49 protein-coding genes are annotated in these 57,671 nt (G+C 40.5%); 20 read left to right on the top strand and 29 right to left on the bottom strand.

Annotated elements, in window-relative coordinates; all coding sequences use genetic code 11:
- The first annotated feature begins 76 nt into the window (after positions 1-76).
- Positions 77-259, top strand: a complete 183-nt coding sequence (locus AAEY57_RS03025; RefSeq protein ID WP_350606269.1) for a hypothetical protein — start codon at positions 77-79, stop codon at positions 257-259.
- A gap of 55 nt (positions 260-314) precedes the next feature.
- Here AAEY57_RS03025 and trpS read toward each other — a convergent pair whose 3' ends face one another.
- From trpS to rpe, 3 genes are read right to left on the bottom strand one after another with little or no spacing between them, the layout of a single operon-like run.
- Positions 315-1,319 carry a tryptophan--tRNA ligase gene (gene trpS / locus AAEY57_RS03030; protein WP_036955769.1) on the bottom strand — a complete coding sequence of 335 codons (1,005 nt, stop codon included), beginning with the start codon at positions 1,317-1,319 and terminating at the stop codon, positions 315-317.
- 33 nt (positions 1,320-1,352) lie between these two features.
- On the bottom strand, positions 1,353-2,018 hold the full coding sequence (locus AAEY57_RS03035; RefSeq protein ID WP_008115059.1) for a phosphoglycolate phosphatase: 666 nt from the start codon (positions 2,016-2,018) through the stop codon (positions 1,353-1,355).
- Entirely contained in the window at positions 2,018-2,701 is a 684-nt protein-coding gene (gene rpe, locus AAEY57_RS03040; protein ID WP_008115057.1) for a ribulose-phosphate 3-epimerase, read from the bottom strand. The genes AAEY57_RS03035 and rpe overlap by 1 nt, the downstream gene beginning before the upstream one ends.
- A gap of 296 nt (positions 2,702-2,997) precedes the next feature.
- On the opposite strand from rpe, the gene AAEY57_RS03045 reads away from it, so the two are divergent.
- Together AAEY57_RS03045 and AAEY57_RS03050 are read left to right on the top strand one after the other, a co-directional pair.
- The gene (locus tag AAEY57_RS03045; RefSeq protein ID WP_028834491.1) at positions 2,998-3,297 is read left to right on the top strand and encodes a hypothetical protein; all 300 of its coding nucleotides are present in this window, start codon (positions 2,998-3,000) and stop codon (positions 3,295-3,297) included.
- Between the two features lie 4 nt (positions 3,298-3,301).
- Complete coding sequence (locus AAEY57_RS03050) at positions 3,302-3,487, top strand: DUF2970 domain-containing protein (protein ID WP_008115053.1); 186 nt, start codon at positions 3,302-3,304, stop codon at positions 3,485-3,487.
- Here the strand turns inward: AAEY57_RS03050 and AAEY57_RS03055 are convergent.
- From AAEY57_RS03055 to AAEY57_RS03095, 9 genes are all read right to left on the bottom strand, one after another.
- Positions 3,450-4,301, bottom strand: coding sequence for a Dam family site-specific DNA-(adenine-N6)-methyltransferase (locus AAEY57_RS03055; protein ID WP_036955766.1), 852 nt, complete (start codon positions 4,299-4,301; stop codon positions 3,450-3,452). The two genes, AAEY57_RS03050 and AAEY57_RS03055, sit on opposite strands and share 38 nt — an antisense overlap.
- A gap of 53 nt (positions 4,302-4,354) precedes the next feature.
- Positions 4,355-5,671 (bottom strand): SPOR domain-containing protein, encoded by a 1,317-nt coding sequence (locus AAEY57_RS03060; protein WP_350606273.1) that lies wholly within the window; start codon positions 5,669-5,671, stop codon positions 4,355-4,357.
- Entirely contained in the window at positions 5,672-6,742 is a 1,071-nt protein-coding gene (gene aroB, locus AAEY57_RS03065; protein ID WP_033104301.1) for a 3-dehydroquinate synthase, read from the bottom strand.
- Between the two features lie 29 nt (positions 6,743-6,771).
- The gene (gene aroK, locus AAEY57_RS03070; RefSeq protein ID WP_008466255.1) at positions 6,772-7,290 is read right to left on the bottom strand and encodes a shikimate kinase AroK; all 519 of its coding nucleotides are present in this window, start codon (positions 7,288-7,290) and stop codon (positions 6,772-6,774) included.
- A 447-nt stretch (positions 7,291-7,737) separates the two neighbouring features.
- On the bottom strand, positions 7,738-9,828 hold the full coding sequence (locus AAEY57_RS03075) for a type IV pilus secretin PilQ (RefSeq protein WP_013463907.1): 2,091 nt from the start codon (positions 9,826-9,828) through the stop codon (positions 7,738-7,740).
- Positions 9,815-10,351 carry a pilus assembly protein PilP gene (locus AAEY57_RS03080; protein ID WP_008115036.1) on the bottom strand — a complete coding sequence of 179 codons (537 nt, stop codon included), beginning with the start codon at positions 10,349-10,351 and terminating at the stop codon, positions 9,815-9,817. The genes AAEY57_RS03075 and AAEY57_RS03080 overlap by 14 nt, the downstream gene beginning before the upstream one ends.
- Positions 10,351-10,953 carry a type IV pilus inner membrane component PilO gene (locus AAEY57_RS03085; RefSeq protein WP_008115035.1) on the bottom strand — a complete coding sequence of 201 codons (603 nt, stop codon included), beginning with the start codon at positions 10,951-10,953 and terminating at the stop codon, positions 10,351-10,353. The genes AAEY57_RS03080 and AAEY57_RS03085 overlap by 1 nt, the downstream gene beginning before the upstream one ends.
- Positions 10,943-11,515 carry a PilN domain-containing protein gene (locus tag AAEY57_RS03090; RefSeq protein WP_008115031.1) on the bottom strand — a complete coding sequence of 191 codons (573 nt, stop codon included), beginning with the start codon at positions 11,513-11,515 and terminating at the stop codon, positions 10,943-10,945. Before AAEY57_RS03090 ends, AAEY57_RS03085 begins: the two co-directional genes overlap by 11 nt.
- Complete coding sequence (locus AAEY57_RS03095) at positions 11,503-12,582, bottom strand: pilus assembly protein PilM (RefSeq protein WP_013463905.1); 1,080 nt, start codon at positions 12,580-12,582, stop codon at positions 11,503-11,505. Before AAEY57_RS03095 ends, AAEY57_RS03090 begins: the two co-directional genes overlap by 13 nt.
- A gap of 131 nt (positions 12,583-12,713) precedes the next feature.
- Here AAEY57_RS03095 and AAEY57_RS03100 point away from each other — a divergent pair, with 131 nt between their 5' ends.
- Positions 12,714-15,188, top strand: a complete 2,475-nt coding sequence (locus AAEY57_RS03100; RefSeq protein WP_008115027.1) for a penicillin-binding protein 1A — start codon at positions 12,714-12,716, stop codon at positions 15,186-15,188.
- Between the two features lie 48 nt (positions 15,189-15,236).
- Here AAEY57_RS03100 and metL read toward each other — a convergent pair whose 3' ends face one another.
- Together metL and metB are read right to left on the bottom strand one after the other, a co-directional pair.
- Positions 15,237-17,582 carry a bifunctional aspartate kinase/homoserine dehydrogenase II gene (gene metL, locus AAEY57_RS03105; protein ID WP_036955953.1) on the bottom strand — a complete coding sequence of 782 codons (2,346 nt, stop codon included), beginning with the start codon at positions 17,580-17,582 and terminating at the stop codon, positions 15,237-15,239.
- A gap of 49 nt (positions 17,583-17,631) precedes the next feature.
- Entirely contained in the window at positions 17,632-18,879 is a 1,248-nt protein-coding gene (gene metB / locus AAEY57_RS03110) for a cystathionine gamma-synthase (RefSeq protein ID WP_033104302.1), read from the bottom strand.
- Positions 18,880-19,077: 198 nt separating this feature from the next.
- Between metB and metJ the strand changes: the two genes are divergently transcribed.
- Positions 19,078-19,398, top strand: a complete 321-nt coding sequence (gene metJ, locus AAEY57_RS03115; RefSeq protein ID WP_008115021.1) for a met regulon transcriptional regulator MetJ — start codon at positions 19,078-19,080, stop codon at positions 19,396-19,398.
- 68 nt (positions 19,399-19,466) lie between these two features.
- On the opposite strand, the gene AAEY57_RS03120 is transcribed toward metJ, so the two are convergent.
- Together AAEY57_RS03120 and rpmE are read right to left on the bottom strand one after the other, a co-directional pair.
- A complete protein-coding gene (locus AAEY57_RS03120; RefSeq protein ID WP_013463901.1) occupies positions 19,467-20,708 on the bottom strand; it encodes a malic enzyme-like NAD(P)-binding protein in 1,242 nt (413 codons plus the stop codon).
- Between the two features lie 525 nt (positions 20,709-21,233).
- Positions 21,234-21,449 carry a 50S ribosomal protein L31 gene (rpmE, locus tag AAEY57_RS03125; protein ID WP_008115018.1) on the bottom strand — a complete coding sequence of 72 codons (216 nt, stop codon included), beginning with the start codon at positions 21,447-21,449 and terminating at the stop codon, positions 21,234-21,236.
- A 230-nt stretch (positions 21,450-21,679) separates the two neighbouring features.
- Here rpmE and priA point away from each other — a divergent pair, with 230 nt between their 5' ends.
- From priA to AAEY57_RS03150, 5 genes are all read left to right on the top strand, one after another.
- On the top strand, positions 21,680-23,863 hold the full coding sequence (gene priA, locus AAEY57_RS03130; protein WP_024602143.1) for a primosomal protein N': 2,184 nt from the start codon (positions 21,680-21,682) through the stop codon (positions 23,861-23,863).
- A 20-nt stretch (positions 23,864-23,883) separates the two neighbouring features.
- Positions 23,884-24,411 carry an SPOR domain-containing protein gene (locus tag AAEY57_RS03135; protein ID WP_008115014.1) on the top strand — a complete coding sequence of 176 codons (528 nt, stop codon included), beginning with the start codon at positions 23,884-23,886 and terminating at the stop codon, positions 24,409-24,411.
- An 80-nt stretch (positions 24,412-24,491) separates the two neighbouring features.
- On the top strand, positions 24,492-25,010 hold the full coding sequence (hslV, locus tag AAEY57_RS03140) for an ATP-dependent protease subunit HslV (RefSeq protein WP_008115012.1): 519 nt from the start codon (positions 24,492-24,494) through the stop codon (positions 25,008-25,010).
- Positions 25,011-25,022: 12 nt separating this feature from the next.
- On the top strand, positions 25,023-26,351 hold the full coding sequence (hslU, locus tag AAEY57_RS03145; protein ID WP_013463899.1) for an ATP-dependent protease ATPase subunit HslU: 1,329 nt from the start codon (positions 25,023-25,025) through the stop codon (positions 26,349-26,351).
- Between the two features lie 65 nt (positions 26,352-26,416).
- Complete coding sequence (locus AAEY57_RS03150; RefSeq protein ID WP_350606283.1) at positions 26,417-26,791, top strand: gamma-butyrobetaine hydroxylase family protein; 375 nt, start codon at positions 26,417-26,419, stop codon at positions 26,789-26,791.
- Between the two features lie 70 nt (positions 26,792-26,861).
- Here AAEY57_RS03150 and AAEY57_RS03155 read toward each other — a convergent pair whose 3' ends face one another.
- Complete coding sequence (locus tag AAEY57_RS03155) at positions 26,862-28,742, bottom strand: methyl-accepting chemotaxis protein (protein ID WP_036955757.1); 1,881 nt, start codon at positions 28,740-28,742, stop codon at positions 26,862-26,864.
- A gap of 426 nt (positions 28,743-29,168) precedes the next feature.
- Between AAEY57_RS03155 and rraA the strand changes: the two genes are divergently transcribed.
- A complete protein-coding gene (gene rraA, locus AAEY57_RS03160) occupies positions 29,169-29,666 on the top strand; it encodes a ribonuclease E activity regulator RraA (protein WP_008115004.1) in 498 nt (165 codons plus the stop codon).
- Between the two features lies 1 nt (position 29,667).
- Positions 29,668-30,717 (top strand): formimidoylglutamase, encoded by a 1,050-nt coding sequence (locus AAEY57_RS03165; RefSeq protein ID WP_024602141.1) that lies wholly within the window; start codon positions 29,668-29,670, stop codon positions 30,715-30,717.
- A gap of 6 nt (positions 30,718-30,723) precedes the next feature.
- On the opposite strand, the gene AAEY57_RS03170 is transcribed toward AAEY57_RS03165, so the two are convergent.
- A complete protein-coding gene (locus AAEY57_RS03170; RefSeq protein ID WP_024602140.1) occupies positions 30,724-32,448 on the bottom strand; it encodes a GGDEF domain-containing phosphodiesterase in 1,725 nt (574 codons plus the stop codon).
- Positions 32,449-32,507: 59 nt separating this feature from the next.
- Entirely contained in the window at positions 32,508-33,755 is a 1,248-nt protein-coding gene (gene hutI / locus AAEY57_RS03175) for an imidazolonepropionase (protein WP_350314517.1), read from the bottom strand.
- Positions 33,756-33,865: 110 nt separating this feature from the next.
- On the opposite strand from hutI, the gene hutC reads away from it, so the two are divergent.
- From hutC to hutH, 3 genes are read left to right on the top strand one after another with little or no spacing between them, the layout of a single operon-like run.
- On the top strand, positions 33,866-34,594 hold the full coding sequence (hutC, locus tag AAEY57_RS03180; protein WP_090494871.1) for a histidine utilization transcriptional repressor HutC: 729 nt from the start codon (positions 33,866-33,868) through the stop codon (positions 34,592-34,594).
- 22 nt (positions 34,595-34,616) lie between these two features.
- The gene (gene hutU, locus AAEY57_RS03185) at positions 34,617-36,296 is read left to right on the top strand and encodes a urocanate hydratase (RefSeq protein ID WP_350314516.1); all 1,680 of its coding nucleotides are present in this window, start codon (positions 34,617-34,619) and stop codon (positions 36,294-36,296) included.
- Positions 36,293-37,825, top strand: coding sequence for a histidine ammonia-lyase (hutH, locus tag AAEY57_RS03190; RefSeq protein ID WP_013463891.1), 1,533 nt, complete (start codon positions 36,293-36,295; stop codon positions 37,823-37,825). The genes hutU and hutH overlap by 4 nt, the downstream gene beginning before the upstream one ends.
- Here the strand turns inward: hutH and AAEY57_RS03195 are convergent.
- Positions 37,822-38,592 (bottom strand): Rossmann-fold NAD(P)-binding domain-containing protein, encoded by a 771-nt coding sequence (locus AAEY57_RS03195; RefSeq protein ID WP_350314515.1) that lies wholly within the window; start codon positions 38,590-38,592, stop codon positions 37,822-37,824. The genes hutH and AAEY57_RS03195 overlap by 4 nt on opposite strands.
- Before the next feature lie 620 nt (positions 38,593-39,212).
- On the opposite strand from AAEY57_RS03195, the gene secA reads away from it, so the two are divergent.
- Positions 39,213-41,921 carry a preprotein translocase subunit SecA gene (gene secA, locus AAEY57_RS03200; RefSeq protein ID WP_350314514.1) on the top strand — a complete coding sequence of 903 codons (2,709 nt, stop codon included), beginning with the start codon at positions 39,213-39,215 and terminating at the stop codon, positions 41,919-41,921.
- Between the two features lie 70 nt (positions 41,922-41,991).
- A complete protein-coding gene (mutT, locus tag AAEY57_RS03205) occupies positions 41,992-42,390 on the top strand; it encodes an 8-oxo-dGTP diphosphatase MutT (protein WP_213609262.1) in 399 nt (132 codons plus the stop codon).
- Between the two features lie 374 nt (positions 42,391-42,764).
- Here the strand turns inward: mutT and AAEY57_RS03210 are convergent, their stop codons facing one another.
- The 3 genes from AAEY57_RS03210 to pmbA all read right to left on the bottom strand — a co-directional run bounded on the left by AAEY57_RS03210 (position 42,765) and on the right by pmbA (position 47,015).
- A complete protein-coding gene (locus tag AAEY57_RS03210) occupies positions 42,765-44,837 on the bottom strand; it encodes a M13 family metallopeptidase (RefSeq protein WP_350314513.1) in 2,073 nt (690 codons plus the stop codon).
- Between the two features lie 239 nt (positions 44,838-45,076).
- A complete protein-coding gene (locus AAEY57_RS03215) occupies positions 45,077-45,556 on the bottom strand; it encodes a DciA family protein (RefSeq protein WP_350314512.1) in 480 nt (159 codons plus the stop codon).
- A gap of 109 nt (positions 45,557-45,665) precedes the next feature.
- A complete protein-coding gene (pmbA, locus tag AAEY57_RS03220) occupies positions 45,666-47,015 on the bottom strand; it encodes a metalloprotease PmbA (RefSeq protein WP_350314511.1) in 1,350 nt (449 codons plus the stop codon).
- A 145-nt stretch (positions 47,016-47,160) separates the two neighbouring features.
- Between pmbA and yjgA the strand changes: the two genes are divergently transcribed.
- On the top strand, positions 47,161-47,685 hold the full coding sequence (gene yjgA / locus AAEY57_RS03225; protein WP_013463882.1) for a ribosome biogenesis factor YjgA: 525 nt from the start codon (positions 47,161-47,163) through the stop codon (positions 47,683-47,685).
- 116 nt (positions 47,686-47,801) lie between these two features.
- Positions 47,802-49,175: an oxygen-independent coproporphyrinogen III oxidase gene (hemN, locus tag AAEY57_RS03230; RefSeq protein WP_350606290.1), complete on the top strand. Its 1,374-nt coding sequence runs from the start codon at positions 47,802-47,804 to the stop codon at positions 49,173-49,175.
- 274 nt (positions 49,176-49,449) lie between these two features.
- Here hemN and AAEY57_RS03235 read toward each other — a convergent pair whose 3' ends face one another.
- The 3 genes from AAEY57_RS03235 to AAEY57_RS03245 form a co-directional block, all read right to left on the bottom strand.
- Positions 49,450-49,965 carry a DUF2489 domain-containing protein gene (locus AAEY57_RS03235; RefSeq protein ID WP_350314510.1) on the bottom strand — a complete coding sequence of 172 codons (516 nt, stop codon included), beginning with the start codon at positions 49,963-49,965 and terminating at the stop codon, positions 49,450-49,452.
- A gap of 12 nt (positions 49,966-49,977) precedes the next feature.
- A complete protein-coding gene (yihI, locus tag AAEY57_RS03240; protein ID WP_350314509.1) occupies positions 49,978-50,562 on the bottom strand; it encodes a Der GTPase-activating protein YihI in 585 nt (194 codons plus the stop codon).
- Positions 50,563-51,293: 731 nt separating this feature from the next.
- Positions 51,294-51,926 (bottom strand): c-type cytochrome, encoded by a 633-nt coding sequence (locus tag AAEY57_RS03245; protein ID WP_013463877.1) that lies wholly within the window; start codon positions 51,924-51,926, stop codon positions 51,294-51,296.
- 281 nt (positions 51,927-52,207) lie between these two features.
- Between AAEY57_RS03245 and yihA the strand changes: the two genes are divergently transcribed.
- The gene (gene yihA, locus AAEY57_RS03250) at positions 52,208-52,864 is read left to right on the top strand and encodes a ribosome biogenesis GTP-binding protein YihA/YsxC (RefSeq protein ID WP_350314508.1); all 657 of its coding nucleotides are present in this window, start codon (positions 52,208-52,210) and stop codon (positions 52,862-52,864) included.
- Here the strand turns inward: yihA and AAEY57_RS03255 are convergent, their stop codons facing one another.
- The 3 genes from AAEY57_RS03255 to polA form a co-directional block, all read right to left on the bottom strand.
- Positions 52,865-53,383, bottom strand: a complete 519-nt coding sequence (locus AAEY57_RS03255; protein ID WP_350314507.1) for a DUF1285 domain-containing protein — start codon at positions 53,381-53,383, stop codon at positions 52,865-52,867.
- Entirely contained in the window at positions 53,380-53,967 is a 588-nt protein-coding gene (locus tag AAEY57_RS03260) for a YceI family protein (protein WP_013463874.1), read from the bottom strand. The genes AAEY57_RS03255 and AAEY57_RS03260 overlap by 4 nt, the downstream gene beginning before the upstream one ends.
- Positions 53,968-54,467: 500 nt before the next feature.
- Positions 54,468-57,203, bottom strand: a complete 2,736-nt coding sequence (gene polA / locus AAEY57_RS03265) for a DNA polymerase I (protein WP_350314506.1) — start codon at positions 57,201-57,203, stop codon at positions 54,468-54,470.
- Between the last annotated feature and the right edge of the window lie 468 nt (positions 57,204-57,671).

Consider the following 57,671-nt stretch of genomic DNA (forward strand, 5'->3'; position numbering starts at 1 on the left):
CTATGATAATTTAAACGAGTCAGGTAAAGTGGCCTGACTTAAACAAACTGGTCTCCGATGAACTCGGGGCGATTCAATGTTTGCCTATAGTTATGAAGCAGACAGTTATTCACGCTGTAAGAAATCAACAGAGAGTAAGTCAATCGAGCTCAATGATTACGAAATTATTGAAATAACGCCTGATCAAAGCATGCCTTACGGTTATCAATTTATAGTTAGAGCCTGTGAGTCTGCCGGTATTTCTGCTACAAAACATTAAAATATAAAAAATGCCGCTAAATTAGCGGCATTTTTGTATCTGCAAATTAACGCGCTTATGGGCGTGGAATAAACCCAACCGCATCATAAACTGCTTTTAATGTAGTTTCTGCACGCGCGCTGGCTTTTTCAGCCCCTGTTCTCATGATGTCATTGAGAAGTGTTTGATCTTCACGAATTTCTTTAAAACGTGTTTGAATTGGCTCAATCATGCTGACAACAGCTGCTGCGGTGTCTTTTTTCAAATGGCCATACATTTTGTCTTCGTATTCAGGGACTAACTCTTCAATTGAGCGCTTAGTTGCCACACTTAGTAGCGTAAGTAAATTAGATACACCTGGCTTTTCTTTGCGATCAAAGTAAATACGCGCTTGCTCGTCAGAATCGGTAACTGCTTTTTTTAGCTTTTTCTCAATCTTTTTCGGCTCGTCTAACATCATAATAAAGCCATTTGGATTTTCATCTGACTTAGACATTTTCTTCAGCGGATCTTGCAAGCTCATAACTCGCGCACCAAACTCAGGAATATAAGGTTCTGGCAGCGTAAAAATGTCGCCATATACATTATTAAAACGATTCGCAATATCACGAGTTAACTCTAGGTGCTGCTTTTGATCTTCGCCAACTGGTACTTTATCAGCTTGGTATAATAAAATATCAGCCGCTTGCAAAGCCGGATAAGCAAATAACCCCACATTAATATTATTAGCATGCGTTGCCGACTTATCTTTAAACTGGGTCATGCGATTAAGCTCACCCATTTGCGCATAACAGTTTAATACCCAGCCAAGTTGCGCATGCTCAGGTACCTGAGATTGTACAAATAATGCCGCTTTTTCTGGGTTAATACCGCATGCCGTATATAACGCAACGCCATCGAGTACACGAGCACGCAATAATTCAGGGTCTTGGCGTACGGTAATTGCATGCAAGTCTGCAAGCATAAAGTAGCTATCATATTCTTCCTGTAGCTTAACCCACTGGTTAATAGCGCCAACATAGTTGCCTATTGTCATACCACCGGTTGGCTGCATGCCACTTAATACTACTGGTTTACTCATGATTTTCCTTTATTTTTACTTAATTAAAAATGCTTAACGCTGTGTTAGTGTCGGTATTATAGCTAAGAAGTTATCGCATAGGTACTGCGGATTATAATCCGCTAACTGCTCTCCCTGGTGATACCCATAAGTAAGCGCTATCACGTCAATGTTAGCGGCTTGCGCTGCGAGTATGTCACTCTTTGAATCACCAATCATAATCGCTTTATCAGGCGTTATATTTAATGCATCGCAAGCAAATAATAGCGGCTCAGGTGACGGTTTTTTTGCCATGTCGTCACCGCAAACAATCACTTCAAAATGACTGCGAATAGCGAGCTTATCTAAAAGCATTTCAGTAAAGCGGCGTGCTTTATTAGTAATAAGTGCTTTAGGCATACCACTGAGGGCAGCAAGACCAGTTTCAACATGCTGATATAACACACTGTATTCACCGACCTGCTCACTGTAATGTTGATAAAACAGATTGATAGCTCGTTCGCTTAAAGCCTCATCGAGGTGCTCACTAATTTGCATATCGCCGCAAAGGGCTCGTTTAACTAACACCTCAATGCCATTACCTACCCAGCTTTCAACTAATCGCTGACTGACAATTGGAAACGCTAAATCGCTAAGTGTTAAATTTAAAGCCATATACAAGTCGTACACGCTATCAACTAGGGTGCCGTCTAAGTCAAAAAACGCTGCATCATATTTCATTATTCAACACTTTCTAATTGCTGACGCATCTCATCAATCACCGTTTTATAATCAGCCTGATTAAAAATAGCTGAGCCTGCAACAAACATATCTGCACCCGCTTCAGCCGCCGCGGCTATGTTATCTACTTTAATACCGCCATCTACTTCTAAACGAATATCACGTCCAGATTCAACAATGCGTTGTTTTGCCTCTCGCAGTTTCTCGAGTGTTTGTGGAATAAAACTTTGCCCACCAAACCCAGGATTTACTGACATTAATAAGATCACATCTACTTTATCCATTACGTGATCCAGGTAACTTAAACTTGTTGCAGGGTTGAACACTAAGCCTGCTTGACAACCTTCATCTTTTATCAATTGCAAAGTACGGTCAATATGCTCGCTCGCCTCAGGATGGAAGGTAATAATTGATGCACCCGCCTCGGCAAATTGTGGGATTAAACTATCTACCGGTTTTACCATTAAATGCACATCAATCGGGGCTTTAATCCCGTAGTCGCGAAGTGCTTTACATACCATTGGGCCAATCGTTAAGTTAGGTACGTAATGGTTATCCATTACATCAAAATGAACGACATCAGCACCTGCGGCTAACACTTTGTCGACATCTTCGCCTAATCGTGCAAAGTCTGCAGATAATATTGAGGGCGCTATTAAGTATTTTTGTTCACAGTTGAGCATCGCTAATCCGTTAATGAATAATTTATGCCGTTAATGTAACTTAATTAGCGAAGTTACCCAAGTAGCACCTTTAAAATAGCGCCAAATAAGTAATGTTAAAGCCTTATTGTGGCTATTCATGAAAAAGAATAACCTGCTGAGGATGTAGGCTTTATAATTAAAAAAAGAATCAGTTTTTAAGCGGGGGCCACTCAGTATTTAAAACACAATACAAATAAACAATAACAAAAATAAAGTGTATTATTTAAGCAGTTTTTGTTATGCTGCGCGAAGAACTAAATTATTAGGTTTATATTATGCGTGCTTTTAAAATTGGATTATTAATCACGTCGGTAAGTGTTATTATTGGAGCAACATCGCTTTGCTCAAATACTGAGCAAGATTTAAGCTCTGCCAACATTTGTCTTCATAAAGAGCAAACCAATGCTATTAATAATAGCGCAACCCGTTGCATTCAAATTGAAGAAGATTCGTCTTGGGCCTCTTGGTTAACAGGCGATAGTCGTAGCGCTCAGTTTCATTACTTAGACTTGCTAGAGTTGTTAACGGGTACTGATGACAAACACAAGCCCTCTTCAATCAAGCCATTATTTTAATTAAATGCAGCACTTTTTTAGCGCGTTACAAAGCGTACTGGCTGCATTTTTTGGTGTTCAATCTGAAGATAAGCGCAAAACAGACTTTAAGTACCACTCTCCAATTACGCTGATAGCTATTGCCGTAGTACTGTTTGTATTATTTGTACTGGCTATTTATGCAACCGTGACTTCGGTGCTAAATACATAGCCATTAGCTCATCCACTTTATTTCGTGAACCGCCCTTTGGACTAATCGTACGTTTAACCTGAATTTTATCCAGTGATGCTTGACTGTAAATTTTGCGTGTCCACACGGTATCGTGGTTTGAAATAAGGACTGGCGTGTTATTCTCAAATGCCGCTTGCTCAGCCAAGTTAGCTAAATTAGCCTGATCATCTAAATTAAATCCGCCTTTAGCGTAAGAGGTAAAGGATGCGGTTTTACTTAATGGCACATAGGGCGGATCGCAGTATATCACCGCATTTTTAGGGACCAGTTTAAATACATCATCGTAGCCTAAGCAGGTAAATGTTGCTTTTTGTGCTTTGTTGGCAAAAAAGTACATTTCTTTTTCAGGAAAATAAGGCTTTTTATATTTACCAAAAGGCACATTAAAAATGCCCTTTAAGTTATAGCGACATAATCCGTTATAACCATGGCGGTTCATATATAAAAATAAAACAGCTCGCTCATACACATCGCTGCTTTGGTTAAACTGCACACGATAATCGTAATACGCATCTGGATGGTTATTTAAATCAACAAATAGTTTTTTTGCATCGCTAATAAACTCATCCGGCGAACGTTTAAGCTCTTTATATAAATTGATTAAATCAGCATTTATATCGTTAAGTACGTAGTGTTTAAAATTACTATTTAAAAACACTGAGCCCGCACCAACAAAAGGTTCAACCAAGGTATCTGCATGTTTACTTGCTTGATTTAGTCGCGCGTTAATATCTTCAACGAGGCTGTATTTTCCGCCAGCCCATTTAAGGAAGGCTCTACTCTTTTGCTGCATTGGCTCTTTACTTCAATTCGGTATTGCGCGATTTTACACTAAAGTCACTGAGTTTACTGATCAACTCGTGCAATTTCTTGTTTTATTTTGCTAATTTTTTTATAGAAAGGTTTATTTTTTCTTACTCCAGCAGGGAGTGCTTGCAGTGCTTGTTTTGCCTCATTTAAGTTAGCAAAACTGCCTGTTGTTACCACCCACCACATTTTACCATTTCGTTTAGTTTGATATGTATTGGTAATACTTTCTAGCTTATGTTCAGCAATAAACTCATTGCCTACCTGCTGCTGAGTTACGGCTAATAGCTGAATAACAAAATTATCTTCAGGTTGTTCTAGGTACCAGTTACTGGGTATTTTTACTATTTGGCTTTGCTGCTTTACCACCTCAGGTACGCTAATGGCTTCTTCAACCGGCGGCGGTGCTGGCTTTTCTTGTTCAGTTAAAGTCGATGGCTCAGTTAAACTTCCTACAATTGCTGGCACGTCATTGTGGGCACTCTCATCTGTAGTTGGCTCTTTAGTTATAGGCTGTGGTGAAGTAAACAGGGGTGGTGATTTAACCGGTTGTTGTTTATTTTGAATAGCTTGCTCGGTTGTAATAGCGGTTGTGAGGACTTGCTCATCGCTTTGACTATTAGCATTTTTCCACCATTGGGTCATATCAGCTTTGTATACAACGCCAATAATCAATAACATAATTATGAGTAATAGTGTGAGCAACTGTAAGCGCCAAGATACTTTGTCTTTTACGATAATATCAGCAACTTGTTCGCTAGGCTGCCAGGCTAATAAAAGACTTGGGTTACCTTGGGCTTCAACTAAAAAGGTTTTAAATACAGGGTCTTCATCATAAGGTAAAGCCGTGAAGTACCATCCCATTAGCTGCTTACTTTCAACCAAGTTTAATGGCTCTAAATGAATATTAACTGCCTCTTTAAACGGCAATTTAGATTGCGATGCAATCATAATGTAAAGCACATTGGGCGCACTTTTTGATAACAGCTCGAGCTCTGCAATTAGTTCTTCAGATAGGTGCCTGCCGCCATCGATAACCCATAAACACGCGCCGCATTGTTGTTGCTTCGCTAATTGATAATAGTTTTGTGATAAGCTCAGGTTGTGATCAATTAAAGGGGCATTAAAGCTTTGCTCTAATAATTGAGTCATCAATTGCACATCAGTCATTTGAGCGCCAACTTGCACAAACGCTTTATTAAAATCGTTATATTTATCAGTGATGAAGGTTTCAAGCAAATAGCTTTTGCCTAAACCAGAAGTGCCCAACAAAACAATTAGGTTTTGACCATATTCAAATTGCAATGCGATTCTATCCACCAAAGCCGCACGGCTCGGTAAAATTTGTGACTGCATTTATTGCTCGATCAATGCTCTGACTTGATCATCAGACACATCATCAACTAATGCACATTGACCAAATTCGGTGGGTAAAATGAATCGGATAGTCCCTTTTTTATTCTTTTTATCTTTTCGCATATGCAGTAAAAAGTGCTCACTGGTCATATCACTAGGTATCTCGATTGGTAAGCTATATTGCGCTATTAATGTAGCAATACGCTCTACATCTTCTCGTGTTAAATCTTGGCGAGTATAAGCAAGCTTTGCAGCAAGCACCATACCTGTCGCGACCGCTTCTCCATGTAACCAAACACCGTAACCCATTTGTGCTTCAATAGCATGCGCAAACGTGTGCCCTAAATTTAACAACGCACGAAGGCCCTGCTCTTTTTCATCTTGTGCAACAATAAGCGCTTTAATTTCACAGCATCTGAAGATGATGTGCTGTAAACACGTCTCGTCTAATTGTTGTAATTTAGCGATGTTATGCTCTAGATAAGCAAACAGTTCAGTATCGTAAATCAAGCCATACTTAATAACTTCAGCCATGCCTGCAGCAAACTCGCGTGTTGGTAAGGTATGCAACGAACGCGTGTCAATAAATACAGCTTGGGGTTGATAAAAAGCCCCAATCATATTTTTACCTAGCGGGTGATTAACCGCTGTTTTGCCGCCAACTGAAGAATCAACTTGAGATAATAAAGTGGTTGGTATTTGGATAAAAGGGACGCCACGCTGATAACAAGCAGCAACAAATCCAGTTAAATCACCTACAACGCCACCACCTAATGCAATTAAGCAGGTGTCACGGCCGCAATTATTCTCAAGTAGGAATGCCGAAATTTTTTCAAACCAAGTGAGTGATTTATATTGCTCACCATCTGGAATAATAAAATGCAGTGGGTTTAGCTGTGCTAATGAATCAAGCAACTGTTGAAGGTACAGCGGTGCAATCGTTTCATTAGTAATGATGATAGGCCGACAATCACCAATGTGATGGATTAGACGGCCTGTATCTTGAAGTGCAGATTGACCAATATAAATAGGATAACTTCGCTCGTCTAAATTAACAGTTAATTCAAGCATGCTGGGTTAGTCCTTTTTAATACTGGCTTTTAAAAATCCAATTTCTCGATGATTTGGTTAGCAACAACTTTCGCGCTCTGCTCATCAGTGCGTACAACAAAATCAGCTACTTCTTTATATAATGGTTCACGCTCTTCTGCTAAGCGCTCAAGTACATCACGAGGTGCTTCTTCTGTTTGCAGTAATGGGCGACGCTTGTCGCGTTGCGTACGTGCAACTTGCTTTTCAATCGGTGTCTCTAAGTATACAACAATACCGCGAGCCGAAAGCTTGTTTCGAACTTCTTTACTCATTACTGAGCCACCACCGGTTGCAAGTACAATACCTTGCATTTCGGTTAAGTCACCAATAACAGATTCTTCACGAAGTCTAAAGCCTTCTTCACCTTCAAGATCGAATACCCAGGCAATATCTGCGCCCGTGCGACGTTCGATTTCTTGATCAGAATCAACAAATTCAAGGTGTAATTGGTCAGCGATGTGACGACCAATCGTGCTTTTGCCAGCCCCCATGGGGCCAACTAGAAATATATTACGTTTCTCAGCCATATCTTTTAGTACAAACGAACTCTAAAATTTGAAATAAAACCCCGCCTAACGACCTGGCCCCAAAATTAAGAAAGGGATTATCTCAGTAATCGGTCGGGTATTTCAAGTCAATTAGGATAAAAAGCCATATAACGAGCAATTAAACTAAATAATTACCCACTGGTTAACAAAAAAGCACCTTATTATAGGCAAGTTTATCTTCTAGGGTTAAAATTTATGCAATTAAGGTTACTACATTGCTGCTTCATGAAAGCTTTTGCATGGTAACTTTACAAGAGCCTGAATTACAAACAACATAAACGCAGCCTTAAATACATCCGCAGTACAGTACATGATCAAAATTATATACTGTCTTATTGTACATTTATAGGGAGTGTTCACACCACGATAACTAAATTACATACCCATACTATCTAGGCTGGTATTCAACCTAGATAGCTTAAATATTTAGTCTATTTGGATTTTAGGTGTGACAAAAATCAGCAGTTCGCGCTTTTCATTGAACTCGCTTGTGCTTTTAAATAGTCTTCCTACGTAAGGAAGGTCGCCCAATAAAGGTACTTTTTTGGTCGAATTAATAATTTGCTGTTGGAAAATACCACCCAACACTACCGTTTGTCCATTCTCAACGAGTACTTGAGTCTCAATTTGTTGCGTATCGATGGCAACCGCTGGGCCTGTACCTGTTTGAACCGTATCCCCTCGGGTATCTTGAGTAATGATTAAATTTAAAATAACTTTGTTATCGGGTGTGATATGAGGTGTCACCTCTAGGCTTAGTACCGCCTTTTTAAAACTTACGGTTGTTGCACCACTTGAAGCTGACTCCACATACGGGATCTCAGTACCTTGTTCAATACGCGCTTTTTGCTGATTAGCAGCAGTAATGCGTGGGCTTGCAATGATTTCACCTTTGTTTTCTTCTTCAAGGGCGGTTAATTCTAAATCAATTAATGTTCCGTTAGCCAATTTAGCAATGTGCATACCTATACTCGCCGATGGATTCGCCACTGGTAAATTAACGTTAAGTCGATCAGAAAGGCTAGGAATATTACCATTAGAAATCGTTTCAGCTCCTTCTAATGTGCCAGAAACACCGTCTGAGCCTTGCTGATCACTAAACCCCCAACGAACCCCCAAGTCTTCAGTTACGTTGTCACGTACGGTTACCATACGTGCTTCAATAACCACTTGTTTAACCGGTATATCTAAAGTTTCGACCATACGACGAACACTTTCAATACTTTTTGCAGTGTCTTTCATTAATAACGTATTGGTACGTTGATCAACAGACACGCTCCCTCTGGCTGTAATAATACTATTGGTATCTGTTTTTAATAAGTCGGCAAAATCTTCTGCTTTTGCATAATTTAAGCGGATGTATTCACTGTAAAGTGGCTCTAAATCCTCAACTTGCTGTTTAGCTTTTAACTCTTTTGCTTCACGGGCAGCCAGCTCTTCAGATGGCGCAACCATTAAAATAGAACCGTCCATGCGTTTGTCTAAGCCTTTTATTCTAAGCACGACATCTAACGCCTGATCCCACGGAACCCCATCAAGGCGAAGAGTAATATTGCCTGTCACTGAGTCGCTTGTTACCAAGTTAAAATCATTGTAACCGGCAATAATCTGTAATACAGCACGAACAGAGATATCTTGAAAATTAAGCGTCATAGGACGACCCAAGTACTCTTTACCACCATCTAAGTAGGCATTTTGCGTTTCATCTTTCTCAACCGTTAAGGTAAAAATATTCTCAATTTGCTGATAGGTATAGGCAAAAGCAGTGTTTGGTTCAATCACTAAACGTGTAAGGTTATCTTCTTTAAACGTTTCAATACTGCTCACCACAGTGCCAAAATCGAGTACATCTAATTCATACAATAAATCATCTAAAATATCGGTATGATGAAACTCGGCAATGATTTTTCCACCGCTTTCATGAACCTCTACAGCTGCCTGAGTATCTTGTAGATAAACAAGTACTTTCGCCTCACCTTTTTCTCCACGTCGAAAGTCAATTGCTTGAATACCGTTAATATAATTAGACGTGTAAGCAGGCTTATCTTCGCTGGTTGTTAAAATTTGCTCTGTGAGTGGGTTATCAGAAATTCTAATAGAAACTAAATTATTGTTTACTTCAGTCTCATAAATTTTTAATCGGTCCAAGTTAATGGTCACTTTTAAACCCGCACTGGTCATCATACTCGTGATGTTACTGATACCAGCTTGGTTGATAGCGATATTCGTCAACCCTTCATCTAATTCTACCCCATCGAATAGTAGCTCTATTCTTGCAGGGCTATTAAAAACTTGTACTGCTGGTTGCTGCTGCAACTCTTCATCAAAAACTAGCTGTAATTCGGTTTCACCTTTAAGCAATGGATTATATCGAACGTCATAGAGTAAAGGGGCTGCACTGACGGCTTTTGTCATTAGTAGTAAAAAAACAAACAATAAAGCAGATAAAATACGATGATGCGAACACTCACCTTTGTGCATATAGGGTATACCTTTTTTCTTATTAATTTGCGCCATTGGTTGCCGCCTCTAACATTTCTAATTTGGTCAAACGTTCTTTCCAACAACCTGACCCATCAGGGATTAATTCTACTAATTCAATATAGTCACTATTAACACTGCTTACTTTTCCGTCATAGGTGCCTAAATAGCTTCCTATTGTTACTCGGTGCAAGGTGTCATCAGCAGCTGTAATGAGCGCCCATGTTTTGCCGTTCGATCCTATTGTGCCCCTCATTGCTAAATTATCTAATGGGTACTTCTCCAGTGGCTGACGAACACGCTCTGGATCTGGGTGAAGACAGTTTTTAACTTGTGTTAGCTTGTTTTGAATAATTTCTGGTTCTGGCGCTACAAAAGGGCTACGTAAGTCTTTGGCGTTATACTCAAAGTGCTCAAACTTAACTAGCTCAGGTATTTTTTCAATACGTGCCGTGGTATTTGCCTTAACCTGATCAATAAATTCTTTTTGCTCCGATGTATCCTCGTTACAGCCACTGAGCAAAAACATCGCAGTGGTTAAAAAGAGAAGCTGCTTCATCATCTCACCCCCTCTTCATAACGGTAAGTTTTTGCTACTACACTGAATGTTAGCTGCTTTTCGCCAGATGATAAAATAGAAAAGTCATGTAAACTGACAATTCTTGGTAGTTGAGCCACTTTCCCTACAAATTCGCCAAACTCATGATAAGTACCTACCACTTCAATTTTAATTGGCAACTCGGTATAAAACTCTTTTTCAACTTCTGGCAACCAACCAATTTTTAAAAATGTTAACCCGCTGGTTGTACCCACATAAGAAAGGTCGTCCAATAATCCTGGCGTCTCATTTGAAGTAGGTAGGCGTTTTAATAATTGAGAGAATTTATCTTCCATCTCAACCATTTGCTCACGATAAATATCAAGCTTACTGGCAACTGCATATTTAGTTCGGTAGGTTGTGCGTAACTCAATTTCCTTAGCAACGGCATTGTGGTAGCTGTCTATTTCATCCGACACTAATAAGCTGTAGCTAAAAAACAACACCAAACAAGCTACAAAAGTTCCGCATATTGCTTTTACAATAACGGGCCACTCACCGATGTTATCGAGCTCGATTTCATTCCAATCGATTTCTGTAAACGATTTAAAATCAAGGTTCATTACGTACCTCACCTATTTTGCCAAATGGTTTTACGTAAAACTCCATATTAAAATCGCTGAGTAAACGTGAAGATTGATCGCCGGCAACAATACCTTGCATAGTCGGGCGCTCTAATAAGTAAGAGCTTTGTACCTGTCTGAGCATAGTAGATAAACGATTATTAGACTCACTTTTGCCTAACACATGAATTTGATTACCTTTGCGCTCCAGCTTGGTTAAATAAACCCCTGCAGGCACTATTTTTGCCACTTCATCCATTATTTGGGTGCCTAAATTACGGCTACTTTGTAACTCTTCAATTAAACGCATACGTTGTTGTAAGTTTTCTTTTTTCTTGTCTAGATCGCGTATGTCGCGAATTTTATTGTCGAGCGTTGTAATTTCTGAACTAAGATAATTATTTTTTAACGTTTGCCCTTCTTTTAGAGCACCATAAAACACACTCAGCATATACATACCAGCAAAACAGACGATAACCACAGCCATAAGAAGTGTTATAAATTTCTTTTTAGACTGCTCACGCTGTAGCTCACGCCAAGGTAATAAATTTATATGTGGCATGATGAAAAGCTCCTCAACGCCAGGCCAGTCGCAATTGCAAATTGAGTGCGGTGGCGCTGTATTATATTACGATCAACTCTAGGGGATATTTCCATCTTATCAAATGGTTCAACAACAACTGTGTGTATTCCTAATTCTTCAATCAGCAATCTATCAATGCCTTTAATCATCGCTGAGCCGCCCGTCAATACAATATAGTCCAATTGTTCTTTACCTGTGGTGGTTAAAAACATTTGAACAGCACGACGAACCTGCTGGAGTAACGATGTTTGAAAAGGTGCTAACACTTCAAATGTATAGTTTGGAGGTAAATCACCGGTTGTTTTGCCAATTTCAGCTTCATCAAAGCCTTTGTTGTAGTAAGCAACGATACTATTTGTGTATTGGTCGCCACCAAATACTTGGTCACGGGTATAAATTGTCTCACCAGATTGCACTACACTCACCAAGGTGAGTACAGCACCAATATCAACCACTGCAACCGTTTTGTCATATGCATCTGATGGTAACTGTTGGTAGTAAACATCCATAGCGCGACTTAGCGCATAGCTTTCAACGTCCACTACTTTTGCGGTTAAATTCGCAGCACTTAACGCACCGACTCTGGCTTCAACGCTTTCGGTTCTAGCGGCAGAGAGCAGTACATTTATTTTGCTCGGGTCAGCACTATTTGTAGAGAGCTTTTCAAAATCAAGACTCACTTCATCTAGTGGGTAAGGAATTAAGCTGTCGGCTTCAATTTCAATCTGCGACTCTAATTCAGCGTCGCTTAAGGAAACATCCATGAAAATAACTTTAGTAATCACGGTTTGCCCAGAGACGGCAACAGACGCGAATTTTAGCGACTTTGGTAGCTTTCGTTTTAACTTGATTATCACATTACCAATTGCTTCAATATCTTGAATATTACGCTCGCTCATAGCGCCTTTTGGCATAGGTTCAATTGCAAGTGCTTCTAGTCGAAGCCCAGTTTCTGTTTCACTTAAAAGTACGGCCTTGATAGAGTGCGATCCAATATCAATACCTACCATCATTGGTGATGGTTTTTTTATTAGTTGACTTAGCATGTTTGCAACTTTGCCTTTGTTTTAATAATAAACAAGTTATAATTTATATCTTAAAAAATATTATTCAATTTTTAATCAATATATACTAGCAGTCTCAACCTGTAATTGGGAGTCCGTTTAGGGAAATATCAGTGATTTTATTAAAAAGAACTTTACAATTTTTGATCATTTGTGCATTACTTGCACTAATTACATTGCTCAGCCTTTATTACTACGTTAAATCCGATATTCCCAGCGTGCAAGTTTTAAAAAACGTGCAATTACAAACGCCTATGCAAGTATTTACTAAAGATGGGCTTTTAATCAACCAATTTGGTGAAAAAAGACGGATCCCTGTAACTATAGACCAAATTCCCCAGCCTTTATTGCAGGCTTTTTTGGCAACTGAAGATAACCGCTTTTACGATCATATCGGTATTGATCCAATTGGTATTGTGCGCTCAGCGCTGGTACTTATTTCTACTGGTGAGAAAAAGCAAGGTGCCAGTACTATTACCATGCAATTAGCTCGTAACTTCTTTTTAACACGAGAAAAAGCCTACATTCGTAAAGTAAAAGAAATATTTATTGCCATTCATATCGAAAACCTCCTCTCAAAAGATGAAATATTTGAGCTTTACCTAAATAAAATAGAATTAGGAAATCGTGCCTTTGGTATTGGTGCTGCGGCTCAAGTTTATTATGGTAAAGAACTAAAAGAGTTAACTCTTGCGCAAATGGCAATGATTGCTGGTTTACCAAAAGCTCCTTCGGCACTTAATCCTATTCGTAATCCAGAACGTGCTAAAGCAAGAAGAAATGTGGTGTTAGGAAGAATGCTTGAAGAGAAGTATATTTCAAGAGCGCAGTATAATGAAGCCACTAACCAACCAATTACCGCATATTTTCATGGAGCTGAAATTGACTTATATGCGCCGTACATTTCAGAAATGGTACGAGCAGAAATGGTGTCACGCTACGGTATAGATAAAGCCTATAACTCAGGGTTTAAAGTGTACACTTCTGTTGAATCAGATGTTCAAAAAGCAGCACAAACAGCTCTAGTTAATAACCTGCATGCCTACGATATGCGCCATGGTTTTAGAGGCCCTGAAGCCATATTGTGGGATCCGCAAACAGAGCCGCCATTAACGCAGTCGAAATTATTAAATACTTTAAAAGCTGTTAATGAATTTGGCCCTTTAAAAACGGCTGCGGTGTTAAGCGTGAGCGATAAAAGCGCTGAAGTTATACTTAAAAGCGGCGAGCGCACAACCCTTACTTGGGATAACCTAAAATGGGCACGTAAGTTTATTACACGCTATCGCCAAAGCTTTGCGCCTGAAACAGCAAGCGATATACTAACGCCAGGCATGCAAATATGGCTGCGCAAAAATGACGATAATAGCTATATTTTAAGTCAAATACCTGAAGCGGCGAGCGCCATTGTTTCTTTAGACCCACAAGACGGGCGCATAAAAGCCATTGTTGGTGGATATAGTTTTGAACAAAGCCAATATAACCGAGCTGTACAAGCTAAACGCCAAGTAGGCTCAAATATTAAGCCGTTTATATATTCAGCTGCGCTTGAAAAAGGCTACACACTAGCGTCAATTTTAAATGATGCTCCTATAAATCAATGGGATAAGAGCCAAGGCGTTGCATGGCGACCAAAAAACAGCCCAGCTATTTATAATGGCCCAATTCGCATTCGTCGTGCTTTAGCCCAATCTAAGAATGTAATTTCCGTACGTTTATTAAGGGGCGTTGGACTGCAAAGAACAGCCGATCATTTATTAAAATTTGGTTTTGACGATAAAGATATAAATCGTAGTGAGTCACTGGCATTAGGCAGTGCATCCATTACGCCGCTTGAATTAGCTCGTGGGATGAGTGCTTTTGCTAATGGCGGTCACCTAATTGAGCCGTACTTTATTTCACAAATCCAAGATGCAATGGGTAATACGTTATTTAAAACCAATCCCACCATTATTTGTGATGATGAAACGACAACACCTAGCTCGCTAATGCTAGGTGAGCAAGTAGCACCAAATTGTGCGCCGCAGATCATCTCTAAACAAAATGCATTTTTAATTGCCAGCGCAATGAATAGTGCTATTTGGGGTGGCGGTAGCTGGTCACATAAAACCGGTTGGAGTGGAACAGGCTGGCGTGCACAAGCGCTAAAACGTCGCGATCTTTCTGGTAAAACAGGCACGACTAATGATTCTGTAGATACTTGGTTTAGTGGCTTTAACCGCGATGTGATGACATCAGTTTGGGTTGGCTTTGATAACCCAGGTAATACACTGGGACGCTCAACCTACAATAACAACTTAGGAAGTGGTCAAATATCAGGTGCTGAGTCAGGCGCAAAAACAGCTCAGCCTGCATGGGTTGATTTTATGCGCGCCGCACTGGATGGTAAACCTGCTGCGCCCATCGAACCACCTGAAGGCTTAGTTTCTATTCGTATTGATTTAGAAACCGGATTATTAAGTCATAAAAACGATTACACCAGCCGTTTTGAATACTTTGAAAAAGGCACCGCTCCTACCAAATATGTGTTATCACAACCAAATGATATATTTGAAGAAAACACTAAAACTGAAGAAGAGCTATTTTAAATATAGCGAACAGTAAAAAGGCCGCAAATTAGCGGCCTTTTTGATGATCTAACTAATATTTTGTACCAACCAGTATAAGTCAGAGTGAACGCCAGCAGCAGTCACTTCTTTACCCGCACCGGGGCCTTGTATCACTAATGCGTTTTGGTTATACCACTGGGTATTAATCACAAAAATATTATCGCCGGGGGTCAAATTCGCAACCGCTTCGCTTTTTGGTACATAGGTAATCCCTACCTTAGCGTTTAGCGTGTTGTTTTCAAACTCTAATAACCCAGTGTAGCACAGTGCAGCATTTTGTTGCTGAGCCGCTTGCGCATGCTGCTCAATAAATGCATCTAAACGAGCCTTATTATCAATAAAGTCATTCCAGCTGCCTGCACTTAACTCATCGGGCATCAAAGCGGATAAAGAAATGTCATCAAGTTCCAATTCAATACCTAATTCACGCGCTAAAATAAGCAACTTACGTTGCATATCTCGTCCAGATAAGTCTTCTCGAGGATCCGGCTCTGTGAACCCCAAAGCTTGCGCTTCTAGAACTAAATCTGAAAACGCTTTACTGCCATCATACATACTGCATAACCATGACAGCGTGCCTGAAAACACGCCTTCTATTCGCGTTATTTTATCGCCACTATTTTGTAAATCAGCCAAGGCAAAATTAATCGGTAGTCCGGCCCCTACACTTGCATTATAACGCCAATGTAAGCCACGTTGAGCAAGGCTTTCACGTAGTGTTTGATACCACGAAAGCGACGCGGTTCCCGCGTATTTATTAGCACTAATTAGATGGCAGTTTAATTCAGCTAACTTACTATAAAGCTGACTAAAATGTTCACTGGCGGTAATGTCGATCACTATTTTATGTTCATACTCAAGAGTATCTATGTATGACAATAAATCGGCTTGTCTATAGGAGCTTGCATGGTTTTCCCATTGAAGTTGCCAGCTTTCACAGTCTAATCCATTAGCATTCACCAGCATCTGCTCTGAGCGTAAAAGCGCTACTAACTTGACGTTAAAATCAGTTGATAAGCGTGCTAGTTGAGCAGGTAATTGGCGCATAAACTCAGCACCTACATTACCAAGTCCTGCAATAATTAAAGCTATTTCTTGTGCTTTATTAATGAGCTTGTCATGTAACAGGCTCAGCACATCACTTTCAAGTACTTGATCGGTTAATAGTAACGTATATCCCTCACCGTAATGGGTAAACCGAGGCTGGATAGATTGTGTTTGTAATAAGGCTTCACTTTGCTTACCAAGCGGCGCTACCTCTTGATCAGGTGCAATAATCGCCACCCCATTTAAGTTTGACTCACTAATATTGGCGCGGCCAGCAAAATAATTAGCCACCTGATGTGTCGCTGACGCAGGGACTAGTAAGTAGATTTCGCCTTCGTGTTCAAAGTGATGCAAACTATGCTGAATAAGTTGGCTAACATGTGCTACTTCGCCTTCACTCAGATCATCAACAATGAGTAAATCCACATTATTTACTGTGGTTAAAAAGCGTTTTTGTTTACTCATTCCTAGTTTAACTATTTCGGTATGACTGCCTTGAGGATCGTAACTACTGCGAACAACTAATTCTATATCGGTATCTTTTAATGGCGATAATGTTTTAGCGTGTAATACTGGATTACCTAACCTCGCTAATAAATTAGCTTGATCACGGCACACTCGCGCATACTTAACCGCATTAGCAACCTTACGCGGATCAGTACTAAAAACACCTTGAGTGTCAGTCCAAATAGAGACTTTTTTAGCATTGCAATACCGCGCTAATAAAGTGGCACTGTAATCACTGCCATTTCGCCCTAAGGTCACTGTTTCACCATGTAAATCAGCCGCAATAAACCCCGTAACTACATTAATTTTACTCGTCTGTATGGCTTTTAAGCACTGCTGCTGATTATTAGCATGCTGCAGCTGTCCGGCATCTAACGTAAATAACTGCCTAGCGTCATGGGCACAAGCGCTAACGTTAAGCTGTTCTAAGTAAGCGCTTAGTAACCTTGCAGACCACAATTCACCATGTGCTAATAACGCAGCTTCAGCTAATGTTCCTTGCTTAGCCTGCTTGGTAATAATACTGAGCTCAGTTTCAAGTAAATCAAGCGCATGGTGCTTAGCGTTAGCTATTAATAATTGCTCAATCAGAGCTATTTGATGGTTACTCAATAGCAATACAATATCAGCAATAGCTTGAGTGTCTTGCTGTTGATAGCTTTGCCACAGTTTAACTAAGGTATCGGTGGTTTTACCGGCAGCCGATACCACCACACAATCCCCAGCTTGAGCATGAGTTAAAATAATATTTGCGACACTTTTAAAGCGATCCGCTGAGCTTAAACTCGAACCACCAAATTTATGAACCTGATTTACCATATTAATACCGACTCGCATTTATGTTTTGTATTTTGAAGATTGGTATGCGCTACCATAACGCCGGATGCGCCGCGTTTAACTTTGCTGAACCAAATGATTCACTAGCACCACTTTTTGCCGATAGGCCGGGATCGGCTTGTCCTGGGCGCACCAAATTAAATACCCTGTCTAAGTCAGCGAGTAAATCATTTACATCTTCAATACCCACCGAAATACGAATAAGCGTGTCGCCTACTCCGGCTTCTGCACGCGCGGTTGCGTCCATGCCGGCGTGGGTCATAGTCGCAGGGTGACAAATTAAACTTTCTACTCCACCTAATGATTCCGCTAAGCTAAATTCATTTAAGCGCGTTAAAAACGCTGCAGCATCGTTTATATCGCCTTTTATATCAAAGCTAACCATAGCACCAAAGCCAAGCTGCTGCGCCTTAGCTAGCGCATGTTGAGGGTGTGATTCAAGACCTGGGTAGTAAACTTGGGCAACAAACTGGGAGCGTTCTAAATACTGTGCAATGGCGAGTGCACTTTCTTGGTGTTGCCTTAAACGCACGTTTAAAGTACGTAAGCCTCTGAGCGTTAAATAGCTATCAAATGGCGCGCCGGTGATGCCAATGTTATTTGCCCACCACGCTAACTCTTCACCTAACTCAGCAGTCGCTGCGATAACCGCGCCACCAACAACGTCTGAATGGCCATTGATATATTTTGTGGTTGAGTGCACCACAATATCAGCGCCAAACTTAATCGGGTTTTGTAATGCTGGCGATAAAAATGTGTTGTCGGCGGCAACCAGTGCACCACACTGTTTAGCTGTATCAGTTACCGCTTTAATATCTGTTAAGCGTAAAATAGGATTGCTAGGTGTTTCAATCCAAATCAGCTTAGGTTTAATAGCAAGGATGCGTGTCAAACTGTCGCTTTTGGTAAAATCGACCACTTCTAGTTTTAATAAGCCGCGCTTTTCTAGCGAAGTAAATAAGCGATAGCTGCCACCATAACAGTCATGAGGGATCACTAACGTATCGTCACTATTAAGTAATTGTGTTGTTAGGTGAACGGCTGCCATGCCTGTTGCGGTAATAATGCCTTTAGCGCCACCTTCAAGCTCCGTGAGCGCCTCAGCCAAAATGTCACGATTAGGGTTACCACTGCGGCCATAATCATATTGACGCTTTGTATCAAAGTCAGCAAATGAGTAAGTTGTTGATAAATAAAGCGGTGGAACAACCGCACCATGCTGTTTGTCGGCTTCTATTCCACTACGAACAGCAATTGTTGCCTTATTTTTTTCACTCATTTTCGCTACCTTTACTAATTTGGATGTTTAGACGTCTAAAAGGTAGCGCATGCAATTTAAGATGTCAAAACATTTAAATGTCTAGATAGCTAAATAACTAGTATTTGACTATCTTTTTTAAACCGATAGAATTTCACGCATATTTACACGCTTTGATGCTGTGTGAGCAATTTATAATCTGAGGCAACGATACATCTTATGGCTAAATGGAATGGTGAATATATTCACCCATACGCAGAACACGGGAAAAAATCCGAACAAGTAAAGAAGATCACCGTTTCGATCCCGCTAAATGTATTAAAAGTATTAACTGATGAACGTACTCGTCGTCAAATAAACAACTTACGTCATGCAACAAATAGCGAGCTTTTATGCGAAGCGTTTTTGCATGCGTTTACCGGGCAACCGCTGCCTAATGATGATGATTTGCGTAAAGATAACGCAGAAAAAGTACCTGAAGAAGTGAAGAAAATAATGCAAGAAATGGGACTAGAAGTGCCTATTTTAAATGAAGACTAGAAGGGTCTTTATACAAAAAAACCTCAGCAAATGCTGAGGTTTTTTTTGCGCTAATTTATACTTAACAATTACGCCATGTAGTTTTCTGGCATATCAATTTGTGCAACGCCAGAGTCTACCGCCGCCTGCGCAACCGCTTTAGCTATACGTGGTAACAAACGTGGATCCATTGGTTTTGGTATAATATATTTAGCACCAAACTCTAATTTGTCGATGCCTGCGGCAGTAAGCACTTCAGTCGGTACGGGCTCTTTAGCAATACTACGAATTGCTTCTACAGCAGCAATTTTCATCTCGTCGTTTATTTCACTGGCACGTACATCTAACGCACCACGGAAAATAAACGGAAAACACAATACGTTATTAACTTGATTCGGATAATCAGAGCGACCTGTAGCCATAATTAAATCGTTACGTGCAGCGTGTGCTAATTGCGGATCGATTTCAGGATCGGGGTTTGAACAAGCAAATACCACGGGTCTATCAGCCATTAATTTTAAATCTTCAGGGGCTAATAAATTAGGGCCCGATACACCCACAAACACATCGGCATCTTCAATTACATCTTGTAAAGTACGTTTATCGGTATTGTTTGCAAATAATTGCTTATATTCATTCAAGTCATCACGACGCGTATGAATAACTCCTTTGCGATCTAACATATAAATATGTTCACGCAACGCGCCACATTTAATTAAAAGCTCCATACAGGCAACAGCTGCAGCGCCGGCACCTAAACATACAATAATTGCATCTTCAATTGCTTTGCCCTGTACTTCCAGCGCGTTTAGCATACCCGCAGCCGTTACAATAGCCGTACCATGCTGATCATCATGAAAAACAGGAATGCTACAACGCTCTATAAGCGCTTTTTCTATTTCAAAACACTCGGGCGCTTTAATATCTTCTAAATTAATTCCACCAAAAGTGTCGGCAATATTAGCCACCGTGTTAATAAAGTCTTCGGTAGTACGGTGCTTAACTTCAATATCTATAGAGTCTAACCCTGCAAAACGCTTAAATAGTAGCGCTTTACCTTCCATAACGGGTTTTGAAGCCAGTGGACCTAAATTACCTAAGCCTAAAATTGCGGTGCCGTTAGTAATAACCGCAACCATATTTCCTTTACCAGTATATTTGTAGGCATTTGCTGGATCAGCGGCAATTTCACGAACAGGTTCTGCGACACCGGGGCTGTATGCGAGCGCGAGGTCTTTAACCGTCTCAGCGGGCTTGGTCAGCTCAATACTGATTTTACCTGGAACGGGATGGGCATGGTAATGTAGTGCTTGTTCACGAAAATCTGACATAACGCGATTATATCCTGCAATTTAAGTTAAAGTGAGAGGTAGTTTTAATCTACGATACCTTTATTATTTTTAAATTCCAAGCAATATCAGGTCTATCCTGTTATATGCTAGAACTGTTAATTTTAAGTGATTTATCAGCAACTTCCCTAGATTATCCTGACATTTTTAAAATATAAATTCGTCATAAAAATGAAAAACACAGGTACTTTTTGCCCTTGTTCTATTTTTATAAAGCGTATTTTTTAGTCTTAAATTAAAATAGTGAAATACCGAATTTTATTTAACTTTAAACACAAATAACCTCACGTTACCTGCATTTGAGTACCATCTTTAAAGTTTAACAAATAAAAATATAGAGAATATTGGCTGTTTTGTCTGCAAATGTTTATGCATACTCAGAATAAGAACAGGAAATAGTTATGCAAAAAAAATAAATACAAAATTGCTAAGAAAGCAGGTAGGAAAGTAAATTTTGGCCACAAAAAAAGCACCCTAAGGTGCTTTTTTTTACATAGAAACAAAAAATTATTTTTTGCTGCTAAGTGCACCGAAGCGCTTGTTGAAGCGATCAACACGGCCGCCAGTGTCTAAAATCTTTTGCTTACCAGTGTAAAACGGGTGACACGCAGAACATACGTCTAAGTGAATGTCTTTACACAGAGTAGAACGAGTTTCGAATTTGTTTCCGCATGAACAAGTTGCAGAAATTACTTCGTACTTAGGGTGAATACCTTCTTTCATAGGAACCTCTAGTTAAGGCCGCATCGCTCTCCAAACCCGAAGTCTGGCACCATACGTCGTTAAAACAAATTTATTGGTCGCGAATTTTATCCAACAACCCGCACGCACACAAGCTTTAATTACCCTTTTTGCTAAAAAGTCGGCAAACACCTATCCATTACTGATTTGTCGGTAGGCTTTTAATGCTATTTTTAGTACATTAAACCATTACGTTAATTGGTTGAGTTGTTATGCGTTTTGCTGAAGTTGCAATAAAAGTCCCCTTGCCTCGCACCTTTGATTATAAAGTGGATGAGCAATTAGTACCGCTGACTCAATTACAGCCTGGTATGCGCGTGTTAGTCCCTTTTGGTAATCAACGTAAAGTAGCGGTTATTCTTAGCTTAAAAGCGGAAACAGCAGTCCCCGAAGGCAAAATAAAATCTATTATTGAAGTTATTGACGACTCACCGGTGTTATCTGCGCAGCATTTAGAGCTACTGAAATTTACAGCGCGTTATTATTGCTATCCACTCGGTGAAACTATTCATATTGCATTGCCCAGTGCACTGCGCCAAGGTGAGTGCCCTGATAAAACCAGTATAAACATGGTGACATTAAGCGAAAAGGGGGCACTTTTACCGTCTTTAAAAGCTAAAACACAGCTTAATTTGCTTAAGCAATTATCAGCATCCGGTAAATCATCATTAACCGAACTCAAAGCCCTCGGGTTTAATAAAAAAACCATTGATACCCTTTTAGATAAAGAGCTAATAATTCAAACCATTGAGCACGACAATCAATGGCAACATACCTCGCCAACGGTTGGCAGCAAACCCCGTTTAAATAAAGAGCAAGCCATTGCCTGCACTGCAATTAATCAAAGTACGGGGTTTAATAGCTTTTTGCTAGAAGGTGTCACTGGCAGCGGAAAAACCGAAGTTTACCTGCAATGCCTAGAAGAAGTATTAAAACGTGGCGAACAGGCGTTAGTGCTCGTTCCTGAAATCGGGCTAACGCCTCAAACGGTCAATCGTTTTAGACGTCGCTTTCCTGACACCCCTATTATGTTATGGCACTCGGCATTAACCGATAACGAGCGTCTGCAAACATGGCGCTTTTGTGAAAAAGGCAGTTGCGCCATTGTTATAGGTACCCGTTCGAGTATTTTTCTGCCATTTTTAAAGCTCGGGATGATTGTGGTTGATGAGGAGCATGATGCCTCATTTAAACAACAAGACACTTTACGCTATCATGCCCGTGATTTAGCTGCGTATCGTGCCTATCAGCATCAAATTCCACTTATTTTAGGTAGCGCCACGCCAGCACTAGAAACACTGCATAAAGCTATTAATAACAAATACCAGTTGCTTACATTAAGTGAGCGCGCACAAACCGCCACCGATAATCAGTTTAAGCTGCTCGACATGAAAGGTCAGCCTGATAGAGCCGGTATTGCGCATGCCAGTCTTGCAATAATGCGCCAGCACCTGAATAGGGGAAAGCAGGTGATGGTATTTTTAAATCGCCGTGGGTTTTCTCCTACTTTGATTTGTCATGAATGTGGTTGGTTGAGTGAATGTAGCCGATGCAGCACCAGTGCGACTTTTCATAAGGCAATAGGCCAAATGATTTGCCACCATTGTGGCGATCAATATCATGTACCACATCAATGCCCTGACTGTGGTAGTACGCAAATCTTTCCTAACGGCAAGGGCACCGAGCAAATAGAAGAGTTTTTGAGTAGTGAATTTGCAGACACCCCGATCAGCCGTATCGACCGTGATTCAACTCGGCGTAAAGGTAGCCTTGAAAAAGCACTGGATGAAATAAACCAAGGCGGCGCACGTATTTTAGTTGGTACGCAAATGCTGGCAAAAGGTCACCATTTTGCTGATGTTAGCTTAGTACTTATTTTAGATGTCGATAGTGGTTTGTATTCGTGTGACTTTAGGGCTACTGAGCATTTAGCACAATTAGTAACACAAGTTGCAGGACGCGCGGGACGTTCTGGCGAACCCGGTGAAGTATTATTACAAACGCACTTTCCTGAGCACCCGCTATTACAAGACTTAGTTAATAATGGCTATCAAGATTTTGCCCGCTTTGCACTCACTGAGCGAAGTGATGCACAGTTGCCACCCATTACGAGTATGGCAATTGTTCGCGCACAAGGGCATAACATAAAGCAAGTCGTCGACTTTCTAACGGATTTGGTTCCTGTCAATGGGGTATCTGGTATACAATTGCTCGGACCGATCCCCGCGCCTTTAGAAAAAATTGCGGGAATGTATCGTTTTCAATTACATATTCAAGCGCAAGATCGACGCATACTACATCAGTATCTCGCGCAAATGGTTGATTATCTCAGCACTAGCAAACTTGCACAAAAAGTTCGCTGGAGTTTAGACGTAGACCCTACAGACATGATTTAGGTAAGGCCACATATAACACCATGGCACAGCACGATTATATTAATAAAAAACCAAAAAATAGAAAAAACACTAAACAAGAGCCGGCTAAAAAACCCTTCCCGTTTTTGTTAATCATTATTGCCTTGTTACTAATCGGTGGTTTTGCATACGGACTCTGGTTTGTTAAAAACAATGCCGATCCAGAGCTTGTTGAAAAGCAAGCAAATCCAACACCCGAAAAACAAGTAGAAATAGCTAAACCGCGGCCACCTAAATTTATTAAAGAAATTAAAGAGCATGAGATTCAGGTTGAAGTAAAAGAACTTGAACAAAAAGGCCCTTATGTCATGCAATGTGGTTCATTTAGAACCCATCAGCAAGCTGAAACCTTAAAAGCTAAAATAGCCTTTGCCGGATTAATTTCAGAAATCAAAAAAACCACAGGCAGCAATGGTATTTGGTACAAAGTGCGTTTAGGGCCTTATGAAACCAAGCGTCATGCAGAAAGTGACAAGAACAAACTTAAACGAATTAATATTGTCGGTTGCGGAATTTGGGGCTGGACTTGAATTTAAACCATTCACCCATATAACCTCTTCATAATCGTTTTTTACGCGCTGCCTCTTGCAGCGCGATGATGAGGAATAACATGACTACAATCGTAAGTGTACGCCGTGATGACAAAGTTGTTATTGGTGGTGACGGCCAAGTATCTCTTGGTAACACAGTAATGAAGGGCAATGCCCGAAAAGTTCGACGCCTTTATAATGGCAAAGTTATCGCTGGGTTTGCTGGCGGCACTGCTGATGCCTTTACTCTTTTCGAACGTTTTGAAAGCAAACTAGAAATGCACCAAGGTAACCTCACTAAAGCTGCTGTAGAAATGGCTAAAGATTGGCGTAGCGATCGTGCCCTGCGTAAACTTGAAGCTTTACTTGCTGTTGCTGATGAAACAGCTTCGCTAATTATCACCGGCAACGGTGACGTGGTGCAACCAGAAAACGACCTAATCGCAATTGGCAGCGGCGGTAACTTTGCGCAATCAGCTGCAACCGCCTTATTAGAAAATACCGACTTAAGTGCTCGTGAAATTGTAGAGAAAAGTCTAACAATTGCTGGCAACATCTGTGTATTTACGAATAACTTCCAAACTATCGAAGAATTGTAATAGGAACTCGCTATGTCTGATATGACCCCAAGAGAAATTGTTCATGAGCTAGACCAACATATTATTGGCCAAGCTAAAGCGAAAAAAGCGGTTGCTATTGCCCTTCGTAATCGCTGGCGCCGTATGCAGTTAAACGAAGACTTACGCGCAGAAGTAACGCCAAAAAATATCTTAATGATTGGCCCTACGGGTGTAGGTAAAACTGAGATTGCTCGTCGTTTAGCAAAGCTTGCCAACGCACCTTTTATTAAAGTTGAAGCCACTAAATTTACAGAAGTAGGTTATGTCGGTAAAGAAGTTGAAACTATCATCCGTGATTTAGTTGATGTTTCAATTAAAATGACACGAGAGCAACAAACTAAAAAGTTCAAACATCGCGCTGAAGAAGCGGCTGAAGAACGTATATTAGATGTATTACTGCCTCCAGCGAAAGATCAATACGGTGAAGTTCAGCGCGATGAAAATTCATCGACACGCCAATCGTTTCGTAAAAAGTTACGCGAAGGCCAATTAGATGACAAAGAAATTGATATTGATTTAGCCCAAGCTCAACCTAATATTGAAATTATGGCTCCTCCTGGTATGGAAGAAATGACCAACCAGTTACAGGGAATGTTTCAAAACATGGGTGGTGATAAACGCACTAAGCGTAAGCTTAAAATTAAAGAAGCGTTTAAGTTACTTACTGAAGAAGAAGCCGGTAAACTGGTTAATCCTGAAGAATTAAAAGAACAGGCCATTTTTGCAGTAGAGCAAAACGGCATTGTGTTTATTGATGAAATAGACAAAATTTGTAAACGTGGTGAAGCCTCAGGCCCAGATGTAAGTCGTGAAGGTGTACAACGTGATTTACTTCCGCTTATTGAAGGCTCTACCGTTAATACTAAGCACGGCATGGTAAAAACTGACCACATGTTGTTTATTGCCTCAGGCGCATTCCAAATGTCTAAACCATCAGACATGATCCCTGAGTTACAAGGCCGTTTACCTATTCGTGTTGAACTTGAAGCACTCACAGCCGATGACTTTAAACGTATATTAACTGAGCCACACGCGTCACTTACTGAGCAACAACGCGAGCTACTCAAAACAGAGCAAGTCGCTATTGAATTTAGCGACGACGCAATTGAGCGTATTGCTAAGGCAGCATGGCAAGTAAACGAAAAAACCGAAAATATCGGTGCGCGTCGCCTTCATACAGTTATGGAAAGGCTAATGGAAGAGATTTCATATGACGCTTCTGAAAAAGCGGGTTCAAGCCTTGTTATCGATGCCGCCTACGTTGAAAAACACTTAGGTGCGCTAGTTGAAGATGAAGACTTAAGTCGTTTTATTCTTTAATTGAAAACACAAACAGTTATACTAAAAGCCTCCAATATGGAGGCTTTTTTGTAAGCGAGATGACGATGAAACAAGTTACAAAAGTGCACTATCATAGTGTGAGTAAAAATTTAAATGTTTATTTTGATGATAACTCTGAAGTTATATTTAGCGCTGAGTTTTTACGGGTACACTCTCCCTCAGCAGAGGTTCAAGGCCATGGATCTGAGCCTATGAAGTTAGTACTAAATAAACAAGCAGTGGGCATTAAAACCATTACGCCGGTAGGGCATTACGCGTTACGTTTAGAGTTTGACGATGGCCATAACAGCGGGCTGTTCAGCTGGCAATATTTTGCTAAATTACAAGCTGAACAAACAAGCTTATGGGATACGTATTTAGAGCGTGTTAAACAACATGAAAACAACAAAGACAGCGTACCCATAAAGTTTGTCCCCTAGTATTTAGTCTGAACTTATACTCTGTGAATGAGAAAAAAGCGGCAATTAAGCCACTTTTTTCTGTTAGTAGTTAAACCTTATATTTTGAAATCGCTTGATGAAGTACCCTTGCTTGCTCAGAGACCTCTTCACTGGTTTGCGCATTAGTTTGTGAGTGAGCCGCAGCCCCCTCTGCAATATCTCGAATACGGACCACGTTTTTATTTACCTCAGAAGCCACCTGACTTTGCTCATCAATAGCAGTAGCAATATGTGTACTCATTTCCATAATAGTTTGCACATCAATGGTAATTGATCCTAGCAGCTCACCCGCTTTTGTTGCTTGTGTAGCACTTTCGCCACCTTGAGTACGACATTGGTGCATGATACTCACAACTTCTTGAGTACGCTGTTGTAGGGTGTTAATAATGCCCTCTATTTCGCTGGTTGACTCTTGCGTACGCTGTGCAAGTGAGCGCACTTCATCTGCAACAACCGCAAAGCCACGACCTTGTTCACCCGCTCTCGCCGCTTCAATGGCAGCATTTAAAGCAAGTAAATTAGTTTGCTCTGCAATCGCACGTATCACATCAAGTACAGAACCTATGGTTTCACCATCTTTTTCTAGCTGAGACACCACGCTGGAAGCTTTACCAAGTGAATCGGATAAGGCATTAATATGCTTAATAGTTGACTCTACTTCAACCTGACCTTGCTGGGCGCTTACATTGGTCGATTCAGCTTTTTTAGCGGCGGCTTCAGTATTGTGTGAAATATCTTGAATCGTTGCCTGCATTTCTGTAGCAGCGGTTGCTACCATATCCGCTTCATGCAATTGCTCTTGCATACCAGAGCTAGTCGCTGAGGTTGTTTCAGATAGGTTCCCTGTTGCTATATTAAGCGTTGTTAGAGCCGTATTTACTTCGTAGATGAGATCTTTAAAGTCACTAATTAAACTATTAAAGTCTATGGTCATCCTCGTTACTTCATCTTTCCCTTTATGCTCTATAAACAAGCTTAAGTCATTGTTTTGTCTTATCTTATCTATTGCTTGATAAACTTTTTCAATAGGCTGGATAATTGAACGACTGGTCAAGTACACAAGTAGCATAACGATGATACTAGCAATTATAAAAATGACTATTGCTAATAATTGCGCCTGCTGCGCCGTTTCAGTTACTTGCTCTTTAGTCGCATTAGTGATCAAAGTAACCACTTCATCACTTTTCTTAACACTTATTCTCATTTTCCCTAGGGCACCCGAATTTAAATCGACGCCTAATTCCACCTGCGCCTCTACCAATGCAGTAAATTTATTTTGGTAGTTGGTCATTAACGAGACCAATTGATTGCGTAAATTATTAGGTAGCTCTGCAGCATTTACTTGTTGTTTTAACTCGCTTGCTAATTTATTAAATCGATCTAAATACTTGGTATCTAAACGTAGCATAAAATCTTTTTCAGCTCGACGCAGCTGTAGCATAGTGGTGAGTAATTGGTAATTATTTTGCTCACTAAGCAATGTTTCTATTTTATGAACTGCTTCTCTCAGCTCGCCATATAAAGCGTCTTTTGGGTGCAACCCGATTTTACGCTGTAGTTTTACAACATTTTGAAAGTCGTCATAGTACTGTTGGGCTAACGTAGAAAATTGATTGACCTGAGCCGTAGCAATATTTAAATCTGCAGATAAAACAGATAGCTTTTCTAGTTTAAATTGTAGTTTTTTATATTCTTGCGCAAATAGCTCTAAACTAGACTCATCTTTGTAAAACAAAAAGTCTTTTTCGTATTTACGCATCGAAAGCTCATGCACATCTAGCTCTTCAGCGTACTGAATAGTTTCATTTAATTTAAGCATAATACGTGCTTCATAAATGATGATGCACAGCATAACAATCATGGCTAAGCCAACGATTAATGCGTTAAATTGTAAACGACGTTTAATCGTTAGATTCTGTAAAAAGTTCATTGTAAATACCTATATTAAATTTGCCAGTTCAGTATAACGTGATGCTTTCTTGTATTAACATAATTTTGTTACATGAAATAAACAATAATGCCTATCATTAAAAACCAAAAAAGGGCTACCAGTAAAATTTAACCATTAACAAACTCCCTTTATACAAATGGACAATATAATCATCGGCCTGATCACAGTATTGTTTAATTTTAACAGTCTCGCCAATCAGAACTTAAATCTCTCGCACTTATAAACGCTCAGTCCATAGCTTTAAAAATATTTATTTATAAAGATGACAATTTTATTAAAAAATTATGAGTCGTGTTATTGATTTAGTTCTATTTCTGGCTAAATTTACTGCAATTAAGTCGTTGTTATTGAATATAAGGAGGGTATACTAAGTTACTAACTTATGTATCTTTTGAGGATAAAATAATGGATTACAGCACTTCTGATTTATGTGACCATTTCGCTGATGTGGTTGACGTGCTTGAACCTATGTTCATCAACTTTGGTGGTCGACACAGTTTTGGTGGCCGCATTAAAACGGTAAAATGTTTTGAAAATAATGAACTGATCCGTCAATTGCTTTCTCAAGATGGTACAGATCAGATTTTACTTATTGATGGTGGAGGCTCCACTCGTAGAGCCTTAATTGATATTGAACTGGCTGAGCTGGCACTTGAAAACAATTGGCAAGGTATTATTGTATATGGTGCACTGCGCCATGTTGATGAACTTGAAGAACTGGATTTAGGAATTCAAGCCATTGGATCAATTCCGGTTGCAGCTGACAGTGAAGGCGCGGGTGAAAGCGGCATAGGCGTTAACTTTGCGGGTGTATCATTTTTCGATGATGATTTTGTTTATGCCGACAGTACAGGTATTGTACTTTCTGCTGAAGAATTAGAGCTAGAAATAATAGAACTGTAGCGTGACAGCACACCTTAAAGTATATAACGAAAGCACGCTCAAGCGCATTTGTTCTAACCGTGCAGGTGAACAAAAAGCGTGGCAGTCAATGGCATTACTTGACGCAAACGTTAATATACAACAAGCGCTTACTGATGCTGCACAGTTTGGTATGCGCTTTGTTTTACTGGGCGTTTGCGAAGACATTGGACCTAGAGCCAATTTAGGTAAAGGCGGAGCACAACATGCTTGGCCCGCTTTTTTACAACACTTTTTAAACCAACCTCACAATCACGCTATTGCCATGCAAAAAGTGTTACTCCTTGGCGAAGTAAACCTCGATGACTTAATGGAACAAGCACACCCGCTTGATAACCAAAATCCTCTCGATTTAGACCAATTACGTCAGTTGTGCGCTGAGATTGATGTGCGGGTTGAAGCAATTTTAAGCATGATTTTTAAAGCAGGTCTTGAACCCATCATTATTGGTGGCGGACATAACAACTGCTTAGGTATTATTCGCTCGCTTGCAAAATATAAAAACAGCGCAATTAACGCCATTAATTTAGACCCCCATGCCGACTTTAGAGAGTGTGAAGGCAGACACAGTGGCAATGGTTTTCACTACGCCTATCAAGAGCAGCACCTTAACAGTTACCATGTAATTGGCTTACATGAGCTTAAAAATAATCAACAAATTTTTAATGCAATGCAAAGTGCAAAATTTAGTTTCACCAGCTATCAAGCGATTAATGTTAGGCGAGAAATAAGTTTAACGGAGGCAACTAACAATGCACTAAACGCATTTGATAACGCACCGTTGGGAATAGAAGTTGATTTAGATAGCCTAACCAACATGCCTGCAAGCGCATTTAATTATTGCGGTTTTGATGTTAGCGATGGCGAGCATTATGTTTATTTAGCTGCAAGTAATTATCACAGTGCTTATTTACATTTATGCGAAGCAGCACCCTCGCAACATCCTCACTCTCTTGCTGCGGGTAAATTACAATGTGGTCAAGTAATCAGTGCCTTAGTAAATATCTACCTACAAACAAAGCAAAAAATCTAATCTTCCCTAGTCTTCTTGTGCCTGTAACCACTGTTTAAACCAACTCATTAACCCCAAGCTACTTAAAGGGTGTCCGAAGTAGTAGCCTTGTGAGGCATAAGCTTTCAAACTTTTCACAAATTTAAGTTGGTCCAGTGTTTCAACACCTTCAAAAATCACTTTTGTTTGTTGCTGATTATGCATTTCTACCATACCGCTTACTAAGCTGCGTATATTATTTTGATTACTAAAGTCTGCAGTTAATGCAGGCGATACTTTAATATATTCCACCGCTAAACTAGGTAACTTAGAAAGTAATACAGGGTTATCACCTAAACCATCAACACACACTTTTAAACCTAAACTGTTAAGCCTTGCGATCATGGCTCTGCCTTTATCATCTAGGCTGGTAAAAACATGAAGCGGACATTCAATAATTAAATCGCCTGGCCTGAGTTGATGCTCACCAATTACTCCGTAAACAAAATCAACAAACTCTTCATTGAGCATTTCTGGGCCAAATAAATTAACACTCAAAGGTACCGACATCCCTTCCATACGAAGTGCCATGGCTAATTCGCCAGCACGCTCTATAACAAAGGTAGCCAGTGAATAACCAAGCCCTGCAATTCTAATATCATTTATAAATCGGCTTGCCGATAAGGTGCCTTGCGTGGGGTGTTGCCAACGTAATAACAATTCTAAAAATTCAATTTGACCATCGCCGTTGCGAATAACGGGTTGAAAAAACAGCTCAAACTCATCAGCAAAGCTGATATTCGCAAGCTCTGTTAATCGCGCTTGTTGCTCTAAATGCTCAACCGTCATTTGTTGATGATAAGCCACTATTTGTTTGCTTGGCTGACTATCAAGTGCCAAATACGCATAACTAATTAAATCATCAAAGCTCGTACTTTGTTGATCGCAATGAACATAACTGGCTCTTACCTTTACTTCAATAGTGCAATTAGCCACGTTAAAGGGCTTTAATGTAGCGCCAATAATTTGCTTGATAAGCTGTTGATGTAAATGATTATGGCTTTGTAGATCACAAATAAACGCAAAATTTAACCCGCCTAAATGCGCTAATTTAGCATGCGGAGCAAGGAACAACACTTCATCACTGTCTAGTAAGTCTTTTATTCGATTTGCCGACTGCGACAACAATAAGTCACCAAAATCTCGTCCAATATGCTGATTTACCTGCGCAAACCCCTCTAGCCTTAATACAATAAGTGCGGCTCTGAATGAACCTTCATCAATAAGCTCATTATACTTTTGACGTAACTGTTGTTTATCGGGGAAGCTGACTAAGGGTGAGTTTTCAACATACACCTCAGGCTCAGTTTGTGGCTTTAAAGGCGTAGTAGCTTTAGGCTCATTATCAGCTAAAAAACCACTGACTGAGAGCAGTAAAATAGCCATGAGCAACCACGCTAAATGCAGCGTAAAAAAGAGATACCCTATTAACAATAAAGCAAATAATGCGCTTGCACAGGCACTGATAAGAAATGGTTTTTTTTGCTTTTGTAACTTCGCTTGATATAAATTAAAACCAAAACCTAGCGCTAGTAAAATAGCGAGCCAAGGTATTGCGCTACTGACCATAGCTAAGCCAATGAGCCCAGTACATAAAAAGCTGAGTCTCATTACGTTACTTTTAACGGTTAATAGCGTGGCAACCATTGCCATTAAAAGTGCACCACTTAAAAAAATAGCTAAATTGCTGTAGCTCAATAACGTTCCATCCATAGCTGACGTACTCACTGACATTAAATAAAACATAGGTTTAAGAGTTAATTTTATACAAACTAACTAAGTTTACCCAATATCCATAAATTTAACAGTTTATTTACCCCAAACTGATAACTTAATTGTGCAGGGTGGTCAATTTGCCAATGAGCAATATCTGCGCGAGCGCCAACTTTTAACACCCCTCTATCAGTAAAACCTAAAGCACGAGCCGCATGTGCTGTTACGCCAGTTAATGCCTGCTCTGGAGTGAAATTAAATAAGGTGCAGGCCATATTCATCATTAATTGCAACGAACATAATGGTGATGTGCCGGGATTAAAATCACTGGCAATTGCGATGGGAACCTTGTATTTATTTAACAGTTCAATTGGTGGGTATTTCGTTTCTTTTAAAAAATAAAAAGCCCCAGGCAGTAATACCGCCACAGTGCCTGCGTTTGCCATAGCTTTAACGCCTGCTTCATCAAGGTATTCTAAATGATCAGCCGACAGGCCATTGTATTGTGCTACCAGCGCTGCACCGTGTTGATTTGATAATTGCTCGGCATGACACTTGATTGCCAAACCCTGTTTTTTAGCTGCATCAAATACGCGTTGAGTTTGTGCGTAGCTAAAGCCAATGTCTTCACAAAAAACGTCAACGGCATCCACTAGGTCATGTTCAACAAGCGTGCTTAGCATTTCATTACATACCAAATCTATGTAATCATCACTGCGGTTTTTAAACTCCAAAGGTAGCGCATGTGCCCCTAAAAAGGTGTTAACCACTTCAATGGGGTGATGTTGATTTAACAGCCTAGCCACCTCCAATATTTTTTTCTCATTGTCTATATCAAGCCCATACCCTGACTTAATTTCAACCGTCGTCACCCCTTCAGCTAACAATGCATTTAAACGCTCTTTTGCTGCTACAAATAACTGTTCGTGGTCAGCCTCTCGGGTTGCTTTAACTGTACTTGCTATTCCCCCTCCCTGCGCTGCTATTTGCTGATAGCTCACGCCCTGCAAACGCTGCTCAAACTCTTGCGCACGAGAACCGGCAAACACTAAATGTGTATGGCAATCAATTAAGCCTGGGGTTAACCATTGTCCTTTTACACTTAATATCGGGGTGGCTAACACATCAAAATTAGATAAATCAGCTTGTTTACCTAGCCACACTATTTTGCCATTTTTAATAGCTAATGCCGCATTTTCTATTGCCCCATAAGGCGCATCAATATTGCTATCCATAGTGGCAATGTTGGCATCTGTGAGCAATAAATCGATATCATTTAACTGTTCTGTAGATTCTGTGGCTTGCATAAGTTTCTCCGCGATAATGTTCAAACGAGTTTAACAACACATCTTGTATATACAAGGTAATTATGCCATCTTATTAAGTATTGTTTATTTTTAATACACCAAAAGCGTTTATGCCAACACCTAAATTTACACAAATAAAACAGTTTATTGTGGACAAAATACGCAGTGGGCTTTGGCTTGAAAACCAACGCGTGCCCTCAGAAAATGAACTGGCAAAGCAGTTTGCGGTAAGCAGAATGACCGCACGTCGAGCGTTAAGTGAGCTAACTGATACAGGCATTTTAACCCGTAGCCAAGGGCTAGGTACTTTTGTCGCAAGCTTTAAGTCGCAGTCATCACTACTGGAAATAAAAAACATTGCACATGAAGTCAAAGAGCGAAACGGAAACTACAGCTGCACAGTACAGGTGTTGGAATCAATCAATGCCGTGGCGCCAATTGCTATTGCTTTAGGTGTTGAGGTAGATAGTGTGGTGTATAGAAGTGTCATTATTCATAACGAAAATGACAGTCCCTTGCAAGTTGAAGAACGTTTTGTAAACCCGTTACTTGCCAAGGATTATTTACAACAAAATTTTACCGCTCTCACCCCACACGAATACCTATCAACGGTTGCCCCTTTAACACAAGCAAGGCACACGGTAGAGGCTATAACGCCAAATAATGAAATGTGTCAGTGGCTTAACCTATATAACGAAGAGCCATGCTTACAAGTAATACGCCGCACTTGGTCGGTTAACGGGATTGTTAGCTTTGCACGACTTATATCGCCGGGCAGTAAGTACCGCTTGGGCGGGCAATTAACATTTAAAAATAATAATAAAGCGCATAACGCTTAATACTATTTAACAGGAGTGAACAATGAATCATCGACTGGACACACAACGCACAATACGCGCGCAACATGGCAATAAAATAACCACAAAAAGCTGGCAAACCGAAGCGGCTAAACGCATGCTAATGAATAATTTAGACCCTGATGTTGCAGAGCACCCTCAAGCTCTGGTGGTTTATGGTGGTATTGGCCGTGCTGCACGTGATTGGCCAAGTTATGACAAAATAATTGAAACGCTTGAACGCCTAGAAAATGACGAAACTCTATTAGTGCAATCAGGCAAACCTGTGGGTGTATTTAAAACTCATAGCAATGCACCACGGGTATTAATTGCCAATTCAAACCTAGTACCGCATTGGGCAAACTGGGAGCACTTTAACGAGCTAGATAAAAAAGGCTTGATGATGTATGGCCAAATGACCGCTGGGTCTTGGATTTACATTGGCTCTCAAGGCATAGTGCAAGGCACTTACGAAACGTTTGTGGCTATGGCAAAACAGCATTTTGCTGGTAATGCTAAAGGTAAGTGGGTATTAACGGGTGGCCTTGGAGGTATGGGGGGCGCACAACCATTAGCGGCTACTATGGCAGGCTTTAGTGCCTTGGTGGTGGAATGTGATGAAAGCCGTATCGATTTTCGGATAAAAACAGGATATGTCGATGTAAAAGCCACAGATCTTGAGCATGCACTAAAATTAATAACAGATGCTTGCATAAAAGGTGAAGCGCTTTCTGTGGGTTTACTAGGTAACGCCGCCGATGTGTTTAGTACCTTAGTAAAAAGTGGGGTGACCCCCGATATAGTTACCGATCAAACCTCAGCTCATGATCCACTTAACGGTTACCTGCCACAAGATTGGAGTATGGAATACGCAGCTAAAATGCGAATCGATAACCCACAAGCAGTTGTAAAAGCGGCTAAACAGTCAATGGCAGTCCAAGTAAAGGCGATGCTGGCACTACAAAAAGCGGGCGCAGCAACAACCGACTATGGCAATAATATTCGTCAAATGGCCCTAGAAGAAGGCGTGAGTAATGCATTTGATTTCCCTGGGTTTGTGCCTGCGTATATTCGTCCATTATTTTGTGAAGGTATTGGTCCATTTAGGTGGGTAGCGCTATCTGGCGATCCTGAAGATATTTATAAAACCGATGCAAAAGTAAAAGAGCTCATTCCAGATGATAAACACCTACATAATTGGCTTGATATGGCGCGTGAGCGAATTCAATTTCAAGGCTTGCCTGCACGTATTTGTTGGGTCGGTTTAAAAGATAGAGCGCGCCTTGCTGTTGCCTTTAACGATATGGTTAAAAGCGGTGAGCTTAAAGCGCCGGTAGTTATTGGACGAGATCATCTCGACTCAGGCTCAGTTGCCAGTCCTAACCGTGAAACTGAAAGTATGAAAGATGGCTCCGACGCGGTCTCCGATTGGCCACTATTAAATGCTCTGCTTAATACCGCAGGCGGTGCTACTTGGGTATCGCTTCATCATGGCGGTGGTGTAGGTATGGGTTTTAGCCAGCACTCAGGCGTAGTGATTGTTGCCGATGGTACTGATGAAGCAGAGCAACGTCTTGCTCGAGTATTATGGAACGATCCCGCCACCGGTGTAATGCGCCATGCTGATGCGGGTTATGAAATTGCAAAAAACTGTGCGCAACAGCAGCAGCTAGACTTACCAATGATTAATGAGGACAAGTCATGATTTCATATACACTCAAACCGGGTCAGCTTGACTTAAACACGCTAAGAAAAATTAACAAATCAGCCATACACTTAACTCTGGCCAATGATGCACAGGCGCAAATAGCTGCCAGTGCTCAAACAGTCCAAAACGTGATAAACGAACATCGCACTGTATATGGTATTAATACTGGCTTTGGGTTATTGGCCAATACTAAAATCGCTGACGATGAACTCGAACTATTACAACGCAGTATTGTGCTTTCACACGCCGCAGGTATTGGTGAGTTAATGGATGACAGCACCGTTAGATTGATGATCACACTAAAAATAAACTCTTTATCGCGCGGTTATTCTGGTATTCGCTTAGCTGTGCTTGAGTTTTTTATGCAGCTGCTTAAAAGTGAAGTTTACCCTTGCGTGCCTAAAAAGGGCTCAGTGGGTGCATCGGGCGATTTAGCACCGCTTGCGCATATGTGTTTGCCTTTATTAGGTGAGGGTAAAATGCGTTATCAAGGTGAGCTGATAAGCGCTACACAAGGGCTAAAAATTGCAGGTCTTGAGCCACTAACATTAGCTGCAAAAGAAGGGTTAGCCTTATTGAATGGCACCCAAGCATCCACTGCATTTGCACTACAAGGCTTATTTAGAGCCGAAGACTTGTACGCACAAAGCTGTGTTATTGGCTCTATCAGTATAGAAGCGGCCATGGGCAGTCGCGCGCCATTTGATGCGCGTATTCATGACATTCGTGGTCAGCAAGGGCAAATAGATACGGCTCACGTATTTAGAGAATTACTCGATAGCCACTCACAAATTAGTGACTCACATATTAATTGTGAAAAAGTACAAGACCCATATTGCCTGCGCTGCCAGCCGCAAGTTCTTGGTGCATGTTTAACCCAAATACGTCAAGCCGCCGAAGTACTACTGTGTGAATCAAACGGAGTAACCGATAACCCTCTCGTATTTGCCGATGTAGGGGATATTATTTCAGGCGGAAACTTTCATGCTGAGCCCGTTGCTATGGCCGCTGATAACCTGGCGATTGCTATTGCTGAAATTGGCGCCTTAGCTGAGCGACGTATTGCTCTATTGATTGACTCTAATTTATCTAAATTACCGCCATTTTTAGTAAAAAACGGTGGGGTAAATTCAGGATTTATGATTGCTCAAGTCACCGCGGCTGCACTGGCCTCTGAAAACAAATCCTTAGCACACCCTGCTTCGGTAGATAGCTTACCGACTTCAGCAAATCAGGAAGACCATGTTTCTATGGCAACGTTTGCAGCACGACGACTAGTTGATATGGCTAATAATACGCAAGGCGTACTGGCCATAGAATGGCTCAGTGCTGCCCAAGGGCTTGAGTTTAGAGCACCACTACGCGCGTGTGATAAAGTAGAAAGTGCCAAAGCACTGCTACGCCAACATGTTAGCTATTACGACAAAGACCGGTATTTTGCTCCCGATATTGAAGCGGCCAACACGCTACTAAGTGAAGGTAAGTTGTGTGATTTCATAAGCCACTCCCCCTTACCTTCTTATTAAATACCATACTGATAACTAAAACCCAGTGCTTCTATCGCTGAGCCAATAACTTTGCGCTCAGCGACCTCATTACTACTAAAGCTCGGCATTTGTGTGCCATACAGCTCACACTTTTGCGCATAATAATCTGCTTTGGTCGGGTGCGCTGGGTTCACCACGTTATAAATGCTCTGTCCTTGCGACCAGTTATTAAGGACCGCATAAATAGCATTGATCACATCATGTTGATGCACCATATTCACTACTTGCTGACTAGAGGTATTGAGTTCTTTACCCGCCACAAAACGACCAGGCTCTCTATTTGGCCCCAACAATCCGGCTAAGCGAAGCACTTTACCTTGCTGTTCAAGCACTAGCTCTTCAGCATCATACAGCTTTATTTGTCGCTCGTTAGTGCCTGATATATCGCTGCTTTCACTATAAACGCCAGGTTCTTGATCATATACCCCAGTCGATGAGCACAATAAAAAGCCTTTGCAATTAAGCTCAGTTGCCAGCTTTAACGCCTGCTCAAGCACTTGCGGATAATCACTTTCGCTATCTCGACTGCGAGGCGGGATTGCACAGACCCAATACGCATTTTGTAAATCAACTTGGTGCTGCAACTCACCGTTTTGTAAAACAAACTGACGTTCAAAATCAAATTGATGAGTGTCACTTCGATGAGTCCCCTGCACTTGCCAACCTTGTTTTTGTGCATCAATACATAAGGCTTGGCCAAGCCAGCCAGCGCCAAGAACGACTAAATTATCTTTGTTGGTTTGCACTTTATTTACCCTTATTAAAACTCAATCAACGCGTTTTATAGCGATAAAAAATATAATTAACTTTATGCGACTAAAAATAATATTAGCAAACGCTGGTTGCAGAAGATATTAACACACGCTTTTTTGCAATTAGTAATCTCTTTAATGATACCGCAACCATTCATTACATACCTGCAGGTAAAGCGTATGACTTAAGTGACTTACCGAGAGTAATATATAAAACGATTGCTCAATTTAAGCTTTAAAAAACGATGGCTGCTAACAAGGCGTTTAAGGGTGAAATTTAAGCGCTTTGCTCTTGTTTTTAATTTATTCAGCACCATATCTTTAGGGTCTGTTTATCTGCAGTTTTAATCAAGTTTCGTTACATAACGCTATTTTTATGAGCGAGATCTCATTTTTCTGTTTTAAATGAAGATCTTTTTATTGAGGTAGTTTGATGTTTAGCAGAGTCTGGTATAGTAGCGCAGGTAATAAACAGTGCTTTTTAAGCAGCTTAATACAAAATTGCTAATTAATGTGTCCTAAAGGTTAATTTAAAGAATACATTAATTATCAATTGTAAAAAATGGGTTAGCCGATGCACGGCTAGCAAAAAAACACATTGTAACGGTTTTATCATGATATCTAATTTATTTACCAAGATTTTTGGTAGTCGCAATGACCGCACTATTAAAAACCTAAGAAAGACGGTCGCACTGATCAATGCACTTGAAACGCAGCTAGAAGCGCTTTCAGATGAAGATTTAAAAGCTAAAACAGCCGAGTTTAGAGAGCGTTACGATAACGGACAAAGCTTAGGCGATATTCTACCAGAAGCATTTGCAGTGGTACGTGAAGCATCAAAACGTGTAAACGGTATGCGTCATTTCGACGTGCAGTTATTAGGTGGTATGGTTTTACACCAAGGTCGTATCGCAGAAATGCGTACCGGTGAAGGTAAAACACTCACAGCGACACTGCCGGCTTATTTAAATGGTTTAACAGGTAAAGGTGTTCATGTCATTACCGTGAATGACTACTTGGCCAAACGTGATGCTGAAACCAATCGCCCATTATTTGAATTTTTAGGGTTAACCGTAGGCTGTAATGTTCCGGGCATGATGCCACAACAGAAAAAACAAGCTTATGCAGCTGACATCACTTACGGTACCAATAACGAATTTGGTTTTGATTACCTGCGTGACAACATGGCATTTAGTATTGATGAGCGCGTACAACGCCCATTATTTTATGCTGTAGTGGATGAAGTGGATTCAATCCTTATTGATGAAGCACGTACGCCACTGATTATTTCTGGTCCCGCTGAAGATAGCTCTGAGCTATACACTGAAATTAATACCATTGTTCCTCTACTTGAATTACAAGAAAAAGAAGACGAGGAAGGAATTGAAGGCGATGGCGATTTCACCATCGATGAAAAATCTAAGCAAGTTCATCTTACTGAGCGTGGGCAAATAAAAGTAGAAGAGTTACTTACCGAGCGCGGCCTAATTGAAGAAGGTGACTCACTGTATTCAGCAGCGAGCATCACGCTACTTAGCCACGTTTATGCAGCTCTTCGTGCGCATAAGCTTTACCAAAAAGATGTTGACTACGTTATTAAAGAAAACGAAGTCATCATTATTGATGAGCACACAGGTCGTTCAATGGAAGGGCGTCGTTGGTCAGAAGGTTTACACCAAGCTGTAGAAGCAAAAGAAGGTGTGAAAATTCAAAACGAGAACCAAACATTAGCCTCTATTACCTTCCAAAATTACTTCCGCTTGTACGAAACGCTAGCAGGTATGACAGGCACAGCCGACACAGAAGCGTTTGAGTTTCAGTCTATCTACGGTTTAGACACTGTGGTTATGCCAACCAATAAACCAATGATCCGCGATGATCGCGCTGATTTAGTTTACTTAACGCAAGAAGAAAAATACGAAGCGATTTTAGCAGACATTAAAGACTGTCAAGAACGTGGTCAGCCGGTACTTGTAGGTACTATCTCAATTGAAAGCTCTGAGTACTTATCGCAGTTTTTACGCAAAGAAAAAATTAAGCACAATGTACTTAATGCTAAATTCCACGCACAAGAAGCAGACATTGTTTCTGATGCGGGCTTACCAGGTACAGTTACGATTGCCACTAACATGGCCGGTCGTGGTACCGATATCGTACTTGGTGGTAATTGGAACAGCGAAGTTGAAAAACTTGAGAACCCAACTGACGAACAAATTGCTGAAATAAAAGCAGCATGGAAGATTCGCCATGATGCGGTAATTGATGCTGGCGGCTTACACATTATTGGTACTGAGCGTCATGAATCACGTCGTATTGATAACCAATTACGTGGTCGTTCTGGCCGTCAAGGTGATGCCGGTTCAAGCCGTTTTTACCTATCTATGGACGATGCGTTAATGCGTATTTTTGCTGGTGAGCGCATGACTAATATGATGCGTAAACTAGGTATGCAACGCGGCGAAGCGATTGAACATCCATGGGTTAACCGCGCAATCGAAAACGCTCAGCGTAAAGTAGAAGCACGTAACTTTGATATGCGTAAACAGCTACTTGAGTACGATGATGTAGCAAACGATCAACGTCGTGTTGTTTATTCTCAACGTAACGAATTGCTTGAAGAAGGTGATATTTCAGAAACGATTACCGCTATCCGTGGTGATGTGCTCGCCGGTGTGATTGATCAATACATTGCTCCACAAAGCTTGGCTGAAATGTGGGATATACCAGGACTTGAAGAACGCTTAAAACAAGACTTCTTAATTGAGTTACCAATTACTCAGTGGTTAGCTGATGACAATAAACTGTATGAAGAAAAACTGCGTGAGCGTATTGAAGAAGCGGTTGAACAAGCTTACAAGCAAAAAGAAGAAATGGTTGGCGATTCTGTACTACGTCAGTTTGAAAAAGCCATTATGCTTCAAAGTCTTGACCAACATTGGAAAGACCATCTTGCTGCAATGGATCACTTACGCCAAGGTATTCACTTACGTGGTTATGCACAAAAGAATCCTAAGCAAGAATACAAACGTGAGTCGTTTGAATTGTTCTCTGAAATGCTAGAAAACTTAAAAGTCGATGTCGTCGGTATTTTAAGTAAAGTGCAAGTTCGCGCTGAAGAAGATGTTGAAAAAGTAGAAGAGCAACACCGTAAAAGTGAAAATGCCCCTCGCGAATATCAACATGAAGAAGCAGAGCATGTAGGTGGTGAAGCCCCACAAAGCGCTCAGGTTATGGCGCGTAGCGAGCCAAAAGTGGGTCGTAACGATCCATGTCCATGTGGTTCAGGTCAAAAATACAAACAATGTTGTGGTAAATTAAAATAACACCACTTTGTTAAGTTAGATAAAAAGCGACGCTTGCGTCGCTTTTTTTATGCTATTTAAGGGAGAGATAATGACTAAAGTAATCATCAATGTTGCTGTGGGTGTAATTAAAAAAAACAACAATGTGTTTATTTGTAAACGTGCAGATGAACAGCACCAAGGCGGCTTATGGGAATTTCCAGGCGGAAAAGTTGAAGCCGGGGAAAGTGTTTTTCAAGCACTGAAGCGCGAATTATTTGAAGAAGTAGGACTGACTATTCATAGCTCAAGCGAACTTGTCACTATAGAGCACGACTATGGCGATAAATGCGTACGACTTAATGTACACGTGGTCAGTAACTTTAATGGTCAAGCTCATGGCGCAGAAGGGCAACCAAGCGAATGGGTAAGTATAGACGAACTAGATAACTATGATTTTCCTGCAGCCAATGTCGAGATTATCAGCGCCATAAAAGCGAAATATAGCTAGGGTCTGTTGACCTTTCAAGATTAAATTTGCAGCAGTCTGTTTGGTATTTAGGCAAGGCAGAGCCTATGTGGTGTGGTTATTCCCCATAAATAGGCGATAACGCAGCATCAATACTAAACAGGCGCTGCCCTTTGGGTTCTGCCTAGGGGCGATTTACTCTTTGTTGCTCGGTTTTTACTTAGCCCACTAGGTTACAAACCTCGCGCCGCGATTAAACCGCCCCTAGTTTGAACAAATTTTAATCCGCAAAGGTCAACAGACCCTAGTTTTATCATCAGGTATAAAAGTAACTAAAAAGCCAGTGAGCATCATGCTCACTGGCTTTTTATTTTGCGATTAGTGGGGCTAACCGCTCAAGCTAATTTCAGCTTAAATTACCAAATTTTTACGCGATCTTCAGGCTTGATATACATTTTATCGCCCTCTTTAACATCAAACGCTTGGTAAAATTCCGGCATGTTCGACAAAATACCAATCACGCGATAATGACTCGGTGAATGTGAATCGGTCATTAAACGATTGCGCAATGCTTCATCACGGTATTTACGACGCCAAATTTGCGACCAGCCCATAAAGAAGCGTTGGTCGCCCGTATAGCCTTCAATAATGGGCGCTTTAGAATCACCCAGCGATAATTGATACGCTTTATAAGCGACGGTTAAGCCGCCTAAATCACCAATGTTTTCACCCAGTGTCAGCTCACCATTAACGCTGGCATCTTCAAACGGTTTATATTGATTATACTGCGCAACTAAGGCAGCACTTCGCTCTTCAAACTGCTTAAGGTCTGACTCGCTCCACCAATTACGTAAATTGCCATCACCGTCGTATTTTGCACCTTGGTCATCAAAGCCATGGCCTAACTCATGGCCAATAACCGCACCAATAGCACCATAGTTAACCGCATCATCTGCTTCTAAATTAAAGAAAGGAGGCTGCAGAATCGCCGCAGGGAATACTATTTCGTTATTCACTGGGTTGTAGTAAGCATTCACTGTTTGTGGCGTCATATGCCACTCAGAGCGATCAGCTGGCTTACCTAATTTAGCAACCATATCTGCATAAGCCCACTCACTGTAGCGAATATAGTTACCTACTAGTTCATCAGGATTAATTACTAAATCTGAATAATCTTTCCATTTATCTGGGTAACCAATTTTAGGCGTAAACTTATCCAGCTTTTCTTGCGCCGCAACTTTTGTTTCAGGGCTCATCCACTCAAGGTTTTCAATTGCCACTGAATAGCCTTTAATCACGTTATCAACTAATTCTTCCATGCGCGCTTTCGCTTCTGGCGGGAAGTTTTCTTTAACGTAGACTTTACCTAAAATTTCACCCAGTACACTGTTTGATGCATCAACGGCTTGCTTCCAAAGTGGCGCTTGCTCTTCAACACCGCGTAACGTGGTGCTGTAAAAATTAAATTTTAAATCCACTAAATCTTTATTTAGCAACTGCGCGTAATTACTAACGAAATGGAATTTTAAGTAGTTTTGCCAAACCGTTAAGTCTGTATTTTTGAAAATGTCTGCAAATTTTTCAAAGTAACTCGGTTGGCTCACAATCAGTTCTTCGGCATCAACACCAACTGCTTCAAAGTAAGCACTTAAATCAAATTCACCCATTAGCTCGTTAGCGGCAGCAACACTCATTTTATTATAAGATTTTGTTGCATCACGACTTTGTACTCGGCTCCACTGTGCATCAGCAAGTGTCGTTTCAAGTGCTAATATCGCTTTGGCTGCATCAGCGGCATTTTTAACGCCAGCTTTAGCTAAAATATCGGTGATATAGGTTTGATAAGCCGCGCGAATTTTTGTGAATTTTTCATCATCTTTTAAATAATAATCACGGTCAGGTAAACCAAGTCCCGCTTGATAGGCATAAAGCGCATTTTCACTTGAGTTTTTAGCGTCATTATTAACATACCAGCCAAAAGGAAGATCTCCGCCTTTAACTTGTAGCTGTGCCATCAGTGTGACCAACGCGGCTTTATCTTTCACTGTATCAATGCTTTTAATAGCCGGCTCAAGTGGTAACATCCCTAACTCTTCACGAGCATTTTCAGCCATGTAGCTAGTATAAAATGCGCCGATCTTATATTCATCCGAACCTGGCTTTGCGCTGCTATTGGTACTGGCATTTTCTAGTACTGTTTTCATTGCTTTTTGCGATTCATCATATAACTGTGAGAACGACCCATAGTTTGATTTATCGCCAGGGATTTCAGTTTTTTCTAACCATTTACCATTTACGTGAAAGTAAAAATCATCCTGTGCACGAACACTGTTATCGATATTTTGTAAATCAACACCTAAGGCACGAGGGGTTGCCACCGGTGCGGTTACTGTTGTTGCTTCTGCTTGCATTTCTTGTGGCTTTTCGCCGCAACCAACCAAACCTAACGCCAATGCAATACTGGCGGCAGTCATTGTTATTTGTTTCATAAGAATTCCGTATACTAATTAGAATAAATACGCATTTCATTAAGATTTGATAACTCAAAAAAACAACAATAGGATGCAGTCTATTATCTGCTTAATGAAATACGCATCAGCTACAACCTAATTTAGGAAGTACTAACTAAGCATCATAAACCTGATTTAAATAACAATAAAATCGAATATGTAACAAAGTATTTTAAAGCCAGTAAAACAAACCGAGGAAGGAGCTAAATGGTATTTAACTAAGGTTTATTTTTACCATGTAAAGCTAAGCGCTGAAGCTTTTCTTTTAATGACGGTGGAGCAGAATCAGCGATAGCATTTAAATAATCAGCCGTTTGTTCACTCATTTTAAGGGAGTTCGTTGGTTTGCCATCAGCCGCTTTAGGTCGGGTGCTTAATCGTTGAGTTGCCTGTGGATTGGCGGTAATTTTTATTTGCCCAAGCTCAGCCATACCTGCAGCTCTAAAATGCGATTGCATGTCCATTTTTAAATAATTAAGCCTAAGGGCAATAGGTGCAGAAACGGCTTCTATCATTAAGGTGCCGTCACGGTAATTACTTACTCGGCACTTTTCACCTAACTTAGGGCCTAAGAAATCGCGCAACAATTGTTGCTGTGTATCCAGTGCTTGGCTTTTTCCCGCATAGGCTGCTAAGCGGTTGTTCAGCCCAGCCATAATATCGGTTAACGGTTTTGGCGCATATCTATCTTTAGCCATATCACACCTTAAAAACATCAAAAGAAGGCTTGCTTAAATTAAACTTAATTTAAGCAAGCAAAGTGGGTTTATGCCAATTCACTGAAATAAATATTATTGCGAATGGGTATTAAGCACCTGCTACTTGCATTTGTTCAATCAGTACTGAACCAGTCTGAATCCCGCCGCGACGTTCTATATCGCCACCTATAGCGGAAATACCTTTGAACATATCTTTTAAATTACCAGCAATCGTAATTTCGCTTACTGGGTATTGTATTTCCCCATTTTCAATCCAAAAACCAGCCGCACCGCGAGAGTAGTCACCAGTTACGGTATTCACTCCCTGCCCCATCAATTCTGTAACTAATAAGCCCGTACCCATGGTTTTTAATAATGTAGTTAAATCTTGATGCGTTTGCTCTACTAACCAATTATGAATACCGCCAGCGTGTCCTGTTGGGGTCATATTCATTTTACGTGCCGCATAGCTTGCTAATAAATACGTTTGTAACTCGCCACCGTGAATTATTTCTCTGTCGAGAGTTTTAACGCCTTCGCTATCAAATGGCGATGATGCTAAGCCTTTAAGTAAGTGCGGACGCTCTGAAATATTAACGGTTTTGCTAAATACCTGCGTGCCTAAGCTATCAAGTAAAAAGCTGGATTTACGATACAGTGCGCCACCACCAATTGCTGATACCAAATGGCCAAACAATGAATTAGCAATATCAGCTCTAAAAATAACCGGCACTTTCATGGTGCCTAGTTTTTGGCTGTTTAGTTTTGCTAGGGTTTCTGCCGCGGCTTCAAGTCCAACACTTGCAGCATCTTTTAACCCCGCTTGATCGCGAGAAATCGTGTAGGCTGAGTCGCGCTGCATATGCTCGCCCTCTTTACCTATCACCATAGTGCTAATGCTGTGGCGAGTACGTGGAAAGCCTGCAATTAAACCATGGCTGTTACCATATACTCGCAAACCTTGATGCGATGAAAAGCTCGCGCCATCTGAATTCACAATTCGCTCATCGGCGTTTAATGCGGCTTGCTCTGCTGCATGACATAAATCAATCCCTTGCTCTGGGCTTACATCCCAAGGATGAAACAAGTCTAAATCTCTAGGGGCAAACTCAAGCAGTCCTTTATCAGCAATGCCATTACATGGATCGTCTGAAGTGAATTTAGCAATATCGATGGCTTTTTCGACCACAGCACGTAATGTTTTAGGATTTAAATCAGCCGTTGATGCCGAGCCTTTGTTATTGCCAACATACACGCTAATACCTAAACCACCGTCTTGATTAAACTCAATGGTTTCTACCTCCCCCATGCGCGTACTTACCGACAACCCAGAAGTGCTTGACATAGCAGCTTCTGCAGCGGTAGCACCTAGTTTTTTAGCATGCTCAAGTACTTCTGATACAGCGTCTTTTACTTGAGAGATTTGCGAATAAATTGGATCTTGGTGTTGGCTTTTCATAAATTCTGTCCTGAGCCCTGAAGGCCATATTGCACACATTTTTTATATTTAAATGCTAACACACTCACTGCACCACATCAGCTAATATTAATCACTAAAAGAATCGCGTATAATAGATGAAGTTATTTTTATTTAAGAGCACCCCATGGCGAAGAAAAAAGGCAAGCCTGCTGAAATTGAAGAAGAAATTATATATGTATCAAAAAGTGAACTTAAGCGCGAAGCGCAAGAGTTTCATCAGTTAGGATCTGAAATTGCCAAAATGGGTAAAAAGCAGCGTGAACGCCTGCCGCTCAATGATGACTTAAAAGAAGCAATGGTGGTTGCTGATAAAATAAGTAATAAAAGTGATGCCTACCGCCGACATTTAAATTACATCGCAAAAACCCTTCGTACGGTAGAAAATATTGAAGAAATTAAAGCGATCATTGATGTCATGCTTAATAAAAATAACCAAGCTGAGGTTATGATCAAAAAAATTGAGCAACTGCGCAGTGATTTAATTGAACAAGGCGATGACTTAATCAACGAAACAATTGAACAATATCCAGCTCTTGAGCGCCAAAAGATGCGCCAAATGGTGCGTAATGCTGCCAAAGAAGTAAAAGCTGAAAAACCAGCGAGAAGCTACAAAGAGTTATTTCAGTACTTAAAAGACGCCATAATGTAACGCAGCCGCGTTATATATTAAAAAGGTGCTGCGGCACCTTTTTTTGTTGTAGATCAAAACCTCCTCCCCTTTGCTTTTTTACAATACGCAGCAACTTAAAAGATAAGGTGCGCGTGATGATTAAACTTCCTCAATGGGATCAAACTTTAATAAACAAATACAATGTATCGGGCCCGCGTTATACGTCTTACCCGACCGCACTTTCGTTAGCTGATGGTTATCAGCAACAAGATTTGATTAGCGCTATTGAATCATCGCAAACCCGTTCGTTGTCTTTATATATTCATATTCCTTTTTGTAGTCAGCTTTGTTATTACTGTGGCTGTAATAAAGTCATTACTCGCCACCAATCTAAAGCCGATACCTACCTAGACTTTTTAGCTAAAGAAATTGCAGCACAAGCGCCGCTGTTTCAAGATTATCGGGTTGAGCAATTACATTTGGGGGGCGGCACACCAACTTTTTTAACCGCAGCGCAAATGACGCGCTTAGTAAAGCTGCTAGAGCAACACTTTAACTTTAGCGATACCTGCGAGCGCGGTATCGAAATCGACCCTCGCTCACTGGCTGACAATATGCTGGTTGATTTAAGCGAGTTGGGGTTTAATCGTGTGTCATTTGGTATTCAAGATTTTAATGATCAGGTTCAGCTGGCTGTTAATCGCCCTCAGCATGTTGATGAGGTAAAGCAATTAATTACCCAAGCAAAACAGTTGGGCTTTAAATCAATTAATGCTGATATGATTTATGGCCTGCCACTACAAACACCTGAGAGCTTTACGCAAACGATTGAGCAACTTATTGCCTTAAACCCTGACCGCGTTTCAGTATTTAACTACGCTCATTTACCAGAACGTTTTGCCGCCCAACGTAAAATTAAAGACGCCGATTTACCCAGTGCGCATAATAAGCTCACCATGTTTAAAAATACCCTAGAGCAAATGACGCAGGCGGGCTATCAATTTATAGGTATGGATCACTTTGCAAAAGTTGATAATGAGCTAGCCATTGCACAAAATACGGGTCAGCTGCATCGTAATTTTCAAGGCTACACCACTCATGGCGAGTGCGACTTATTGGGCTTAGGTGTTTCGTCTATTTCACAAATAGGCACGGCCATATTACAAAATAAAAAAGAGTTAAAACATTATTATCAAGCAGTTGATGAGCAAGCAGGCAGTGCCATTAATAAAGGCATGCATTTAACCCAAGATGATATTATTCGCGCCGATGCGATTAAGCAGCTTATTTGCCAGTTTGAGCTTGATATGAGCGTATTCGCTAACAGACATAAAATCAGCTTTAATGACTACTTTCAAGATGCTTTAGAGGCACTCGCACCATTAATTGCCGATGAAATGGTAACAATAGAAAACAACCTAATTAGCGTAACACCAAAAGGGAATTTATTTATTCGTATTATTTGTATGTGCTTTGATACGCATTTACAAAAACAGATAAATGCCACCCGCTTCTCACGCGTTATATAATTTAACCTGAACTCTGGATAATAAATCTATCTCAAGCAGCTATTTTCAGCGCTAACTGCGTTGAATTTACTTGCAATAGGCTAGCTATTGACGCGTAATTTCGCCTTGTTTTCACTGGAAATCTCTGGCTAGAGAAAAATAAACATAAATATCATTTTTTGATTCAATACGTTAGTAAATCTCTTAACCAGAGTTCAGGTTAATTTAAAACTAGCACGCATAAAAAAAGCAGACCAAGGTCTGCTTTTTTTATATATGCCGTAAAATCTAAGCGCTAGTTAAAAACCACGTTTTCGCTGCCTTGGGCTGCTTTAAACTCAACAATAATTTTTTTACAGTCAGCTTCTATTTCATCACTCAGTGATTCTTCTGCGCGCCAGCGCGCCGTGTCTTGCTTAAAAATTTCTTTTTTAGCGTACTTTTTGCGCGAATCATGGGTTGGCATTTCTTTTACCACGTCGTACATTTTATAAATACCCGGGTATGCACTCGTTAGGTCGCGCTCAGTATCAAAACTATATTGCGACATAAGCACCCAAATACGTAAGCACCCCTCAGAATAATCACATTGCTTTTCATTCATAGCACGTGCAATTAAATGAATACTATCGGCTAACTTCGCATTACGCTTTAAACGCGACTGTTTTAGCTTTTGCTGTTGCTCTGCCTGTTGTTTGCTAATTAGCTTTTTTTGCACATTTAGCTTATAGAGCAACTGACCCGCATAAAATGCCAAGCCCGCTATAATAGCAGCACCTACAACTAAGGCTAAGATCACTGCTGTACTCATTGCGTGTCCTTATTACTTATCTTCGTCGTCATCTAGCCATTCATTCGCTAGATCGTTTGATAGGTATTGATCAAAGTCTGAATTACTGTCTTCATCGCTGAAGTCATCTTCAAACTCTTCTTCATCTTCAATGCCTAATAATTTACAAAGCACTTGGTGACGCGCTATGCGGCTATTAAAGTATTTTGCATCTTTACCCGTTAGCATTTCACCTTGCTCATGACGCTCAACTAATTTAAGTAAGCGCTCATCATTTTCAAGGGCTTCTAACTCTTGTTCAGGCGTTAATTCTGGTTCAACAGCCTTTTTAAGCTCTGCTACAGGTTTAAGGTTACGTTTCATTTCGATTTTTGGTTCAGCAGCAGGTGCAACTAATGGCACTGCTTTTTTACTACCAACGCGTTTATCTTTAGCAGCCGAACCTGCTTTTTGAGTGTCATTACTCAATGCATCCGGTGCATTACGTGAACCAGGTTTAGCGCCCTTAGTTTTTTTAACACGTTGCTCTTTCAATGCGCGCATTTCTTTAAGCTTATCTTGACTTAAACGAACGGGACCATTTGATGGCATTTTACGTGACTTTTTCTTTCTACTCATATTTTGATCGTCTCACTTAAGAGGTTTTGAGCGAGGCGCAACTCAATGGGCATCGCGGTGCAGGCCTAGCCAGGAGAATTCAGTTTGGGCGTTTTGCGCGCCAAAGCACAGTTAAGGTGCTTTTTTTTAACGGGGGGTATTGTAACAGGACAAATAAAAAGGCGGTAGAGAAAACATCTCTACCGCCTACTAATCTGAGCGCCATTATATGGACACTTCTCCCTTCGACTTTTTAGTCTTTATTGTTTTTATTATTATTTTCTATCCGTATTTTTATTATTTATCTTCCGTGTAGCATTCCATTTTGTTTTTATTATTAAACTTCCATGAGTATTTTATTATTTTCGGTCTTCCTAACACTTTTTTGATATTTCCTTTGGTAGCACACTCTATGTGCTATTCAGTCGTGCCGCGCTACTATCCTTATAACGTTTTCCTATTTGTTATTGTTTTTGCGACAGGGGTTAATTTACTCGTTAATAATTTTGTTACAACTAATTTATATCTTTTTTCTTGTACTACATATGACAAAAAACACTAAAAGCATAAATTACAATAAGTTACATTAAAAAACAAAAATAAAATGAGATTTTTCTTACACTAAAGTATGGTCAATGTCTTACAAGAGAAGGAGCTTTATCGGTCACGGCAGGCACAAAAAAAGCAGCTAAAGCTGCCTTTTTCACTAATTAACATTATATTATGTTAACAACATCTAAATAAATACGACTTTAGTGTAGACCACCAAGGTATTTAGAGAGTGTTTCAATGTCTTTATCTGTTAGTTTCTTTGCAATGTCCTGCATAACACCATTTAGGTCGTTATTACGAACACCATCTCTGAACTGTTCAAGTTGTGATTTGATGTATTCTGGATGTTGGAAAGAAATCTTTGGAAATTTAGCAAGTGAAGAGCCATTACCACGTGGACCATGACAAGCCGCACATGATGGGATACCCCGCTCAGCATCACCTGCTTTATATAACATTGCGCCTGTTTCTTGAACATCTTTCGGTGTAGCACCTTCAGACATGTTCAAAGAAGCAAAGTAAGCAGCCAAGTCTTTCATATCTTGATCACTTAATGGCATTGCCATACCGCTCATTACTGGATTCATACGACCTTCTTTACCGCCCGAAGTCATACCTAATTTAAATTCAGTAAGTTGCTTGTATATGTAATCTGCGTGTTGGCCTGCAATTTTTGGGTAGATGTTAACCGGCGCATTACCGTCTGGGCCGTGACAAGCCGCACACGTTGCTGATTTTTCTTTACCTGCGTTTACATCGCCATCAAATGCTGTTGCGTTGCTTGCTGACAACGCACCAAGCAATATAGTTAAAGATAGTGCTATTTTTTTCATGGTGAATTCTCTGTTTCCGACCCTGTATCATCTACAATATGGATGTTGTGATTTTTATATTCTACACGATATTAAATTCTCTGGCACGTTTTCTACACACATTAAACCTATAAATTATAGGGTTTTGAGTAAAATTAAACGCTAAGCCAGTTAAAATGTACTGTCAGCAATGATCTTACATGCTCAAATACACTTTTTAATAGCTACTTTATAGTATAAAATACGCGCCACGGGTGAATTTGGTTTACCCAATGTTATTTTTTTAAGTTTTAGGAGAGCCTGTGCTCAAATCTCGTATCAAGTATAACACTGCGTCTTTTGTTACAAGCGCGCCAGACATCACTAAATTACCTGCTGATACGGGAATTGAAGTCGCGTTTGCCGGTCGCTCTAATGCAGGTAAATCAAGTGCGCTAAATACCCTAACCGATCAAAAGTTAGCACGAACCAGTAAAACACCCGGCCGTACTCAGCTGATCAACACCTTTGAACTTGCCGATGTAGATAATATGCGCCTAATTGACCTACCTGGCTATGGGTTTGCAAAAGTGCCGATTGAAATGAAAAAGAAATGGCAAAAATCGCTAGGCGAATACCTGCAAAAACGTCAAAGTTTAAAAGGTATTGTGGTATTAATGGATATTCGTCATCCATTAAAAGATTTAGACCGCGACTTAATTAATTGGGCTGTAGGCAGTGAAATTCCGGTATTGGCACTATTAACTAAAGCCGATAAGCTAAAGCAAGGTCCGCGTAAATCACAAGTTCTTAGCGTACGTCGTGAGTTAAGTGAATTAGATGGCGATATTACGGTTCATGCATTTTCATCACTTAAAGGCACCGGCTTACCAGAAGTCGCTAAAAAGCTAGATGAGTGGTATTTAGGCCCAATAGTGGCCGTTCCACCTGCTGATTTAGTAGCGCCAGATAGCGAATAATTACTGTAAGTAAAATTTCTGCTGTGCGGAGGTAATAAAATAGCCGAGCTCATCTGTTTCGGCTATTTCAGCCCACTGATAAAACACATTTCGCGCAACTCGCGCAAAGCAGCCGTAGGGTAACTGCATATAAGGCACAGCCGCGCCTTTGTAGTCATTGATATAAAGTGACTCAGAACGACTTAATAACCATGTACGGTTTAAGTTATCAATACAACAAATAACACTTCCCTCTGATGTCTTTTCACTATGCCAATTTACAATAATAAAAGGCGCATCCTTCACCTCAATTGCGATTTTTTCTACGGGTGTTTTTAAGTAAAACTGACCATCTTCGTTGCATAATACACTGGCAAAAAGTTTCACCATTGATTGACGGATAATTTCACTACCTGCGTAAAACCATTTACCTTGCTCATCAATCAATAATGATAACTGCCCGCAGTGAGCGGGCTGCCATTGTTCAAAAGGTTTGCTTGGCTCGCTGAGTTGCTTGCTAAGCTCGTTAAGTGAAATCACTGTTTTTTAAATGTCAGTGCAAAAGTAACTGGCACGGCAGTAGCAATTGAAGGTAATCCGGCTAATTTTTGTAACTGCATTACCCCTTCAGTGATCTTAAAGTCATCACTGTTGATAATGATAGGGGTGAATGATGCCACACTTAAATCTCCATTGGCCGCACTGCTTACGAGTACATCAACAGCAAGTGGCTTTTTATGACCATGAAAGTCTAGCTCAGCGCTAATACCTTTTAATACGTACTGCCCTGGTTGCTTAATAAGTGACAACTTATCAGATAAGTCAGCGGTTAATACTGCGTTTGCAAACGTGTCAGACTCAAACAATATCTTACTTAAACGTTCGTTACGGATTGGGATAAAGGTTTCGGCTGAGGTTAAATCAACGTTTACGCTAAATTGACCCTGATCGCTCAGCTGCCCTGCTAACTGAGTAAAGTGACTTGCTTCAGCAATGCTATTTTTTTTAATTGATACAAAACTTAATTGGCTTTTATCGTTCAATAGTTGCCAGTTTGCCGATGCAGCACCTGAAACTAGTAAACATGATAAAGATAAACCTGCGATAGCTAACGTTTTAAACATAATGCACTCCTAAAATAAAAAGACTTATACCGGTAAAAATAATACTTTGATCAGCCCAGCTGAAAATCATTAGTTACTGTGTGGTAAATCGAAAATGCTAAGTAGACTGATAGTATCACTTGAAACGCTAAGTGCAATTAGAGAATAAATTTAACGCTTGGATGCAAGACAATAAAAAAACGGCCCATCAAATATATGATAGGCCGATATAGCAAACTGGGGAGAAGCTATTAATACGTTGCATCTTACGATGCATCATCAACAGGATGTCCTACAGGATGAGGACGGGCGGCACTTTACCAAAAGCAAGTGTAAAAATACAAGCATATTATTGATAATCGTAGCGAATTGACGAACCTCTAACGATTTAATACAAACTGCTGTTTAATTTAACTTTTTTTTAACCTGCAAGATGAAGAAAAAGCGCCTAGCGGCGCTTTATTATTCTCTTTTTGGACTCTGTATTTGGCCTATATTAAAACCAGTACAGTAGCGCTAAATTAGTGTGCTTGTTCCCAGTTATCACCTTCGTCAGCTTCAACAATAAGTGGTACATCTAACTGCGCCGCTTGTGACATCAGCTCACAAATCTGTTTGGTATATTGCTCAGTACATTCTGTTTTAATCTCAAATACCAATTCATCGTGTACCTGCATGAGCAGCTTAACTGTATTAGGTGCTTGCTGATTAACCCAAGCATGCACGCTTAACATCGCTTTTTTAATAATATCAGCCGCAGTGCCTTGCATCGGTGCATTAATTGCTGCGCGCTCAGCGCCTTTGCGACGAGCGCCATTGCGCGCATTTATTTCTGGTAAATGTAAGCGACGGCCAAAAATTGTTTCTACATAGCCATTTTCGGCTGCTTTCTCACGCGTTGTTTCCATGTATTCTAAAACATCTGGAAAACGCTCAAAATATTTATCAATATAATGCTGCGCTTCATGGCGTGGTACATCAAGTTGACGTGCTAAGCCAAATGCTGACATGCCATAAATTAAGCCAAAGTTTACCGCTTTAGCTTTACGGCGCATATCTGATGTTACCTCTTCAAGCTCAACCCCAAATACTTCAGCAGCCGTGGCACTGTGAACATCTAAGCCATTAGCAAATGCGCTTAGTAATCCCTTATCTTGCGAGAGATGCGCCATAATACGCAGTTCTATTTGGCTGTAATCGGCAGCCACAATTTTATACCCATCTGCGGCAATAAACGCTTCACGAATACGACGCCCTTCCTCTGAACGAATAGGAATATTTTGTAAATTAGGATCGCTTGAGCTTAATCGACCTGTTGCTGTTACCGCTTGGTGATAAGAAGTATGCACTCGCTGCGTGCGTTCATTGACTATCAAGGGTAACTTATCGGTGTAGGTTGATTTGAGCTTAGATAAACCACGATGCTCAATAATCACTTTAGGCAATGGGTAATCATGCGCTAACTCTTGTAGTACTTCTTCTGCTGTAGAGGGCGCGCCTTTAGGTGTTTTTTTGATAACGGGCAATTCGAGCTTTTCAAATAACAGTACCTGAAGTTGCTTTGGTGAGCTTAAGTTAAACGGTTCGCCCGCGATTTCAAACGCTTCTTTTTCAAGCTCAAGTAATCGCTCACCTAAACGTTGGCTATGCGTGGCCAACATGTTGCTGTCGATAGCAACACCGGTGCGCTCAATATCAGAAATAACACTTACTAGTGGCATTTCTATATCTTCAAACACCGATTTTAGTTTTTCATCCGCTTCAAGTTTCGGCCATAACACTTGGTGCAAACGCAAAGTAATATCGGCATCTTCAGCGGCATAAGGCGCTGCTTTTTCAAGTTCTATTTGATTAAATGTAAGCTGCTTTTTACCTTTACCAGCAATATCTTCAAAGCTAATATTTTTGTGGCCTAAGTATTTAAGCGCCAACGAGTCCATATCATGACGAGTACCTACGCTGTTAAAAACATAAGACTCCAGCATAGTGTCGAACTTAATACCATTTAATTCGTAGCCTGCATTGGCAAGCACGCTTTTATCGTATTTTAGATTTTGACCTACTTTAGCTTTATTTTCGTCTGCTAATATTGGCCCCAACTTTTGCATCACAAATTCAAGGCTTAACTGATCGGGCGCACCGGGGTAATCGTGTGCTATTGGTAAATAAGCCGCTTCCCCTGCTTTAACCGCAAAGCTCATACCGACCAATTGCGCTTTCATATACTCTAAACTGGTTGTTTCTGTATCAAAAGCAAATAGCTCAGCTTCATTAAGCTGTTCTATTAATGTCTCAAATTGGGCCTCAGTTAAAATAGTTTCATAGTGCGCATCTTCAACTTTTGGCAGCTCATTCTCTTGCGTTGGTACTGCTAAATGTGTGTCGGCATCTTTTGGGTTGTCTAGCAATTCAGCTAGCCAACGACGAAACTCACATTCACCGTATAAGGCAATTAATTCGTCTTTATTCGGTGTTTGTAATTTAAAAGTATCAAGATCAGATTCAACCTCAACATCACATTTAATAGTGGCAAGCTCATAGCTTAACGGTAAATGATCAATCGCTTTTGCCAGTTTCTCGCCTATTTTACCTTTTATATCAGAAGCATTATCAATTACGCCCTGAAGCGATCCGTACTTTTGTAACCATTTAACTGCTGTTTTAGGTCCACAACCCTCAACGCCAGGAATATTATCTACTTTGTCGCCCATTAAAGCTAAATAATCGATAATAAGTTCAGGTCCAACACCAAACTTTTCAACCACAGTTTCGGGATCTGAAATACTGTCGGTCATGGTATTAATCAAGGTTACATGCTCATTGACCAACTGCGCCATATCTTTATCACCAGTCGATACCAGCACATGACGTTGTTGCTCAGAGGCAATCCGTGCAAAAGTACCGATTACGTCATCGGCTTCCACGCCCTCAATACTAATTAACGGAAAACCCATTGCTTTGATAATACTGTGCAGCGGCGCTATTTGAGTACGCAGATCATCAGGCATTGGCGGACGGTTCGCTTTATACTCACTGTACATATCATTTCTGAAGGTTTTACCTTTGGCGTCAAATACCACCACCATATGTGAGGGATCATATTGTTTGATCAAACTTTTAAGCATGTTTACCACGCCATAAATGGCACCGGTGGCCTCACCCTTAGAGTTGGTTAGATGTGGTGGTGAATGATAAGCACGAAACAAATATGAAGAGCCATCAACTAAAATAAGCGGGTTTTCGGGGATCTGAGCCATGGTAAAATTGGATCCTAAATACAAAAAAGTAATATGAGTGTAAGCATGCCATAAGGCAGTAAATAAAACGACTGTGAATTAATGTGAGTAATCGCGCTACATTTTTAGTAAGTTGTGGATAACTATGTAGATAACACCCACAAGCAATTCATCCGAAGCATCTTGAAATGCCTAGATTAATTTGTAATTTATTGTTTTGTTTAAAAAAAGATAATTCGAGGTTCTTTTTTATTATTTTTTTATTAATGTGGAAAAAGCATTTATACCGTCACTGGTTTTATAACCCACCTTAATTATTTACGTCCATTTAAATAACTGGATGAGCATTCTAGCATAATGGATCAAAGATCATAGCGATCCTTTATAATTTTTTTCATGGCTACTAATCACTAAATGGCATATAGCGCATAACAACGTGCTTTGCGCCTAAAAAACGAGCAAATAAATTTTTAAATCGGCTGATTCATC

It is taken from the genome of Pseudoalteromonas sp. MER144-MNA-CIBAN-0113 (assembly GCF_040308965.1).
Taxonomy (GTDB): Bacteria; Pseudomonadota; Gammaproteobacteria; order Enterobacterales; family Alteromonadaceae; genus Pseudoalteromonas; species Pseudoalteromonas tetraodonis.

Coding starts and splice junctions, on each gene's coding strand:
- priA (WP_024602143.1), top strand. CDS start 21,680: ATGCGTTTTGCTGAAGTTGCAATAAAAGTCCCCTTGCCTCGCACCTTT.
- AAEY57_RS03245 (WP_013463877.1), bottom strand. CDS start 51,926: ATGAAAAAAATAGCACTATCTTTAACTATATTGCTTGGTGCGTTGTCA.
- AAEY57_RS03235 (WP_350314510.1), bottom strand. CDS start 49,965: ATGAGTACAGCAGTGATCTTAGCCTTAGTTGTAGGTGCTGCTATTATA.
- AAEY57_RS03095 (WP_013463905.1), bottom strand. CDS start 12,582: ATGCTAAGTCAACTAATAAAAAAACCATCACCAATGATGGTAGGTATT.
- AAEY57_RS03155 (WP_036955757.1), bottom strand. CDS start 28,742: ATGAACTTTTTACAGAATCTAACGATTAAACGTCGTTTACAATTTAAC.
- AAEY57_RS03260 (WP_013463874.1), bottom strand. CDS start 53,967: ATGTTTAAAACGTTAGCTATCGCAGGTTTATCTTTATCATGTTTACTA.
- hemN (WP_350606290.1), top strand. CDS start 47,802: ATGATTAAACTTCCTCAATGGGATCAAACTTTAATAAACAAATACAAT.
- AAEY57_RS03210 (WP_350314513.1), bottom strand. CDS start 44,837: ATGAAACAAATAACAATGACTGCCGCCAGTATTGCATTGGCGTTAGGT.
- rpe (WP_008115057.1), bottom strand. CDS start 2,701: ATGCTCAACTGTGAACAAAAATACTTAATAGCGCCCTCAATATTATCT.
- metJ (WP_008115021.1), top strand. CDS start 19,078: ATGGCTAAATGGAATGGTGAATATATTCACCCATACGCAGAACACGGG.
- rpmE (WP_008115018.1), bottom strand. CDS start 21,449: ATGAAAGAAGGTATTCACCCTAAGTACGAAGTAATTTCTGCAACTTGT.
- AAEY57_RS03090 (WP_008115031.1), bottom strand. CDS start 11,515: ATGCCACATATAAATTTATTACCTTGGCGTGAGCTACAGCGTGAGCAG.
- AAEY57_RS03075 (WP_013463907.1), bottom strand. CDS start 9,828: ATGGCGCAAATTAATAAGAAAAAAGGTATACCCTATATGCACAAAGGT.
- yihI (WP_350314509.1), bottom strand. CDS start 50,562: ATGAGTAGAAAGAAAAAGTCACGTAAAATGCCATCAAATGGTCCCGTT.
- AAEY57_RS03120 (WP_013463901.1), bottom strand. CDS start 20,708: ATGTCAGATTTTCGTGAACAAGCACTACATTACCATGCCCATCCCGTT.
- aroK (WP_008466255.1), bottom strand. CDS start 7,290: ATGGCTGAGAAACGTAATATATTTCTAGTTGGCCCCATGGGGGCTGGC.
- hutU (WP_350314516.1), top strand. CDS start 34,617: ATGAATCATCGACTGGACACACAACGCACAATACGCGCGCAACATGGC.
- AAEY57_RS03055 (WP_036955766.1), bottom strand. CDS start 4,301: ATGCAGCAAAAGAGTAGAGCCTTCCTTAAATGGGCTGGCGGAAAATAC.
- hutC (WP_090494871.1), top strand. CDS start 33,866: ATGCCAACACCTAAATTTACACAAATAAAACAGTTTATTGTGGACAAA.
- aroB (WP_033104301.1), bottom strand. CDS start 6,742: ATGCTTGAATTAACTGTTAATTTAGACGAGCGAAGTTATCCTATTTAT.
- pmbA (WP_350314511.1), bottom strand. CDS start 47,015: ATGAAAAGCCAACACCAAGATCCAATTTATTCGCAAATCTCTCAAGTA.
- AAEY57_RS03080 (WP_008115036.1), bottom strand. CDS start 10,351: ATGAAGCAGCTTCTCTTTTTAACCACTGCGATGTTTTTGCTCAGTGGC.
- yjgA (WP_013463882.1), top strand. CDS start 47,161: ATGGCGAAGAAAAAAGGCAAGCCTGCTGAAATTGAAGAAGAAATTATA.
- AAEY57_RS03025 (WP_350606269.1), top strand. CDS start 77: ATGTTTGCCTATAGTTATGAAGCAGACAGTTATTCACGCTGTAAGAAA.
- AAEY57_RS03135 (WP_008115014.1), top strand. CDS start 23,884: ATGGCACAGCACGATTATATTAATAAAAAACCAAAAAATAGAAAAAAC.
- hutH (WP_013463891.1), top strand. CDS start 36,293: ATGATTTCATATACACTCAAACCGGGTCAGCTTGACTTAAACACGCTA.
- polA (WP_350314506.1), bottom strand. CDS start 57,203: ATGGCTCAGATCCCCGAAAACCCGCTTATTTTAGTTGATGGCTCTTCA.
- trpS (WP_036955769.1), bottom strand. CDS start 1,319: ATGAGTAAACCAGTAGTATTAAGTGGCATGCAGCCAACCGGTGGTATG.
- AAEY57_RS03085 (WP_008115035.1), bottom strand. CDS start 10,953: ATGAACCTTGATTTTAAATCGTTTACAGAAATCGATTGGAATGAAATC.
- AAEY57_RS03215 (WP_350314512.1), bottom strand. CDS start 45,556: ATGGCTAAAGATAGATATGCGCCAAAACCGTTAACCGATATTATGGCT.
- hslV (WP_008115012.1), top strand. CDS start 24,492: ATGACTACAATCGTAAGTGTACGCCGTGATGACAAAGTTGTTATTGGT.
- AAEY57_RS03150 (WP_350606283.1), top strand. CDS start 26,417: ATGAAACAAGTTACAAAAGTGCACTATCATAGTGTGAGTAAAAATTTA.
- rraA (WP_008115004.1), top strand. CDS start 29,169: ATGGATTACAGCACTTCTGATTTATGTGACCATTTCGCTGATGTGGTT.
- metB (WP_033104302.1), bottom strand. CDS start 18,879: ATGAGTGAAAAAAATAAGGCAACAATTGCTGTTCGTAGTGGAATAGAA.
- AAEY57_RS03170 (WP_024602140.1), bottom strand. CDS start 32,448: ATGGATGGAACGTTATTGAGCTACAGCAATTTAGCTATTTTTTTAAGT.
- secA (WP_350314514.1), top strand. CDS start 39,213: ATGATATCTAATTTATTTACCAAGATTTTTGGTAGTCGCAATGACCGC.
- mutT (WP_213609262.1), top strand. CDS start 41,992: ATGACTAAAGTAATCATCAATGTTGCTGTGGGTGTAATTAAAAAAAAC.
- AAEY57_RS03045 (WP_028834491.1), top strand. CDS start 2,998: ATGCGTGCTTTTAAAATTGGATTATTAATCACGTCGGTAAGTGTTATT.
- metL (WP_036955953.1), bottom strand. CDS start 17,582: ATGGTAAATCAGGTTCATAAATTTGGTGGTTCGAGTTTAAGCTCAGCG.
- AAEY57_RS03050 (WP_008115053.1), top strand. CDS start 3,302: ATGCAGCACTTTTTTAGCGCGTTACAAAGCGTACTGGCTGCATTTTTT.
- AAEY57_RS03060 (WP_350606273.1), bottom strand. CDS start 5,671: ATGCAGTCACAAATTTTACCGAGCCGTGCGGCTTTGGTGGATAGAATC.
- hutI (WP_350314517.1), bottom strand. CDS start 33,755: ATGCAAGCCACAGAATCTACAGAACAGTTAAATGATATCGATTTATTG.
- hslU (WP_013463899.1), top strand. CDS start 25,023: ATGTCTGATATGACCCCAAGAGAAATTGTTCATGAGCTAGACCAACAT.
- AAEY57_RS03035 (WP_008115059.1), bottom strand. CDS start 2,018: ATGAAATATGATGCAGCGTTTTTTGACTTAGACGGCACCCTAGTTGAT.